General features: G+C 35.7%; 38 protein-coding genes, 1 tRNA gene and 3 pseudogenes. 18 read left to right on the top strand and 24 right to left on the bottom strand.

Annotated features, from left to right (window positions below; genetic code table 11):
- Positions 1–178: 178 nt before the first annotated feature.
- From BUA16_RS19180 to BUA16_RS02780, 3 genes are all read right to left on the bottom strand, one after another.
- Positions 179–310, bottom strand: coding sequence for a transposase (locus BUA16_RS19180; protein ID WP_394333066.1), 132 nt, complete (start codon positions 308–310; stop codon positions 179–181).
- Between the two features lie 563 nt (positions 311–873).
- Positions 874–3723: a ligand-binding sensor domain-containing protein gene (locus BUA16_RS02785; protein ID WP_178338837.1), complete on the bottom strand. Its 2850-nt coding sequence runs from the start codon at positions 3721–3723 to the stop codon at positions 874–876.
- A gap of 164 nt (positions 3724–3887) precedes the next feature.
- Positions 3888–6689 (bottom strand): NPCBM/NEW2 domain-containing protein, encoded by a 2802-nt coding sequence (locus tag BUA16_RS02780; protein ID WP_072763122.1) that lies wholly within the window; start codon positions 6687–6689, stop codon positions 3888–3890.
- Between the two features lie 593 nt (positions 6690–7282).
- Between BUA16_RS02780 and BUA16_RS19175 the strand changes: the two genes are divergently transcribed.
- Positions 7283–7483 (top strand): lipocalin family protein, encoded by a 201-nt coding sequence (locus tag BUA16_RS19175; RefSeq protein ID WP_084668426.1) that lies wholly within the window; start codon positions 7283–7285, stop codon positions 7481–7483.
- A gap of 236 nt (positions 7484–7719) precedes the next feature.
- On the opposite strand, the gene BUA16_RS02770 is transcribed toward BUA16_RS19175, so the two are convergent.
- The 5 genes from BUA16_RS02770 to BUA16_RS02750 form a co-directional block, all read right to left on the bottom strand.
- Positions 7720–8736 carry a metallophosphoesterase family protein gene (locus BUA16_RS02770; RefSeq protein WP_072763121.1) on the bottom strand — a complete coding sequence of 339 codons (1017 nt, stop codon included), beginning with the start codon at positions 8734–8736 and terminating at the stop codon, positions 7720–7722.
- Positions 8737–9094: 358 nt separating this feature from the next.
- Complete coding sequence (locus tag BUA16_RS02765; protein ID WP_072763120.1) at positions 9095–9991, bottom strand: endonuclease/exonuclease/phosphatase family protein; 897 nt, start codon at positions 9989–9991, stop codon at positions 9095–9097.
- A 76-nt stretch (positions 9992–10067) separates the two neighbouring features.
- Complete coding sequence (locus BUA16_RS02760; protein ID WP_072763119.1) at positions 10068–10583, bottom strand: exonuclease/endonuclease/phosphatase family protein; 516 nt, start codon at positions 10581–10583, stop codon at positions 10068–10070.
- Positions 10580–11503: an endonuclease/exonuclease/phosphatase family protein gene (locus BUA16_RS02755; protein WP_178338836.1), complete on the bottom strand. Its 924-nt coding sequence runs from the start codon at positions 11501–11503 to the stop codon at positions 10580–10582. The genes BUA16_RS02760 and BUA16_RS02755 overlap by 4 nt, the downstream gene beginning before the upstream one ends.
- 120 nt (positions 11504–11623) lie before the next feature.
- Complete coding sequence (locus BUA16_RS02750; protein WP_084668403.1) at positions 11624–13207, bottom strand: endonuclease/exonuclease/phosphatase family protein; 1584 nt, start codon at positions 13205–13207, stop codon at positions 11624–11626.
- Positions 13208–13405: 198 nt separating this feature from the next.
- On the opposite strand from BUA16_RS02750, the gene BUA16_RS18575 reads away from it, so the two are divergent.
- Positions 13406–13570: a hypothetical protein gene (locus BUA16_RS18575; protein ID WP_178338835.1), complete on the top strand. Its 165-nt coding sequence runs from the start codon at positions 13406–13408 to the stop codon at positions 13568–13570.
- 209 nt (positions 13571–13779) lie between these two features.
- Here BUA16_RS18575 and BUA16_RS19170 read toward each other — a convergent pair whose 3' ends face one another.
- From BUA16_RS19170 to BUA16_RS02705, 7 genes are all read right to left on the bottom strand, one after another.
- Complete coding sequence (locus BUA16_RS19170; protein WP_084668402.1) at positions 13780–13926, bottom strand: DUF4372 domain-containing protein; 147 nt, start codon at positions 13924–13926, stop codon at positions 13780–13782.
- Positions 13927–14046: 120 nt separating this feature from the next.
- Positions 14047–16764, bottom strand: coding sequence for a GH116 family glycosyl hydrolase (locus BUA16_RS18200; RefSeq protein WP_084668401.1), 2718 nt, complete (start codon positions 16762–16764; stop codon positions 14047–14049).
- Between the two features lie 562 nt (positions 16765–17326).
- Entirely contained in the window at positions 17327–18277 is a 951-nt protein-coding gene (locus BUA16_RS02725) for an alkaline phosphatase family protein (protein ID WP_072763116.1), read from the bottom strand.
- A gap of 122 nt (positions 18278–18399) precedes the next feature.
- Positions 18400–18786: an alcohol dehydrogenase catalytic domain-containing protein gene (locus BUA16_RS02720; RefSeq protein WP_072763115.1), complete on the bottom strand. Its 387-nt coding sequence runs from the start codon at positions 18784–18786 to the stop codon at positions 18400–18402.
- A 380-nt stretch (positions 18787–19166) separates the two neighbouring features.
- Entirely contained in the window at positions 19167–20915 is a 1749-nt protein-coding gene (locus BUA16_RS02715; protein WP_072763114.1) for a RagB/SusD family nutrient uptake outer membrane protein, read from the bottom strand.
- A gap of 11 nt (positions 20916–20926) precedes the next feature.
- The gene (locus tag BUA16_RS02710; protein ID WP_072763113.1) at positions 20927–24412 is read right to left on the bottom strand and encodes a TonB-dependent receptor; all 3486 of its coding nucleotides are present in this window, start codon (positions 24410–24412) and stop codon (positions 20927–20929) included.
- Between the two features lie 152 nt (positions 24413–24564).
- Positions 24565–25713 carry a FecR family protein gene (locus tag BUA16_RS02705; protein ID WP_072763112.1) on the bottom strand — a complete coding sequence of 383 codons (1149 nt, stop codon included), beginning with the start codon at positions 25711–25713 and terminating at the stop codon, positions 24565–24567.
- Between the two features lie 104 nt (positions 25714–25817).
- Between BUA16_RS02705 and BUA16_RS02700 the strand changes: the two genes are divergently transcribed.
- The gene (locus BUA16_RS02700) at positions 25818–26414 is read left to right on the top strand and encodes an RNA polymerase sigma factor (protein WP_072763111.1); all 597 of its coding nucleotides are present in this window, start codon (positions 25818–25820) and stop codon (positions 26412–26414) included.
- 148 nt (positions 26415–26562) lie between these two features.
- Here the strand turns inward: BUA16_RS02700 and BUA16_RS18915 are convergent.
- A pseudogene (locus BUA16_RS18915) lies at positions 26563–27167 on the bottom strand (N-acetylmuramoyl-L-alanine amidase family protein).
- 201 nt (positions 27168–27368) lie between these two features.
- Between BUA16_RS18915 and BUA16_RS19120 the strand changes: the two are divergent.
- Positions 27369–27725: a hypothetical protein gene (locus BUA16_RS19120; RefSeq protein WP_317045380.1), complete on the top strand. Its 357-nt coding sequence runs from the start codon at positions 27369–27371 to the stop codon at positions 27723–27725.
- Here BUA16_RS19120 and BUA16_RS19165 read toward each other — a convergent pair.
- Positions 27705–27788: pseudogene (locus tag BUA16_RS19165) on the bottom strand (hypothetical protein); the annotation flags it as partial. The gene BUA16_RS19120 and the pseudogene BUA16_RS19165 sit on opposite strands and share 21 nt — an antisense overlap.
- 151 nt (positions 27789–27939) lie before the next feature.
- On the bottom strand, positions 27940–28950 hold the full coding sequence (locus tag BUA16_RS02680) for a helix-turn-helix domain-containing protein (RefSeq protein ID WP_072763108.1): 1011 nt from the start codon (positions 28948–28950) through the stop codon (positions 27940–27942).
- Positions 28951–29218: 268 nt separating this feature from the next.
- Between BUA16_RS02680 and BUA16_RS02675 the strand changes: the two genes are divergently transcribed.
- The 6 genes from BUA16_RS02675 (at position 29219) to BUA16_RS02645 (ending at position 37921) form a co-directional block, all read left to right on the top strand.
- Positions 29219–29929 carry a hypothetical protein gene (locus BUA16_RS02675; protein WP_143150440.1) on the top strand — a complete coding sequence of 237 codons (711 nt, stop codon included), beginning with the start codon at positions 29219–29221 and terminating at the stop codon, positions 29927–29929.
- 384 nt (positions 29930–30313) lie between these two features.
- Complete coding sequence (locus tag BUA16_RS02665) at positions 30314–30607, top strand: hypothetical protein (RefSeq protein ID WP_072763105.1); 294 nt, start codon at positions 30314–30316, stop codon at positions 30605–30607.
- Positions 30608–30611: 4 nt separating this feature from the next.
- Positions 30612–32261 (top strand): PepSY-associated TM helix domain-containing protein, encoded by a 1650-nt coding sequence (locus BUA16_RS02660; RefSeq protein ID WP_072763104.1) that lies wholly within the window; start codon positions 30612–30614, stop codon positions 32259–32261.
- Positions 32262–32418: 157 nt separating this feature from the next.
- Positions 32419–34794 carry a TonB-dependent receptor gene (locus tag BUA16_RS02655; RefSeq protein ID WP_072763103.1) on the top strand — a complete coding sequence of 792 codons (2376 nt, stop codon included), beginning with the start codon at positions 32419–32421 and terminating at the stop codon, positions 34792–34794.
- A gap of 56 nt (positions 34795–34850) precedes the next feature.
- On the top strand, positions 34851–36131 hold the full coding sequence (locus BUA16_RS02650) for a DUF4374 domain-containing protein (protein WP_072763102.1): 1281 nt from the start codon (positions 34851–34853) through the stop codon (positions 36129–36131).
- 728 nt (positions 36132–36859) lie between these two features.
- A complete protein-coding gene (locus tag BUA16_RS02645) occupies positions 36860–37921 on the top strand; it encodes an NAD(P)/FAD-dependent oxidoreductase (RefSeq protein WP_072763101.1) in 1062 nt (353 codons plus the stop codon).
- Positions 37922–38446: 525 nt separating this feature from the next.
- Here BUA16_RS02645 and BUA16_RS02640 read toward each other — a convergent pair.
- From BUA16_RS02640 to BUA16_RS02620, 5 genes are all read right to left on the bottom strand, one after another.
- A tRNA-Pro gene (locus BUA16_RS02640) sits at positions 38447–38520 on the bottom strand.
- A 290-nt stretch (positions 38521–38810) separates the two neighbouring features.
- The gene (locus tag BUA16_RS02635) at positions 38811–39032 is read right to left on the bottom strand and encodes a hypothetical protein (protein WP_072763100.1); all 222 of its coding nucleotides are present in this window, start codon (positions 39030–39032) and stop codon (positions 38811–38813) included.
- A 279-nt stretch (positions 39033–39311) separates the two neighbouring features.
- Positions 39312–39752, bottom strand: coding sequence for a hypothetical protein (locus tag BUA16_RS02630; protein ID WP_072763099.1), 441 nt, complete (start codon positions 39750–39752; stop codon positions 39312–39314).
- Positions 39753–40118: 366 nt separating this feature from the next.
- Positions 40119–41429: an ABC1 kinase family protein gene (locus tag BUA16_RS02625; RefSeq protein ID WP_072763098.1), complete on the bottom strand. Its 1311-nt coding sequence runs from the start codon at positions 41427–41429 to the stop codon at positions 40119–40121.
- Between the two features lie 8 nt (positions 41430–41437).
- Entirely contained in the window at positions 41438–42097 is a 660-nt protein-coding gene (locus BUA16_RS02620) for a TetR family transcriptional regulator C-terminal domain-containing protein (RefSeq protein ID WP_072763097.1), read from the bottom strand.
- 304 nt (positions 42098–42401) lie between these two features.
- Here BUA16_RS02620 and BUA16_RS02615 point away from each other — a divergent pair, with 304 nt between their 5' ends.
- From BUA16_RS02615 to BUA16_RS02580, 8 genes are all read left to right on the top strand, one after another.
- Complete coding sequence (locus BUA16_RS02615) at positions 42402–43976, top strand: histidine kinase (protein WP_072763096.1); 1575 nt, start codon at positions 42402–42404, stop codon at positions 43974–43976.
- Between the two features lie 104 nt (positions 43977–44080).
- On the top strand, positions 44081–46633 hold the full coding sequence (locus BUA16_RS02610; RefSeq protein ID WP_072763095.1) for a zinc-dependent metalloprotease: 2553 nt from the start codon (positions 44081–44083) through the stop codon (positions 46631–46633).
- A gap of 21 nt (positions 46634–46654) precedes the next feature.
- Positions 46655–49996 (top strand): SusC/RagA family TonB-linked outer membrane protein, encoded by a 3342-nt coding sequence (locus BUA16_RS02605; RefSeq protein WP_072763094.1) that lies wholly within the window; start codon positions 46655–46657, stop codon positions 49994–49996.
- Positions 49997–50006: 10 nt separating this feature from the next.
- The gene (locus BUA16_RS02600) at positions 50007–51326 is read left to right on the top strand and encodes a RagB/SusD family nutrient uptake outer membrane protein (RefSeq protein WP_072763093.1); all 1320 of its coding nucleotides are present in this window, start codon (positions 50007–50009) and stop codon (positions 51324–51326) included.
- A gap of 102 nt (positions 51327–51428) precedes the next feature.
- Positions 51429–52193 (top strand): LytR/AlgR family response regulator transcription factor, encoded by a 765-nt coding sequence (locus BUA16_RS02595; protein ID WP_072763232.1) that lies wholly within the window; start codon positions 51429–51431, stop codon positions 52191–52193.
- Positions 52194–53102: 909 nt separating this feature from the next.
- Entirely contained in the window at positions 53103–56165 is a 3063-nt protein-coding gene (locus BUA16_RS02590) for a PAS domain S-box protein (RefSeq protein ID WP_072763092.1), read from the top strand.
- Entirely contained in the window at positions 56159–56560 is a 402-nt protein-coding gene (locus BUA16_RS02585) for a response regulator (protein WP_072763091.1), read from the top strand. Before BUA16_RS02590 ends, BUA16_RS02585 begins: the two co-directional genes overlap by 7 nt.
- Positions 56561–56686: 126 nt before the next feature.
- On the top strand, positions 56687–57346 hold the full coding sequence (locus BUA16_RS02580; RefSeq protein ID WP_072763090.1) for a LytR/AlgR family response regulator transcription factor: 660 nt from the start codon (positions 56687–56689) through the stop codon (positions 57344–57346).
- A 174-nt stretch (positions 57347–57520) separates the two neighbouring features.
- Here the strand turns inward: BUA16_RS02580 and BUA16_RS18910 are convergent.
- Positions 57521–57671, bottom strand: a pseudogene (locus tag BUA16_RS18910) (IS481 family transposase); the annotation flags it as partial.

Here is a 57671-nt window from a genome sequence, read left to right as displayed (position 1 = left end):
GCTAGAAGTACATTCCATTGGAGGTGAATTTTTCACCAAACTAGCCCAAATTCAAAAACCTGATTAGGTTTAAGGACTTCATAAAATAGTGCTATTTAGAATGTTTATTCTGTTTTGAATTAAATTCTAATTTTTATTTATAGGATTGAGTAAACAGTGGGGATTTCTTCTTGAATTGTCAAAAAGCTTTCACTGGTTCGACCTCTGCGATATTCTTAAGGCAGTTATTTATCGTTTTTATTATGAAACTTTTTCGAAGAAGAATCTTGTTCATATGATCAACTACACATTTTATAAAGTTGTTTCTGATGCCAGCCAGGAACCACGTGCAGGCTTTGGTCGAAGAGCATTTACACGAATTCCTTAGAGATAACTCCCTTGTTCGAAAATAGACTAGTGAAGATTTTTATTAAGCCTCCTGCCTTCTTTGCACTAAGTGATTACTAGGTGGAGAAAGCCTCGACCTCTTATCTTTAAATAGAGCATCAAGGCCAGAAAAGAAGATTGCAAAAATTGGTAAACCGATTATAGGAGAATATCAATTCAAATTCGTCATTTAGTTGCTTCTTGATTTAAAAATGATCGAAGCTCCGGAAACCTCTACAGTGGAAAAGCACGTTATTGGTAAGAATCTCACTCTATGCCATACTAAAAATCCTTTTCCTATGCTTATTTCGTACCAAATCGACTTTTCTGGGAAAGCCGGTTTATAATTTTTGAAAACGAATCGACCGAGAAGTAAATTTCAACGATTTATTTTTAATCTCTAAGAACAACCTCGCTTACTTTCGTCGACCTCAGGTTTAGCTAACAAATTACCCAAAACAAGACAACGAATTCTCATACATACAATCTAACCATTAAGTTGACTAATCAGCCATTCTGAGACATTTTTTGATATTGACTAGGAGTTTTTTTTGTAAAATTCTTAAATATTCTATTAAATGCGGATTTAGAATTAAAACCACAGTCGCCTCCAATAGAAGACAAGGTCTGTCTTCGATATTGGGGATCTACAAGTCTTTTTTTTACTTCTTCCACCCTGTACTCATTAATATAATCATAGAAATTTTTTCCAATACAATCGTTTAACAACATCGATAAATGATTGGAGCTAACTCCTATCTTATCTGCTAATTCACTTAGACCTAATTCAGAATTTAAATAAACTTTTTCCCTTTCCATCAAAGCATTCAATTCAGAAACCTTTAAAAGGTTTTCTTCATTTAAATTTGGATCAAAATGTTTTACTGATTTTTTGTTCCTAGAATCAACCTCGCTATGAATACTGTTTATATTGATTTTTTTAAAAACTAATAGTCCAAAAAAGATTACCAAGGGAGCTAAAAATACTGTTCCAATTTTCACTATATTATTTTCCATTATACTACCATGGACTATAATGTCCAGGTAAATTGGTTTTTCATTCCAATTACCATCATAATTGGACGCTTTTAAAAGAAAACGATAATTTCCAGGTTTAAGTTTAGAGTATCGAGCACTAGGGTTACTTCCGGATGTTAAGATCCATTCCTTATCAAAACCCTCCAGTTTATAGGCATATTGGTTTCGGATTGAAGAAGCAAAAGTTAAGGAGGTAAACTCAATTTGAAATCTATTATCCTTTTTAGGTAGATCTATAACAGCTCCAGATTCTAGAGAGTTTTTAATAACAATACTTCCATTATACTCATGTCCTGGCTTAATAATCTTGCCATCTATCAATAAGTCGGAAAAAACCGGGGATGGGACGTATATTTCCTTTAGAAAGTTTTCCGGATCAAAGAAGTTGATCCCAGCGGCCCCTCCAAAAAACATGATACCCTCCTTTGTTTTCCATCTCGCATTTTTCCTGAATTTTCCCTTTAACACACCATCATAAGTAGAAAAATTTGTAAATGACTCATTTGCTACATCAAACATTGAAAATCCTGTATTGGTGGCAATCCATAGATTCTCGTTATTATCCTCAAGAATTGCATTTACTTCATTATCGGAAAGCCCTTCTTTCTCTGTATACCTTTTAAAGTAATATCTATTCTCATTTTCTTTTCCGTCATCTTCCATGAGTAAATTCAATCCTGCTCCGGAGGTTCCTATCCAAACTCGATTTTTTGTGTCTTCATAAATTACAAACACTTCATCATTACTCAAAGATTGTAAATCTGTTGGTTTATGATTAAACCTTAAAAAAGACTTGCTTTGACCATTTTCTTTCAACAAGCTTAATCCCCCCTTATTCATACCTATCCAAATTCTATGTTTGCTATCCTGGTAAAGAGTATAAATATCATTCAATGGCAATGAATTCGTATTAAATTTGGAATATCCAAAATTTTCAAATGAAAAATCAGCCTCATTCGTTTCCTTCAGCAAGGACAGTCCTCCACCGGTACCAAACCAAATTCTTCCTAAATGATCTTCCAAAATAGCACGCACAGAAGATGATGCGATACTGTTGTCATCCCCAATTTCGTGCTTAAAATTTTTAAATATTTTTTTCTTTTTATCGATTAAAAACAATCCATTATTCATGGAAGATATCCAAATTCTATTTTTAGAGTCTTTAAATATGCCTGTAACATAATTATTGTTCAAGGCTTCAAAACCACTTTCAGTTATTTTATAATGGGAAACTTGAGGATTGGTGTATCCCTCATCAAACTCAACCAAATCTATACCTTCTCTTGTTCCTATCCAGAGGGTACCATCCTCATCTTGATATAATGATTGTACAAAACTACTCCTTAAACTATTTTCCTTCTCCGGTAAATGTACTAAACTGTTGAACCTATGCCGTGAATAATCAAAATAGTCCAACCCTTCTTGTGTTCCAATCCAAATAATATTTTCGTTGTCTATATATATATCATAAACATCATCACTACTAATGGATAATGGATTTTCTGGGTTTGCCTTTAAATTCTTGAATTCCCCAGTAACTCGAGAATATTTTGTAACCCCATCCCCATAACTACCAAATAAAATATCGCCTTCGGTATTTTGACAAATAGCATTTAGGGATTTGGATTCAAACATTTCGATAAATCTATCACGCTCCGACTGGTATAATAAAATTCTATCAGAGAGGGTTATCCAAATTTCTCCATTAATATTAGAGAATATCTTATCCAAACTATAGGCGTTAAATCGACCTACGTCATAAATTTTAACAATGACAGAACTTTCGAATTCATATTTTAGTAATCCCTTATCTGTACCAATCCAATATTTATTATCAATTCCTTTGGTAATGCATGCAATTTTAAAATCCTTCAGAATTGAGGTAATTTCCAAAGTCTGCGTATTAATAATAAAATTCTCATTTTCCGTGGACACCCAGACTTTATTAAAACCATCATAATAAAGTTGAAGGATACTGTTATCCCCTAGTACTTTTTTTATTTTAGGTATCGGAATAACTTCGAGGGTTACGGTATTAATAACACTCAGCCCTGAAATGGTTCCTACCCATAATTTATCCTTGGAGGTTGTTAAGGAATATATTTTATCCCCGACAATTGAAGTGCTATCATCGGGGTTATTTTTAAATATTTTAAATCTATATCCGTCAAAGCGATTAAGCCCATTCTGTGTACCAAACCACAAAAAACCTCTGTCGTCCTTAACAATCTTCCGTACTTCATTGTGTGAAAGCCCATCAACTGTGGTTAAATGCTGAAATTTATATTCTTGGGACCAACCAACATAAAAGGTTATCAAAAAAACAAAAATTAAGGAAGCATGATTTTTTCGCACTTGCATAGATAAATTTGAGAAAACAATATACAATTTGTATTTCATTTTCAAAAGATTGGATATGCCAATCGAACCAAAAACATAATTTTAAATTATTCTTATATTATATTGTCAAATAAATAAAAGTTTTATTCTATAACTAACCAAGAATATGAATTGGCAGGTATTGTAACTTTCAGGGTTATTTCATAATTTCTGTTAAGTCGATATCTTTTCACAGGACCTTCCTTTTCGCGAACCTTAGCAATACTGGTTAATCCGGTATAGTATAAAGGTAATTTTAATTCCCTAACTATTTCTTTATTTAGTGGATTGAAAACCATCACCAAACCCTTTTCTTTTAATTTAGGATTCGCATGCAGAAAACCATCCCAATCTTTTCCCGAAGGTCGCCTTAGATGTATTATATCACTATTTAAAATATCCCTATACTTTTTGTACCAATTGATTACATTGGTTACTACGGCTTTAGTTTTTGGGGTATCGTAAAGTCTCGGTCCTCGATAGCACGCCTGCACCCCCGCGCCATAGTTCTGCATCATATGACTTTCATAATCTACCAAATGATCATTTAAAGGTTCTAAGGTAGCGGCCTCTCCACCCCCATGATATTCCGTTAAGGGCACAAAGGTCCAAGACATACTAGGAATAGTTTTCCATAGCCCATCGTATAAATTTTGCCGCCCCAGAACCAATTGCCTTTCTCTTGGAAGAGACCAATTGACTTCTCGATATCCAATACCCGTTTTATTGGATCCCGAATTGATATAGAAATCTGGAATATTCATATATATGCCCTTAGATCTCATCCATTTATACAACCCTTGGATCTGAGCGTATTGCTTCCATTGAGAGTCTTCAAGACCATTATGGTAGGTATGTGATGTTGATGCACATACGTTTCCCGGATAAGATCCATCATTCTCAAAAACGCTCATACCGGTTTCTTTAAAAAAGGTTTTGATCTTTCTGAAATAACTGTAGCCCCAATCCGAACATAAGCAAGGTGAGGATCCAAATATCATTCCTCCTCGCTTTCCTGTTTCTGGATTTATAACATCAACCTCATCACTAATCCATCTACTGGACAATAATGAATATCCTCCAAGTTCAATTCCTTTGGATTTTGCATAATCCACATATTCCTTGAATTTTGCATAATATTCAGGGGATTCTTTCTCCATATTCAGCCCACTTCCAAAACTCAAAATAATCATTTCATATCCTACTTCAGCACACTGATCTACAGCTTCCTTTATCTTTACTGGATCTGTAGAAGTAAGATGAAGGAAAATTGGATTTTCTGTTGTCCAAGGAGAAATAGTCCTATACATTTTTCTAATGAACAATCCTTTTCGCTCTTTGTCATAACTATCAAATGGGGTCTCCCATACCCTAAAAGTAGTAAGGGTATCGCCTTTCGCTATAGCTACATTTGGTCCTAAGGGAGGCTTTACCTCTAACATTACCGGTAACTGCATGGCATAATTAGTTTGGGAAGTATAGCGTGGATCTGCTTCCCAGAAGGTTGTCTTATCAGATGTTTTTTGTTGCATTGCACCGAAAGCATAGTCTGTTTCTATATGGATATTTGGTGTTTCAAAATGTTTGGGTACATCTACAAGGCTCTCGCCTTCTACCATTGCCAATTGTTCCAATTTAAATTCGTTTAACTGAATCATTATATCACCCGCATTGATGACTTCTATCCACTTACTAAGGGTGGGAATGCCGTCATACAGCACGTAATGGACTTTTACCAATATATTATCCTTTGACAAGGTAAAAATCAATTCCTTTCCGGTCGGCATATGTGGATTGGAGGCCCAACGAACACGTTGCCATTCTAAGCGATCAGTAATATCCTTTACCTCAAATTCTTCAATTAAAAATGAATTGGGGTCTATAGTCATTTCATCTATCCATTTCAATAAGGTATAAGCATATTCTGGTTGCCCTTTTAACCCCCCAATAGGATACTCCTTGCCATCAATGGTTAATACACCTTCATTGGAAACACTTCGCAAAAGGCTTTCTCCAGTCATTTGATTGACATAGTCTATGGTAGCCAAATTGGGAAATAACCTAAAAACCCTAGCCACCAAACCATTGGATATAATTATATCTTGGCCATTATCACTTTTATATACGTCTGCTTTTGCTTTTCCATTCTCTATTAACCAATCATAATCAGGTTGTTTTAATGGAGTTTTTATTTCTGGTAAATCAACGATCAATTTTTTTAATTTTGAATTAATTCCTTTTGATTGTACGGGAGTTTCCCCCATATAATCATAAGCTACCATAATTGGAGGTATTTCAAAGTAATTTATTTTTGGGTTCAACCATACAGCATGATCACCACTTTTACCATCTCCTGCGTCTTGCACTATCATTTCAAACACGCCTCCTTTTAATTTAACATTCACGTCTTTAGCGGGGTCACCCTCCATCATAATTCCGCTGTTATAAATCTCTTCTCCGTTGTTACGTAAAAGAAAAACCACAGAGCCTTTGTCTACTCCTCCATCTTCCCCCTCTACTCCAATAAACTGTTTTTCCGTATCTGATATTTCATAAAACATACGTTTACCATCGGTTAGAGGAATAGATGTGACTCTTTCCGAATCATACTTCATTTTAGCATCATTCACTCCCACTTTCGCCGTAAATTGTCTACCATCATTAACCTTTATTTTAAAGCTTGATCTAGAATGTACCCCGACTCCAGTTTTGAACTTAACTCCTGCTACAGATAGTACTTCTCCTGTTACAGCTTTGTTTTTGACCGGAGCACTGTAGGTTTGAAGGGCTGAGGAAATGTGCATTTCCCCAACATCCATAATATTTTGAGCAGATATCGTTGAAAAACCTAATAAACTGATTGAAAGAACTAATGATTTTATTTTTACTTCGGAAACAAGTTTCATAATCTTTTTAAATAATTATATTTTTATTTTAAGCTTGTAGCAGTCCATCCACATCCTTAAACAATAAGGTGCAAATAAATTTTAAGCAACAATTATAATTAAAGTAACCTAAGTATTCGTCCTAAAGACTAGTTTAAGCCGTTTATATTTTTAAACACATGTCCCAACTAGCATTAGGACTTTTTAAAAACTCATTATCAATACATTATATTTTTTATTGTTCGAAAGGTGATTCTGTTTTTTTTACCTAATAAACCTATGCATGTCAAGTATGATGAATTTATTTAAAGGTTCCTTTTTTATTTCCTTACAATTGTAATAATATTGGATCTAACCTTTATAAGCAGGTGACCATATACCATTAGTAAGGTAGCTGCCCGAAGTGCATTTGATGTTATTTGGTAATAACTAGCCGTTATTCTTTTAAGATCGACCAAAATAAATTCCCTGGTAAACCCATATAAATATTAACATCCTCAGAAAACAATGAAAAATTCAATATTCAAGACAAGGGCAATTCAAATCCTATTACTAATTTCAATACACTTTATGGGTTCTTGTAGAAAAGAAAAAAAAACACCCCCGAAAGCGAAATCACATCTGAAATACAAAACGAAGACAACCAAAGTTCTACCGTAGATAAAGAACTTCTTGTCGGATCTTGGAAAGACTCTTCTGAATTTGCATTACATTTCACACTTTTTAAAGATGGTTCCGCTAGTTCTGACAATATGAAAACTTTACTCCATAGAACTTGGGAAGTACAAGAAAACAAAATCACCTTCACTGTTTAAAGTATCGGAAATGGCACATCCTTTATTGACGATGAAACCTACATTATTGATAAACTAAAGGGGCCTTATTAACTTAAAATGTAATTTTTCTATTATTTTGAACATTAATTTCGAATTCTTTAAAAATTATTATTGAATTTTCATCGATAATTCCTACTTCACAATTGACGTATAAGGAGTGACTATGTAATACCTGTTTGAATAGTGTTTTTTTATATATTTTCGAAGTTCAATTCCTATCTCTTTTTAAATTTTATTTTGTAATCTGATATTTCAGCTGAATATTCCATCCCATCAATTCCTTTCTCCATACCCATTTCATAAGGAGAAGGGGACATCCATGTACTCTTTACTCCTTCTATCTCCATTGTGCCCTTTGGGTTTAATGTTGCTAATGCATATAGTGGTTCTTTATAAGCTCCTATCTGGGGAAGGTTACCATATTGGTCATAAAATTCTTTTGGAAAACGCTTCGTGCTTTTAAATTTCTCCGACAACCATTGGTATGACATGCTATTAATTTCTATATAATCAATTCCGTTTTGATGATGATGATAATCCAAATGATTATGTCCATTTAGGCAACAAATCACCTTTTCTTTGTTGGCTTCCATTATTTTCTGAAGCGTTAAACGGTTTTTAACACCCCATTGATAGTGCCATAAACTTTGATGTGAAAACACCATAGTAGGGAGTTTTGTAGCCTCTAAATCAGCTTTAAACCACTCTATTTGTTCATTATCTATAAAGGTTCTAGCACTATCATGTATATAAAAATTAGAATTTTCATAGTCTATGAACTTCCCATCTTGATATATGAAATTGGCATCCAATACTATAAAATGATAGCCCCCAAAATCATATGAATAATACGTTTTAGGCATCCCAAAAAAGTCCAGCATTTCTTCCTTCGAATTTTTATCCATGTCATGATTGCCCAAAACATGATACTTGGGACCTTTAAACTGTTCCCAAATATTTATAAAACCTTTATTTTTTGTTTCTGCAAAACAGAAGTCGCCCATTTGAATTATAAAATCTACTTTCTCACCAATAGCCTTGTTAATAAAGATTTCCAAACGTTTGTCGGCATCTGGCATTAAGTCCTTATGTACATCCGATACAATACCGATTTTTAGCGGCTTTGTCCTATTTTCAGAAAAAAGTGATGGTGTAAATGATAATAATGTTGGGGGCACCATTGAAGCGGTTGCCCCTATTCCTACTCGATTAATAAATTCACGTCGTTTCATATGTTTTAATTTATTGTTATTCAATGGTCATCTATAACCCTAAATTATATTTTAATAGTAATTATATCTCCAGCAACCGCGTTAAAGGTTTCAAATTCAATGGATAGTTTTCCTACTGTATTTTCTGAAGTAACCTTAATGTCTTTTCCTTTAATGGTTGCACTTACTTTATCTTGAATCTCTTTACTACTGTCAACAATTCCATTGAGAGCACTAATCCAATATATTTTTATTGATTACCGGAATAAATTTCTACATATAGATTTTGAGCGACTAAATCAAATCCTAAAAACCCAATAAACATTAAGGCTATTATTTTTATGATTCTAAGTATTTTTATTTTATATACTTCTATAACCTACCATATAAATTCAGCCAAGATTGGATAATGATCAGATAAATAATAAGTTTCTTTTTTGTTTAGCACGGTTGCGTTTACACAATTTTTCGCTAAAAAAGGGGAACTTAAAATATAATCTATTCGAGTAGAGTTTTTATTAGGGCCTTTTCCCTTTTCGGATTCAAATACCTGGGTGGGACAGCTTAATCTATCCTCCCATGTGGTAGTAAACCTTTGAACAACATCAATTAAAGGAAAGCCTAAAAGAGACCCAATTACACCATATTCCAATTCGCCATCTAGTAAATTCATAACATGTTCGTGTTCTTTCTCAGAAGCTCTTCTATCTTCCAAAAGCCATGTTTTATCCTTATACAGGTTGGCATCAAAAGGTGACAAAGCATTGAAATCACCTAAAACCAAATACTTGTCTTGCTCTGGGATAAGTTTGGTTAGTTTATCTAATATTATCTTTGCTTCTTCCCGTCTTTTTTGATGGCTAAATGGTGAAAAGTGAATCACAAACACATCGATGCCATATACTTTACAATGTAAGGCACCGTGATGCATATCATCCAATATTCTTTCTTTTACCTCTATTGGTTCCTTCGATGTAATCCCAACCGGATACCCAGAAGTTTTTAAAATTTCAGCATAGTTATGCCCCCATTTCTTAGCATCATCCAACAGTTTTTCTTGTGTATATCCACACAATTCCTGCAAGGCAAGTACATCTGGATTTTGGGTGTTTGCCCAATCTATAAACTTCTTTTTTCGATCGGTATCTTTACCCCAATCAAAGCCGTTCCAAATATTATAACTAATCACCTTTACCGATTTGTTACCTTGTGCATTGACCAATTGAACACTCAAAAATGATATAATCACAATCATTCCTATAATTGATTTCCTCATTGATGTCATTAATTTAAAAATTCTAAATTCATTTTTTTTTCTTTTTCAATAGTTTCATCTAAATAAACGCAATCGATTATTTGACTACAAAATCGACCACTACTCCATTATGGTCTAATAAATTAATAGATTCCCACAGATTGCGTTTTAAAAAAGCATACGTTGGTTTTAAACCGTTTCCCTTAAAATAAACTTGGTCAACACGTTTAATATAATCGTCTTGTCCAGGACAGGTTACTCCATTGCCTTTTTTATTGTTATTCGGAAGAATCATCCACGCATCATTAAATTTGGTATCAATTAAAATATGTGTGGTTTGGGAACTATACGTATAATTACCTTTTTTTTTGGACGAACTAGGAAACTCTGCAGCAGGTGGACTGTTGAAATCACCAGCAAATAAAACATCCGCGTTATCTTCCGAGACGTAATTTACCAATTTATCAACCGGGTAGCCATTAGTATGTTTATCCCAAAATGGGATATCAGCAGGATCCCAAATATTAAAAGTGAATACACCTAAGTTTTCTTGCGAAAAAACAACACTCGTAATACCAAAGAAAAAGATTAAAACAGAATATCTTGAATTCATTTATTTTGATTTATTTGAAAAGTCGTTAACACCGCCCCGTGATCGGATGGGAATTCTGGAAAACTCCTATTTAAATTAGAACTATGATGAACAATGGTTTTAGAATTAAGGGGGAGAATATTTTCGCCGGTGCTATATATAAAATCTATTCTAGCAAAAGGGTTTCTGTATTCGGGTTCAGGATTTGTATCCGTTTTAATGGGTACAAAGCCCATGTCAGATTCATACGTAAATTCGAACCCAACAGTAGTCCAAGTATACCCCAAAGTTTCTTGAGTAATTATAGGGTTGGTTGATCTATATGTATCGGTAAAACCGGCACTGGCCATAGCTATAGAAGTTTTATTGGCAACCATTCTATTAAAGTTCAACCCATTAGCTATTGTTTCCTCCGTAAAATCCAAATGAGAAACACAGTTGAAATCTCCAGCAACAATTAATGGAACCTGATCTTTATTGGCTAAATCTTTTTTAAATTCTTTATGTTGAAGTAACTGTTGAATATGTTCAAAACGATTTTCATCTCCATTATTAAAGTCAGCATCGGAGAGGTTTTTATCCTTAATCGCTACAATATGTCTGCCGCCACTAGTTAACCATATATTATAGACCCTAACTTTCTGATTACCCGGGAGAATAGCAGTCGAAACAATAAAAGAAAAAGGTGATAAACCGTCTAAGTTTCCAAAATCTTCTAAAGGATATCTGCTAAAAATAGTTAGGTTAGCATCTGGTGAAGGCGTATAATAGTAAAAATTTAATGCCTCTGAGATTGCTTGTGCAGAACCGTACGTTTCGGTCATCGTAATAATATCTGCCTCACTTTCCTGTATAATATCTATCACTCTCTTTTGAGCTGTCTTACCTTTTATTGTATAACGTGGCTGCAAATTATATCTCCCCCAAATGTTCCAGGTCATTATTTTTAAGGCAGTAGGCTTGGAGCTCTCTAAGGTAGTAGACGTGTTTTTGCAACCTAAACACAGTAGTAACAATAAAACAGTCAAAATTAGAACCGTATTTATAAAGTTAATTCTCATTTAATTCAATTGAAAAACAGTTAAAAAGGCGGCGTGGTCTGACGGAAACATAATAGGGTGATAGTTTACTACTTTAGATTCTAAGGCTCGAATATTACTTCCTTTATAAAAAACATAATCTATTCTGCTCTCCACATAGCGTTGTCCAAAACGACTACTGTAAGGCCAGGCTGAATACCCTGGATTAGTTAAGGGATTTGGATTCAATTCTCTATAACTATCCGTAAATCCATAGTTTTGCATAACCTTTGTCACAGGCCATTCTACAACATAACCTAAATGGGCATCTTTGGTTGCTTCCGTCCAATCTAAATGTGAGTTGGTGTTAAAATCACCAGCCATAATAATTGGTGTTTTATCCGCATTGTCCAAAACCGGTTTTATTTCTCTTAATATCTGATTTATTTCATTTAATCGGGTATCTGCTTCTTCTCTTACTAGTTCTTCCGAAGTTATCTCTCCCTTTATAATATTACTGTGGTAATCTGGTAAATAATGTAACCAAGTGTCTAAGATAGCAATTTCTTTGTCTTGATCCACTTGTAATACAACACCACCAAAATTGAACGATTTAAATGCTTTAATGGTCTTCTTAATAGGAAAACGACTCATAATCGAAAGATTGGAACTTATTAAATAAAAATGATATCCTAGTGCATCCGCAATTTTTTCACCAGAACCATAGGTTTCTATAAGTGTAACCACATCAGGGTTAGCATCTTTAATGATGTTTATTACCCGGTTTAAACCTACCTCTTTCCCAAATCGTTTTCCCCCTTGCCATATATTCCACGTAAGTATTTTTAGTTCATTTACTGGATACTCTTTCTTTTTTTGTTGAAAATACTTTTGATAGTTCTCTGATATTTTCACAGATGGCAGTACTGCCTTCCAAACAGATATGTCATCCATATACCCATTAAAGGCCTCCCATTGCCCAAAATATTCCCAACGAGCCGAAGTTCCAGCAAAAGTAGTCTCTAGATTACTTTTCAAATCTTTTAGTCCACTTGCGTTATAAATAGCAACGTTAACACCGTCAAAATACATCCATATTTCATCCTTAATCCTGTCAATAGTAAAGGCAATTTGATGCCAATTCCCATCATTAATTTTTTGACGCTTTACCGTGGGATTGTAAATTTGTTGAAGCTTACCATCACTTATGAAGAGTGACCAACTGCCATCTTCCTCGGCATAAATTAACCAACCCTTATTTTTGGATTTTTTATCCTTCTTATTTCCTGCAATAGGGGTCCCTTGCCCAGCATCTGCCTTGGTCTTTACCCATAATTCAACCGTTAAAGAAATATCGGCATGGTATTCTAGTTCAAATTCTGGCTTCAGCTTTAAGGGCATTCTAATAGTGCCGTCCTCAGAGAAATCTATAGCTCTACCTTCCAATCCTTCAGAAAATGAATGTTGCTGTGCAGCAAATAAATTCTCTGGGGTCTCAGGAATACTGATTCCTTGATAATAGTTATCATGAATATCAAAATCAATTTGAACAACAGGTTCTTGAGCAAGTATTTTTGTTGCAATTAGCAGTGTAATCGTTAAAGTACTTTTTTTGCTTAAACTCATTATTAGTGCAATTTCTATTTAATTAAATTTTCTAAGAAAAAATTTTAAGTTCTCGTCTAGAAACAGCATTATTCTAATTTAACGCCATGATCTAGGAATATAATTATGATATATATCAAAATTCAATGAAGCCAACCTTAAAACCCTCAAAATTATTTTGTTTTTTGGTCTGCTTTAAAAAAGTAAATATTTCTGGCAATGTCACATATAAAAAATCCATCCCTAACAACTGCTACCGAAGTAATCACCGGGACTCCTAAAGCAGTTTTACACACTAGCTGTCCAGTATCTGCCCTTACCACATATATCTTACCGTCCATTGCACCAAAAATTAGGTTCTCTCTTACCAATATAGCCCTCTAGGGCGACCTTGAAATCGTCGCGGTAATAGCTATTCCTGGCCTGGTCGATAAGAACATAGTCGAACTCCTGGAAGATCCTAAAAATCTTTTTTTTATTAGCGGTCCCCAGTTTGCGCCGCGAAACGGTAGTCCCGAACCCCAAATGATAATATTTACCACGATGGGCCTCCAAGCTAAACATAAGGTCCGCATACTGTCCCTTGTGGTCAGTTAGACAAATACCATACATAGCATCTGATTCCAACAAGTAAGGTGCCTTAAGTACATGTTTACCTGATGGGATTTGACGATATGGTCGAAGACCCTCCGTGGCAGGAACTCGGTAATCTGAACGAAGACATATTTTCCTTGATTCATGTTTTTTTTGACAAAAATCACATTTTCCGATTCAAATCGTCACCCTATAAAAAAAATCTCGCAGAAACGATTTATAAAGAATTTAGTCTAAAGTTTAATGCCCACTAGTGATTATGTTTATTAATTAATAGTTATTTCAACCTTATCCCTTTCGCGTAAACTAACTGACTCAAGATTAATTGTTACTCTTTCACCTTTTTTATAAAATGTTGATTTTATGTCTTTACCATTAATGGTTACACTTAACTTATCTTGAATCTCTCTTTCTACTGTTAAATTGATTTGTGAAAGGTTTAGTTTCCCATATTCCAGAATGATAGTATTTATTTGAGTGCTTTCATTTCGTTTTTGAGAAAAATTACCCCAACCTTCTGCAGTAGAAAAGAAGGAATTATGATTGTCTGGTTTCCATTTTGGGTCAAATCCAATTATTTGCTCCGGGCCATTGTACTCAAAACCTTGAGCACTTAATAGAACTGACCATATAGAGAGTGCTCTTCCATAAAACTGACCACATTCATCATCACCGAAAGGATTTCCGCTGAACCCAAAATTACCCCAGTCTCCTATATAACCTGTTCTTAATTTTCCATCATAACGGTTAAAACCGGCCCGTAAAATAGTTAGCGCATCTCGAATTTTATTATATTTTATTAAGGAAGCCCCTATGGTATATTCAAAAGTGGACCACACCTCGCTAGAATATCCCGACGCGTATTCAGTTCTATCTTTGTTTGGCCAAGTACTCACTACCATTCCCGCTTCATTTGGCAAGGCAAAGGTTCTATGGCCTTGATCGTGATTTGTTAAATTACTTTTAAAATTGTACTTTAAAATTGCCTCGTTTGCGGACATAATTTTATAATCGGGATACATACTTCCTAAACCCAATTGATCTGCCCACCATTGACCCAACAACTGATCAGAATGACAAGCATTTTCATAGTCAGTTGCACGTATTACACCAGGAATTTGGTAAAAATATTCTCCGTTCCACAGCTTTTCTGATTGTAATTTTGCTGAGGCATCGGCTATATTTTTCCATTCTTCTGCCTGTTTGTTATCTCCCATTATAATTGCCATTTTTTCACTAGCTCTTAAAGCTGCTAAGTATAAAGAGCTTAAAAAGGACGGATTCCCTGACATTGAAGCATCGTATGTTGTGTGTTTGGCTGTATCGGATAGCCATCCATCTTTATCCTCATCATACCCATTCACAAGATAGTTCATCGCTTTTTTAATTGCAGGGTATTGGCTTTTAAGCCAAGTGTTATCCGGAGACAATAAATGCTCTCTATAAGCACCTAAGATATCGCCACATTGCCCATCAAACGCAACACTACCGGCAGGTTGGCGATATGGTATTTGACCGTTCTCCTTTATGCCGTTAAAAGTTTGATTTCTGATGGATCTTCCCAACTCAGGGAATAACCTTGCATGGGATTGGGCGTAATGCCAAACATGGTTACAATTTCCAGCACAAGAACCGTCTACCCCACCAGTTCCTTCCCATAACCCTACATATCCATTTTTATCATGAAAAATAGTTCGACTCTTAAGTATAGCCAACTGATTACTAATACGTTCTACTAACCAATACGGTAAGTTTGTTTCAAAAAACGAATTTGTAAAACTTCGGGTTCTACGGGTCAATATTTCATGGTTTTCTTTTAAATAATCTGTGAGTTCTATGATATTTTTCCAATGATTCGCGTAAAAATTCCCATCACCTTCCCAATCACCGTTTCCCCAAGTATCCCATTTATCTGCTTTACCACCATTTCTACCGTTAGGAAAAAACCAAACCAAAGCCATTTTTACTTTACGAATTTCACCAGGTTTCAATGTTAATGATGTATTTAATGCACCTGTAAATGTACTGCCTTCATCACTATTGTCAGCTATTAAATTGCCTTTTAATTCACCAATTTTTTCAAATGTTGAATAGAGTTCCATTTCGTCATTCCAACTCGCAACCCCTTTTGTTCTTTCTTCATTACCAAAAACGACCATTGCCATTTCACCGAAATGCTCACTATCACGAGGTTCATTACCTTCCATTAACAAAATTTCGGCTCCTTTTTCTGATACTATTGAGTTTGTATTTCCCTTATAATACTCAAAATTATTGCCGTTTACAGGTCTACGATTAATACTAAAGTTAAAATTATCGGCAAATGATTTTTCGTGATTTATAAGAGGTAATTTAGAAAACCCCACTGCATTTTGTTGTGATGTCAAGAGATTTACCGATACTTTTTCACTTGATGTATTGCTAATGGTGAACTCATAAAAAACAGCAGGAATACCAGATTCTTTAATATTGGTTGGTATAAATGGATTGAATATTTCCATCGTAACTTTTATTGGAAGATCATCATCAAAAATATATTCTAAAAATGGAAACCTGCCAATAGCTTCTAAAGATTTCATTGGTTTAAAAGAGCCAACTTCTTTGGTTTGCAATGCTCTTACCTTAATCTTGCCTTTTTGCTTAGTGCGAATTGCAAAAAAACTATTTGGGATGAAATCATGCCCCATATTATTAAAAATTTGCCAATAGCGAGGTACAGCCTGTCCATCGTATTGAATACTCCCTGTGCCAATACCACCAACAGGGAATTGTATGGCTTGTAGATATTCTCCCTTATAAACAGTGTTTTTTCCTCTCGAAATCAGACTAGGTTCATTATAAAGTTTGTAATAATCAGCTAATAATTCTTCCTTATTGATTTTTAATTGTTCAGAAACTTCTTGCTTATGTAACTCTCGAGCAACTTGTGAAACCCCTATTGCATTGACAAAGAATGATATTAACAACAAAAAATGTACTTTCATTTTATATTTTTCTTTTTAATTATTTTTTTTTGCAATTATCTATTTGAATTTTTCCTTAATATAATTTCCAGATTCAGAAAAATCTGACTGATTTAAAATTATCTTTTTCCAGTTCTTTTTCCTTTTAATGGTTCTGAAGATTCTTATATATTTACATTATTGGAGTATTGATCAACAGTATAGATTTTAAAACAAACTATAAAACAACCAACTTCCTCTATTTCATTCATTTTATTAATAATATATATACAACCAAACCCTTTTATTTTTTTCCTAATGCTTCAAGTTAAAAACATTCTAACAAGAATTTATACCTGAACCTAAAATAGAAATAGCTCAACTCTTCCATAAAATTTATAAAAAGAATTTAACTCCATCTAGATAAACTTTTATACCTTTTTCACACTCCCCAAACCTCTAACCAATACTTTTCTTTAACTCTACTGAGCAAAACCATATCAAGGTCAAGCCTATTCGTGTTTAAAACGGATCCAAAAATTTAACGAAACAGTTCTGACAGCGACCAAAATAAACAGGCATATTAAAAAAACTTAATTAGATTTTATTCTTCAGTTCTCTCGAAAATAGACATTGGAACCTCTCCTGTCCATGATAGCGGAATGTTTTCTATACCAAACATATGAGCGATTGTGGTTGCAGTGTTAACAGAGTTATTAGGTTCCGTTAGTTTTCCCTTTCGAATACCAGGCCCAGTAATTGCCCATGGCACTTCCAATTCTTGCTGGGTCAGTCCACCATGTCCTTTTGCAGGATCTCCCCCATGGTCTGTGAAGAACATAAAATTGGTCTCATCATAAAGCCCTTCTTCCTCCATCTTATCCATAAATTTGCCAATTTGTACGTCAACTTCCTCTATAGAATTAATATATTCCGGAGACATCCAACCATAATCATGCCCCGCATGATCTGTATGTACGGAGTATAAGAAAACCAAGGTTGGTTTGTCTTTATTCTCTTTGATAAACTTAAATGCCTTAGAGTAATTTTTCAAATACCCATCATTCTCTTCAAACCCATATTCGTCAAAATATTTTGGATTCATCGAATTTATCAACTCCTTCCAATTATAATAAAAAGCCGTTTGCATGCCCGGAATACTATCTTTCAACAATTTAAAAACTGAGGGGTAATAACCATCCTGGTCTTTCTCAATAGCAGGGAGTTTTATATTATCCAATCTCCAACCATTGTTCAAAACACCATGCTGTTCTGGTCCACTTCCTGTTAAATGTGAGGTCCAATTTGGAAGAGTGACTGAAGGCATAACATTTCTAGTTGTCAAGGATAAAACTCCGTCCTGGAACAAACGATCTAGGTTAGGTGTTTCTGCCGTTTTATAGCCCTGAACACTGAACCCGTCCAAACCTATAATTACAATACGATTGGAAATAGCCTTTAATTTTATTTCATCGGGTCTATCACTACAACTTGACAGTAATAACAAACAAAACAATGATAGAACATTAGTTACATTTTTAATATTTTTTTTCATCTTTATATATTAATTATAATTTAATTTTAACTAGTTTATAGATTCAGGCCTGATCAGCCAAATAGTCAATTAACCATGTAGGTTACCTTTACTAATAAGAATATTTGAAGCATAGCATCCATTTAACCCACTGCCTTGATGAAAGGAAGCATAACTATATTTAAAAAGACTTTCTCACTTTTTTTGTAACCTAACTCTGTACATGGTGGACACTGCCCATAAGTATCTGCAATAGTATACGTGACCCGATCTCCAACCTTAAAACCTTCTCGAGAATTAACCACTACAATATCACCAACGGCTCCATACCCCAAAATACTGGGAGTGTCTTCCTGACATCTACCTTTAATGGAATGGATCTCGGATCCACAAATAGTAGGTAATAAAATTTTAACTAAAGCCTCACCAGCCTCTAAATCATAATGAAGCTCTCTGGTTTCTACCTGAAAAGGCTTATGGCTTTGTTCAAATATTTGATTTTGAACTTGGGTGTATTCTAGTTTTGACACGTATAAACAAAATAAATTTTAATAATTCTAATCATGATAATTAGATTCTGCCCCATCATCCTGATATGGGATGAAAAAAAGCCTAACTTGGAAGACCTAATTTCACTTAACTTTTTCATTAAAACCTTATCCCCATTATTATTACCCTAAAATACCTTGCTATAATAAAATTCCGCGTAACAGATAACCCTTAACAATCAACCTACAAAATATTTTTACACTATTAATCAAAAATAAATCTATAGCAAATAAACGATAGTGATTTAATACGATTAATAAAAAATGTTTACTTCCCTTCTTTAGTACTATGTAAAATATTTGATAGGCAAGTAAAAAGCAGTAATGAGCATATTAACCCATTACTACTTTTTAAGGAAAAGCTACAAATTCCAGCCTGGATTTTGAGTAAGGTTAGGATTAATAGTTAATTGCTCTTGCGGAATGGGGAGCAAATAGTCTCTGTTCACATCAAATTGATTGCCGTTTGGAACTTGCATTTGATATAAATCAACATATCCATCTGCATCTAATAATACATCTGTTCCAACCACCAAATCAGGGAACACAGATTGTTGAAAAAATATTCCTTTTAATCTTTTGCCAACAATAAGTTCATCTGCTGCTGCCCATCTCAAAATATCATCAAATCTATAACCTTCGGCTGCAAGTTCTATATGTCGTTCTCTTCTAATCTCATTAATCAAAGGGCTTAAACTTGGGAACTGCCAATTTGGATCTATCGTAATACTTTCAATATTTAAATCCGGCATTCCTGCTCTATCTCTAAGCACATTGATTGTTTTATCAACATCACTTTGTGTAATAGTTCCCAGTTCTGCTTTAGCTTCCGCCAAGATTAATAAAACTTCTGCAAATCTAAATATAGGAGAAGAGGTAGTTCCCGAATGTGTTTGAAAATGTACAATATCTGAATTTGAACCCTTGAAAATCATATAGCCAGTAGGACAATTAGTATCTCCACTTTCTCCTAATGGCGCCTTCTCAAAAGTTTCAGTAACTGCACCAGTAGCATCAATGCGCATTGGGTCACCTGGCAAAAACACAGTTTCACTTAAACGAGGATCCCGATTAGTCGAAAGGTTTTCTAAGCCTTGATCACCTTGGTAAAGAGGACTTAAACCAATTGGCAACCCATCAGAACATAAATATTGATCTAATAGTTCTTTTGTTAATCCTCGACCTCCCCCAATTCTCGGTAAATATCGCTGACCATTATGAGCTACACCCTGACTGACATCAAAATTCCTCCACATAAGTACTTCTGGATTGCTCGAATAATCTGTTTGGTTAAACAACGTACTATAATCGAATGATGGATTACCACTATTTGCAATCCCAAAATCCGCTGGCTCATTTATAAGCAATTCGGCTGTATTCTGAGCAATACTTAGATATTTATTAGGGTTGGAGTCCTCAGGTGTAAAAGGTGTGCCTGCATGATACTTCTCCCAAGTTCCTTCATAAAGTGCTACCCTAGCTTTGAATAAAAGTGCTATCTCTTTACACAAACGGTTCCCATTACTTTGACGACCTGAGGGTAAATTAGCAATAGCTTTATCTAAATCGGCCAAAATATTATCCACAACAACATTTCTCGGATCTCTCGCTGCATATAATTCTTCAGATGATGGCACTAAAGATGCACCAAACCAAGGAACATCTCCATAGTTCCTTAGCAAATCATAATAAAAATAGGCCCTAAAGAAATGACCTTCACCGACATACTGTGCTATGTCGTCCATTGTATGTCCGTTATCAAGAACCTCTTGATATTTGCTTAAAAAAATATTAATAGTTCTAACACTGCTAAAACTCCAACTACCATTACTCGACTCAAGGGTATTGAAACCAGCCAAACGTGAATTCACATTATTTGGTGCTATATTATCTGAATTAGAATCTTCCCAATAAATGCCACCACTATACTGGTTGGGACCCCAACCCGGAAATACGGTATAATATTGAGTAATGTACAAATTCAAGTCATTGGGAGTTTTCCAAAAACTATCTGTACTAATACTGTCCAAATCCGGACGATCCAAAAACTCCTCACTGCAACCAAAAATTGTAGCAGAAAGAATAATGACTAATAATTTTATTGTTTTCATAACGTTTTTTTTTAAATTCCTATATTAACTCCTAAAGACAATACTTTTTGAAGTGGGTATACTTTTCCACCACCAAAACCTCCAGCAGTAGCTTCCGGGTCAAAGTTTTCATTTAGTTTAGTCCATGTAACAAGATTATCACCACTAAAGAACAATTGAAATTTAGACAATCCCATTTTAGAAGTTATACTGCTAGGAAAACTATAGGACAATTGTATATTTTTAATTCTAGTATAAGAAGCGTCCTGCAAATATCTAGTTTGAGCTCTGGTATTTTTACTATGTTGACTATTTATATAAGGTTTTGGAAAATATGCATCCGTATTTTCAGGAGTCCAATAATCCAAAGACGCTTTTGTAATACTGTTTTGCCAAAAACTACCCCTGTAGCCCCAAAATAAATTGGTGTTATTACTAAACATAATATCGCGTTTGGCCACACCTTGAATCAATACGGACAAATCAAAACCTTTATATCCTGCCGATAAATTAACACCGTAGTTATATCTTGGTGTTGAGTTACCTATAATCTTTAAATCTCCATGATCTTCTAAAGTATTGGCTCCCGGTTCTATAGCTCCATTACCATCTAAATCGGCATATTGGATATCTCCAGCCCCCCATGACGACCAATATCTTGATTGATCAGGTGCATTATCAGCTTCTTCCTGAGATTGAAATATCCCGACTGTTTCAAACCCCCATATCTCACCAAGCTTTCTACCTTCGTACCAAGTGCTTAAAATCCCCGTAGGGTTAGTATATTTAGTTACTTTAGATTGGTTATCACCAATATTTACACCAATGCCATATGTAAAATCTCCTACGTTATCTTGGTATTTTGCTGAGAACTCCCAACCTTTGGTTTCCAGTTCAGCATTATTTTCAACAGGAGCAGCGGTACCCAATGCAGTAGGTAATGCCAGAGCAGGACCAATCATATCTGAAGTAGTTCTATTAAACCCTTCTAGACTAAGGTTTAATTTATTATTAAATAACGCCGCATCAAATCCAAAATTATAAGAAGTCACTGTCTCCCATGTTAAATCCGGACTTATAAGTCCTGGTGCGGTAACTATATTTGGCCTAACGCCATTAATAAGATAAGAAGACAGTCCTGTACCCATCAACTCTACAAACCGATTAGCCAAATCAGGGTCATGATTCCCTAATTGCCCCCATGATCCTCTTAGTTTTAAATAGTTTACTGTATTTTTTAACGGAGACCAAAAATCTTCATTAGAAATTATATATCCTGCTGAAATTCCGGGAAACGCACCTTTTCGCTTTCCTTCACTAAAATATGAACTTTCATCAATTCTGATTTTCCCTTCAACAAAATACTTCTCATCATAGTTGTATGATATACTTGTGAAAAAACCACGAGTAGCAAAATGGCTAAGGTTATCAGAGGCTACCTCATCACCAACAACCGTTGAAAGAGTGGGCACATTAGTGGTAATTAGTTGACTTCCTCTACCAAAAAGACCAATATTTTCTGTCAATCTGGATTCTGCACCAACTAATACATCAATATTATGATTTTCGACAGCCAATTTATAGTTTGATGTAGCATTTAAAACTTGTGTTTTTCTTTCAGAGAAGAATCGACTAATTTCATCTAAACTATGTCCTATATTTTGTTGTCTTCCACTTGGTTGGACAATAAAATTTCTTAATTCCAGTCTTTCATTCTTAAAGTTTCGTACACTATAGTTATATCGCACTCTTGTTATCCAATTTTCTATTGGTTCTATTTCTACCCCGCCTTGTAAAATTGTATTTCCTGTAATATCAATATCATGTCCGGAATCCCTTATGCGTAAAATATCTAAATTCAGGATTCTATCGGGGTCATCAGGATAATATAAAGGCATCATTGGCCACATTCTTGCAATTTGGTGGTAAAGAACATCTTTGTTAAAACCTGCAAATCCACCACTTGGAAGTCGCTGTTCTTCTAAAGAATATTTTGTTGATATATCAAATTTTAACCAATCAGTAGCTTCTGTTTCAAAGTTAAAAGTAAAGTTATAACGGCCATATTGCTCATTTGCAAAATTCATATTGCCTAATTGTTCAAAATAATTTCCCGAAACATAAAACTTTGATTTTTCTCCACCTCCACTAATACTAAGTCTATGTTGTTGCCTAGGTGCACTATCCTTAAAAATAACATCATACCAATTATAATCTGCGAAGCCATCATGATAAGTTCTCCAGCTATCAGAACCAACAGCTGGTGCTGTATCAACTGTAAGTACACCTGCTCTATAGTCCAATATATCCTGTAATTCATCTTCAGTAAACACAGGTGCTGATCCATCATTTGACGCACCATCATTATACGCCTTAGCCCATTCAATACTATTCGCTATTTTAGGAAGGTTTGTAGGCTTTGAGGTAGCAACATTATTAGAATACTCTACCTGAACTTTTCCTTTCTTACCCTTTTTGGTTGTAATTAATATAACACCAAAAGCTCCCCTAGAACCATAAATAGCTGCTGCTGCCGCATCCTTTAATACTGTAACATCTTCAACATCATAAGGATTAATGGCATTCATATCAGATACATCTATTGGTAATCCGTCAAGAAGCACATATGGTTGCCCTCCGTTTCCTGTTAATGTCCCAGATCCCCTTATATTAAGGTTAACTGCAGCACCAGGCTCACCTCCATTACTACCCACTGAAACATTAAAGTTAGCTACATTACCTTGTAACATTTGATTAATATTAGCTACAGGACGTTTCCCGATTTCTTTTTCCACAGAAACACTAGCGATAGATCCAGTAATATCAGTACGCTTTTTAGATCCATAACCTACCACGACGACTTCATCTAATTCATTCGAAGCAGTAAGAACAATTGTCAATTCTGTTTGATTAGTGACTTTTACCTCCTTTGAGTTATAACCAATATAAGATACATCAAGGATATCACCCATTGATGCCTGAATACTAAAATTTCCATCAAAATCGGCAGCTACACCAGTAGTACTACCCTTAATTACAATCGAAGCCCCAGATAATGGAATATTTTCTTCATCCGTTACCGTACCAGAAATAGTTTTCTGTGGCAATTCTATTTCGGATTTAGAATTATTTGGTATTTGAGGAGTAATTATTTTTGAAGGATCAGGCTTTAAAACAATTTGTTTCCCAACGACCTTAAAAACAATATTGGTACCTTCAAATAATTTTTCCAAAACGTTAGAAATTCGCTTTTCCTTTTCAGTTACAGAAACTTTTTTCGCTAGATCAATAATATCGGTATCTACGAAAAATTTAAATTTTGTTTTAGATTCAATTTCATCCAAAACACTTTGAATAGTAACATCATTGAGGTTCAATGATATTTTGGTATTTTGTGAATACGAATTTGCTTGGCTCTGCATCAATACAACCAAAAATAAAAATGTCGTTAATTTCACCTTTAAGTTGAATTTAGGAATGCCAATAGAATGACACTCCTGTTTTAATAGTTTTTTCATACCTTTGTTTGATTTTTTGGTTAAAAATTTAGTTCTTTTAACTATTTAATTTTCCGGGGAATGTTCCAAGCGTTTCCCGGTTTCTTAAAAATTAAATAGTTTCATGATCGATACTCATTTCTTTTCAGTTCTTCATTTCGTTGGTTTTAAGGTTATTCAATAATTATTTTATTATTCTCGATTGTGTATTTAATACTAAAGCTTTCATCCAAAGTTTGCATAACCTCTCTTATCGTCTCAACATCAAAGACAGCATTATAGACTTTCTCATCAAGTTCTCGGTTATTATTAATAATTTGGATATTGTAATGCCTTTCCAATTTTTTGCGAATGATTTTAAAGGGAGTATTTCGAAAAATCATCTTTCCTGACACCCAGGCGGTGTACATTTCTACATCAACAACTTTTACAATGACCTCCTTTTTCTCCTTGTTCCATATTGCCATATGATCTGGCTCTAAAACAGTTGAATGCTCCTTTGAAAACTGCTCTTTATATCGGTAAATACCCACCGATCCCTCAACCAAAACGGTACTAACATCTTTTTCTCCAGGGTATGCACTCACGTTAAATGCAGTTCCCAGCGCCCTAATTTTAGCATTATTGGCACTTACAATGAAGGGGTCCTTATTTTTTGCCACTTCAAAAAATGCTTCTCCCGTCAAAAAAACTGTTCGGTTAGCACCTTTTATAAATTTTACTGGGAATTTCATACTTGAACCCGAGTTTAAAAATACTTTTGTTCCATCGGAAAGGGTCACTTGAAACTTTTTACCATAAGGCACCTTGAGTGTATTGTAAACCAGTTCTGAAAGTTCAGCATCCTTAAATTGAATGCCCTGTTTTATTTGCTTTCCAATAACTTCCCCTTTTTCTGAAATAATATCTTGGGTAGCCTCTTCTTGTAGGATAACGGATCGTCCGTTTTCCATCTCTAGGGTTATCTTATGTTCCTTATGAAACGGCTCTGAAGTGGTTTGTATAGCATTATCCTTTTGAAAAATTAATAAAGTACCGACTGCTAATACTAATATTGCAGCATATTTAGAAACCCTTAAAAATCTTCCTCTAGAAAAAACATTATTATCTTTCCTTATTCTATCCTGTAAATATTTTTTAACATTTTCCGCCCTATAATTCCTCAATTTATAATCTATTGAATAATTTATTTTTGCATAATCTTTAAAAATCTCCTTGTTTTCCGGTTGTTCCAATAAAGAATTCAACTCATCCAATTCATCTTTATTAATAGAATGATTTAGATACTTCACTATTAAGTGGTCAATATGATTAAGCTTCATAATTCATTAATTCTACAAACAATACGGAGCTATTTTTGCTATCCCCTATTATTTCTGAAAAAAAAATCACATATTTGAATATTTATATTTTTTAAAGTTTGTTTATGAAGTGGGATTTTAGCGTCAATTCAGTTTTAATTGAACAGCTGGAAAAAGGCAATCAAAGGGCTTTTTCCTTTTTAGTGGAAAACTATAACCACAGGCTTTGTGTTTATGCTAACAGTTTGATAAACGATCCCATAAAGGCCCAGGATATTGTACAGAATGTCTTTGTAAAAATCTGGGTAAAAAGAAAAAGTCTAAGGAATAATTTTTCAATCAAGGGGTTTATGTACCGTGCTGTCTACAATGAATTTATAGATCAATACAGAAGTGCTAAATCCTTATTAGCGTTAGAGAAATTGTATATGGACACCCTTTTACAATTTGAGTTGGAGCCAGAGACTGAAGGAACTGAAAAAATAATGAACAAGGTAATGGAAGCAATAAATGAACTTCCTCCAAAATGCAAACAGATATTTCTTTTAAGCAAGAAGGAAGGATTGGATAATATTGAAATTGCAGAATATTTAGTCATTTCCAGTAAAACTGTCGAAAATCAAATAACAAAGGCATTTGGAATTCTACGAGAAAAATTAGGCAAAAAGTACGAGTTGGTAATGATGTTGATCTTTGGTATGAAAAGTAAAAAATTTGCGTAAGGATAATTATAAGGATCTATAAATTAAACTCTGTCTAATCGCCATTATCCCGTAAAACCTGTAAGTTTAATTTATGTGTCGAAATAAATCATCACCTAAGAATGATTTATTTTTAAATTTCACCCTTCCTAAGACTTACCAACAACCTCTACCAAAGCTTGAAGGATAGCCATGTCATACCCAGAAATACTCGATTGGACAAAAATCCAACTTCCAAAAGAACGGCCGGACATGTAAATTGGGTATCCCTGAGAACTTGAAAATTGGCATACTTTCTACCCCTGATTTTAAAGCCCAAGGAGTTGTCGAACTCCAATAAAATTGTTCTCGCCAAATTTTCCGAATGTAATAGAAGTTTGGTATCCATTTTTATGTGGGGATATTGTATAAAGACTTCAACACCTTGTGCTTTTTCCTCGTTGCCTGATTACAGTGGATAGATACAAAAAGATTTGCCCGTAAAGCTTTTGCTAATTTAGCCCGATGGCCTAACCAAATTAAGGTGTCAGAATACCTAGTTAAATATATATTAAGTTGATTGCCATATAGCTCCTTGTTCAAGCGTAGAACCTCCTTCCCTACTGCAAGAACAATATCCTTTTCCCTTACCCCATTCACCCCTACCGCCCCATAATCTAATCCCCCATGTCCAGGGTCCAAGATTATTATTGGACCATTTTTTTCTTGTCCAATAGCAAAGCTCCAACCAAGGAACAATCCAAAGCAAAAACAAATCGTCAAAAACCGCTTCATAACTCGGTGAATATTTAATGCGTGTTGCACAATATTCATCGATTTCTACAATTCACTTCCAATATGTTAATTTTTAACACTTTAGAATATTAAAATTTATTCGATTCCCATCATTCAAGCCGATCCTTTAGAAATTCCATAAACAATAATCCATAAGTCGTCCTTCCCATACTATAGGGTCGGCTTCAAAACCACATAATCATGAAAAAGATTAGCAAATCAATTGTACTGTTGCTCTTGGCAACGGCACCGTCTTTTGCTCAGATTGGGGGCATAGAAGATTCTGTAAACGATGTTTCCGACACCATCAGAACCATCTTTCCAATTATCCTAGGAGTCATTTTCATTATAGGGTTCTTGTTCAACGCTGGGCATTTCTTTGGAGAAAACGCAGATCTTAAAAAGAGAAAAACCTACTACAGAAAGAAGAACTTAGAAGGATTAATCTGTCATACACGAGGTGGTTCGTGGGATGGATACAGTGGAAATGAGTGTTTTTCTTTTCATGGTGCAACTGCAATATTTGGTGTCCCAATAACCTGGTTTAATTTGCTTTAGGAAATTACCAAAATGGGATAACTCCTCCCTCGAAAATTCAAGGTAAAAATGACAGAATGTCAAATGAAATAATTTGCATGTTGAACATGATACTAGGATCCTTTTTTGGTTTGGTTCAAGACCTTTGTTTTATGGCACATAATTATAATATTTATGTTATTCTTCATATTTTACTTGACCACCAAAAAGCAATTCTTAGATTTACAGTTGATCTTTACCGTATACTACTTGGACAAATTCCGAATTTGCGTTTGAAGGCAGTCGAGAAGTGTTGTGGATTTTTATAGCCTACTTCATCTGAAATTTGACTAATGGAATATTTACTTTTTAAAAGTAGTTCTTTGGCTTTTTTCATACGTACTTCAGATACATATCCAAAAACGGTAGTACCGAAAAGGATTTTAAAATCCCGTTTCAACAAAAACTCATTAGTTCCTATTTTTTTTGATAGCTCTTTTAAGGTTCCAGGATTCCTATAGTTCTTAGATAGGTAATTTAAAGCTATTTCCATCTTAACTATGTTACAAGGAGTTACGGGCTCATTCGGTTTTAGATCCAAGCTTAATATGTTGAGCTGTAAAAACAAAAGCTCCATAACCTTAGAGTGTACATATATTTTACGAAAATGCCCCTTCCATTTACAATCTATGATCAAGTTAATTAGGGTTAACATTTCAGAGGTAATTGGCAAATTTTGTTTTCTGATATAACCATTTTCATAGTTCTCAATTTGCTGTCTGAAATCAATAAATTTTTCGTGTTTTGGAAAAAATTTGATAAAGAATTCTTTTTGAATATCTATTAAAAAAATATGGTGTTCTCCTTTAGAAATAAGGGCTTTACACTCAGTTTCAATACCAAAAAAGATATTACATTCATGTGCAGTAAATGAGCTAGATTTACCTAAAATTTCTATAGTATAATTACCTTTAAGTAGAAATACCATTTGTACCGTTTCGCCAATAAAAGTGCAATCTACATGAACGTCTTTAGTTGATGTTAGAATTCCTGAAGCAATCTTAAAATAATCAAATATTATTTCTTTAAAATTCAACAGAAAATCTTCATAAACAATTTTGGAATTTATATCAAAGACATCTGATTCATCATTTTTTTTAGTCTGTTCTCCCTGTTTAAAATGACTCTCGGTCGTTCTGCCCGATATCACAGAAATATGGTTTTTTAGGTCTTTCTTAATTGTATGTTTATGGTCAATATGCTTCATACTCTCATTATGGTAGAAGCAAATATATAATTTTATTTATATTTAGTCTAAATACAAATAAATGGAGTATTTGAGATTATTTCTACAAAATAGGCTTAAAGTGCTCGGACACATTGAATATGCTCTGTAACCCGTATTAACATATCTAAAAAGGAATTTAAGAAATTCCGTTTCGCGTATAATTTTATCCGTTTGACGTACTATTTTCATGCGAATGGCGTACTACATTCGCAATCTATTTATATTCAATCTAAATAATTTTTTAAATATGTCATCAATAAATCGGATAGTATTCTTCGCGTTGTTTTTAACTTGGGGTCAAAATCTTTTTGCACATGCTCTTTGGATACAAACTAAGGCCCAAGCAGAAGTTAATAAAGAACATGAAATAACCATTTTTTATGCTGAACCTAATGACGAACGTGAGATCATTGTTAATTGGTGGTCAGACACCTCAAATTTCACATTATGGTTAACTCTACCCAATGGTACGCGTAAGCAATTGGATGTAAAAAAAGATGAAGATTCTTTTTCTTCTTCTTTTACGCCTCTAGTCATTGGGGACTATAAGCTGTCTATTAGCCATAATGTAGCTCAACTAGTGGGTGATACTCAATATCAATTCAATGCTTCTGCCTCGGTCAAGGTAGGTACGCTAAAATCGCCATCCAGTTTTGATACCAACTTCACTAAAGATGAACTTTTCATAGATTACAAAATTGCCAAAAAAGGAAAACAATCAGAAGTTTCAATTTTTGTTCACGACGGAAACGAACCAATTGCAAAAAATAAAGTGACCGTATTTGCACCAAATGGTTGGCAAAAAGCTATAGAGACCAATGAACATGGTATGAGCACTTTTGATGCAAAATGGCCGGGTGTATATTTTTTAGAAGGCTTTAAAACAGAAGAAGTTTCAAATAACGACATTACTAAAAAAATAAGGGTAATTACTTTATTGGTAGACCTACCCGAATAAGATCGATAAACGCCCCCCTCTTTCAATAGTCTAAGAAAAACAAGTAAAATACAATGGTAACCTTAGCAATTTGCTTCACCTTTATAGGTTTTTATCTCAATTACCTGACCTCCAAAAGGGCACAATTGACAAATGATTTTCTGCTTGTATGGGCAAAACAAAAACCAAAAAGAACAAAAATTAGCGGTTTACTGCTCCTACTGTTAGGACTAACCTGTACTGTTTACTGTTTAGGGTGGACTTCCGGACTTTTATCATATTCGGTCATACTAATGACTTTTGGAAGTTTAATAGTTTTGGTTTCACCATTACATTTTTTTACCCTGAAGCGAACTGTAATCTTGGCCTTGGTCTTGTTTTTAATTGAAATAAATCAGACCTAAGATGCCGGCAAACAGAAAACATTTGACAAAATCTCCTTGGCAGCGTTTTGCAAAGATATCGGCCGGTTTCATAGGTGGATATTTGGTAACCCAAACATTTCATATGCTATTGATACAGTGGTGGAACCCTGTCAATGCCATTATTACCCTTCAATTTGTCGGTTTCGCACTTTGGTTGGCCCTGCTCATTTTAGCTTTTTTAGCAAAAAACGGTTGGAAAACTTGGTGTATTTACCTCTTGTTGACCTTTATAATGGGAATACTTATTTATTTGAATCCAACCCTTTTTAAATAAAAATATGGCACAACGGACTTATAATATCATTTTTCATACACACACCATAAGTGGTATCATCATTAGCGCGGCACTATATGTAATTTTCTTTACGGGTTCTATTTCCTTTCTCCGTGATGAGATCAATGCTTGGGAACGAAACGAGCCCATAAGAAAGGACTATTTTAACCAAGCGGATTTTGATGGCGCGCTAAAAGCACTGAGCAAAGAGCAAGACCTCTATGGGCGTGATATTAGTTTCTCGCATCGTTATTTTGAACGACGGGTGGGGGCTTCGGTGACACAATCAAAAGACTCCACTATAAAAGATACGCCCCACAAAGGTCGTAGAGGTAATTTCTTTTATTTGGACATGGATAGTTTTCAAAAAAACGATTATGCCTCCAACTATTCATTAGGAGAGTTTTTTTATCGCTTACATTTTTTTGCTCAGCTAAACCTTGTTGGGCGCTCTGGGTATTTCTTGGCAGGATTAGTGGCATTCTTCTTTCTCTTTGCCGTGGTTACGGGAGTCATAATCCATTGGAAGAAAATTATTCAAGGATTTTACGTATTCCGGCCAAAGGCAAAATGGAAAACTATTTGGACGGATGCCCATATAGCTCTAGGGATGATAGGTTTGCCGTATCAATTTGTCTTCGCCCTTACCGGCGCCTATCTTATCATAGGGTACACCATTATGCTACCACCCGTTGAGGCTATTATGTTCGAGGGCGACGGTAAAAAACTACAACAGGCAATGGAATACGATAAGGCTGTGGAATATAAGTTTGACGGAAATAGGTTGGACAAAGAAACAAACATCGCCCAGTTTGTAGATAGTATTTTAGTTCGTTGGCCTGAGTTACAATTGAACGGATTGCAGGTTTTTAATTACGGAGATACCAATATGCATATAAAAGTATCGGGATCGCCTTTATATTCCGAAAAATTATTGGGCACAGGATATTTAACCTATCGTGTTCGTGATGGTAAGCTGGTAAACCAAAAGGATCCATATAACAATATTTCTTACGCAGAAGGTGCTCCCAATTTATTAAGAAGGCTACACTATGGCGATTTTGGCGGTTACGGTATAAAACTGGTATATCTTATACTTGGTTTTATAACTTGCTTTGTCATCCTTTCAGGAGTTTTAATTTGGCTTGTGGCACGTAAAAATAAGTCCGTTTCCATAGCAAAGCAACGCTTTAATAAATGGCTCGTACATGCGTACATGGCCATTTGCCTTAGTCTTTATCCTATAACTGCAATAGCATTTATAGCAATGAAGCTCTTTACGACTGGGACTGATCCTTCACGAATGACTTTCCTCTATAAGGTTTTCTTTTGGGGGTGGTTGGCCTTTATCATCCTCTTTCTCTTCAAAAGGAACGATCGGTATACCAATACGGTAAGTTTACTGCTTGGTGGGCTATTGGGGCTGTTTGTTCCTATAACCAATGGTCTTGTTACTGGCAATTGGCTATGGGTTTCATGGTCCAAAGGGTATAGCCAAATATTTGTGGTGGATTCATTCTGGGTTGCCTTGTCTCTAACTGCTTTTGCTGTTTTGATGAAGCTAAGAAAAAACCGCCTGAACAATAAATTGATGGAAAATTCCCGAAAAAAAGGACTGAAGTCAACAAAAAGCTCGAAAGTCCAAGTTCCTTAGTAAAAATCCGTTTTACGTACATTTTTATCCGCTTAGCGTACAATATTTCAATGCTATTCAAGGTACTTTTGCACCTTAATGTTATTTAGAATAATTCTAAATATAAATATTTAGAACAGAAAAAGATTTCTCACTACTAACCAAGTATTCATAAAATATGTTCCTAAAAAAATATGTTCCTCCGTTATTCATTCTTGTTTGTTTTTTGTTTTCATCAAAGGCAACAGGTCAATCTTTAAAAACAAAAATATCGGGATTAATTACAGAGGTAGACGGCAGTTCTGTTTTTGGTGCTACGGTACTGCTACAGAGTACGAACACCGGTGCAATAACCGAAGCAGATGGTTCATTTGAGTTGATTGGGGAGTTTTATGGGGAACACGTATTGCAAGTTTCATATTTGGGATATACGACCGTTTTACATAAACTGAGCTTGAAAAAGGGCTCTTCATATACAGTTAATATTTCCATAGAAGAGAACAATGTTGATCTTGAAGAGGTCATTGTAACGGGAAAGAGTGTCGTTCAACAAGTAAAGGAACGCGCCTATAACGTAAGTGTGGTAGACGCTAAAAAACTACACAATACATCATTAGATCTTGGGCACGCTTTAGATCGTGTCTCAGGAGTTCGTGTACGAGAAAGTGGTGGCGTGGGCTCACAAATGAGTTTTTCACTTAATGGGTTTAAAGGAAACCAAATACGATTTTTTATTGATGGGGTGCCTATGGATAATTTTGGTTCTTCCTTTCAGATCAACAATATTCCCATAAGCCTAGCAGAGCGCATAGAGGTTTATAAAGGGGTTGTCCCTATCGGTTTAGGTTCTGATGCTCTAGGGGGGGCAATTAATATTATCACAAATACCTATAAGAAAAATCATTTAGAAGCTTCATATTCCTATGGTTCTTTTAATACACACCGATCTTCTATAAACGCAATTTACGTTGGCAAATCTGGATTTACGGCTCAAATAAATGCCTTTCAAAATTATTCCGACAATAATTATAAAGTGAATGTGGATGTTGCGGATCTTACTACAGGGGAATATTTTCCCGATCAAACCGTAAAACGTTTCCATGACACGTACCACAACGAATCTGTACTTTTTAATATGGGCGTGGTAAACAAAAGCTTTGCCGATCAACTGCTATTTGGTATTACATTGGGACAAAATTACAGAGAAATACAGACTGGTGCACGTATAGTAAGTGTTTTTGGAACTTGGCATAGAAAAGGTACTATTATCATGCCAAGTGTAAAGTATAAAAAAGACGATCTTTTCATTAACGGTTTGGATTTTAGGTTTAATGCAAATCTCAATTTGGGTCAAGAAAAAAATATAGATACGATCAATAGACGCTACAATTGGTTTGGCGACTATAAAGAATATGATACCCCCGGTGGGGAACGGTCCTATTCCCGCTACAACTATAAAAACAATGCAGGTGTTTCTACAGCCAATTTGAGCTATAAAATTAGCGAACATCACAATGTGGTACTGAGCAATACCTTTAACACCTTTGATAGAGTTGGGCATAACGAGTTAGACCACGATAATGAGACCTACGAACAACCAAAAAAAACGCAAAAAAACATTATAGGATTAGGGTATGATTATAAAAACAAAAATTGGAACGCCTCTCTTTTCTTAAAACAATATGGTCAGAAAAATAAATTTGCTCAACCCTATAACCCAACAGGGAATTATGGCGACGTGGCCTATAGGAACCAGACAAACAAATTTAAATCTACAGGTTATGGTTTGGCCGTTACACATTTTATGAACGAAAATTTACAGTTGAAGATTTCCTATGAAAAAAGCTATAGATTACCAGGATCTGATGAGCTTTTTGGGGATGTTATAAACCTTCGTGGCAATTTAGACTTAAAGCCTGAAAGTAGTGACAATTATAATTTAGGCACTAGTTTTTGGTGGTATCCAAAAAAAAACCATCAGTTTAATTTTAATGCAAGTGGTTTTTTCAGAAAGGCTATAGATTTTATCCGTCCCAGACTTGATGCAAACCAAACCATGCAAATTATGGATAATTTGGGTAGTGTTACCAGTTTAGGCATTGAAGGGGAAATTAGATACCAATTTAACAACCGTTTATCCATGGGCACTAACATGACCTATCAAAATTTGCGCAATAATACAAAGTATGAAGATGGGCAAACAACGGTAAGTGTCGTTTATAAAGACCGTATCCCAAATATGCCATATTTATACGGAAATGCTGATGTAAGCTATACATTCCCAAACCTTTGGAACAGAGAACATCAACTAAGCATCGGGTATAATGCCTTATATGTGCACGCTTTTTACTTGTATTGGCCAAGTTTGGGCAGCAGCAAGTTAGATGTCCCGGAACAAATCTCACATGACATCAATTTAACCTATTCATTTACCAAAAATCTTCAGGTAACACTAGAATGCAGAAACATGCTAAACAAAACCCTTTATGACAATTTTAGTCTTCAAAAACCGGGGCGAAGCTTTACCGGTAAAATAAAATATACATTTTTCTAATTACAAGACAAATACTAAAAACAAGTACATTTTTTAATCAATAAATTATATTTTTTATGAAAAATACACACCTTTATTTAAATTTATTTGCAGCTATTTCATTGATGGCATCATGTAGCAATGATGACAATCCAACTGGTACACCAACAGAGCCTATTGGAGAAGAAACGCCAAGTTCAAAATACATTATTACCGCAACACCAACTGCCTCAGAAGGCGTGGCAGATTATATTTTGACAGTAGATGACCTTAAAGAAGGGAAAATATCTACCGTGGGAAATGGAATAGAACAAGACGGTACTTATCGATATTACGTACAAAATAACAATAAGTTCTTTAGCCTGTTATACGGACAGGGTAACCCTGGTGCTGTTACAACCTATGAACTTAATACGGAAGGAGAACTAGAAAAATTATCCGACTTTCAATCGGAGACCGTACAGGCCTTCGCGGCGGTCGACAATGATATTTTATTAATTAAAACAGCTAGAAGTTTAGACAACCCAATAGCAAGTTGGTATCGTTTAGATACTGATTTACTACAGTTTGTTGCTGAAGGACAAATAAATGTTCAAGATTTAGCAGATAAAGATAATGGAGAAATGGCTTTTTTTTCTTGGATTACCCAGGTCGGAAACAAGGTTTATTTACCATACGCTACCATAAAGGGTACATCTGATGACAGGTATGGAACCAACTATCCCGATGAAGCAAACATAGCTGTCTATTCCTATCCGGAAATGAAGTATGAAAAAACAATTACAGACAGTAGAACAAGTGCTATTGGACGTTATTTTACAAACGGTCTTTCTGTTGATGAAAAGGGCGATGCCTATGCTTTTTCTTCTTCAATTGCAACGACAATAAATGAAGAAGGAGAGAGTGAGTTTTCTTCAACAAAGCCCTCAGCTATTACCCGCATAAAAAGTGGTACTACAGAATTTGATTCTACATATTTTTTTGATATAGAGGAAGTATCAGGAGGGAAATATATAACGGCAAATATGTATTTGGGCAATGGCAATTTTTTAGTTACCCTTTTAAATGTTTCAGAGAAAGGTTTTTGGAGTTCTGGTAAAGAATTGGCAATTGTTAATGTATACACAAAATCTTATATGGCTGTTACTGGAATGCCTTTATATGAAAATATTATAGATATTACAGCTAGAAATAATTATGTGTCCGATGATGGCAAAACTGCTTATGTAGGTGTAACTACTAAAACGGGGAGCTATATCTATAATATTGTTGTTGCAGATGCAACAGCAACTCAAGGGCTAGAAGTAGAAGGAGGTAAAATTACTGCAATTAGTAAAATTGAGGTTACTGTAGAATAATGATATCCATTTTCTATGTTTTTAAAAAAGATTGGGAATAAAATTAATACTGGAAGGACACACTCATTCGCCCACGATGTGGCAGTCTTTATTTTTAGGACATAGAATATGTAGATGAAGATTTGGATTATATGAACTTGATCTACGCAATTGACTACGGGGCATTTTACAGGCTAAATAATGCCCCTAATCGAAAATGTATTCTACAAATAGTAATCGATACAGTCGGTATATTTATGACTAAAGAGGATTTGAGGTGATTTTTGACCATAGTTTAGCAAGGTTCAAAACCTTGTAATTGCGATGAGTGCGTTGGATAAAAATACAAAAAGAAATGCTGTCCAAGTCCCTTGTTATATTTTTGCGTAAAGGTAAATACATCCGAACTAAACCGCTTGGAAGACCTTTTATACGTAGCCTTTTTATTTAGAAAATGGACAAAACATAAGTTGGACATCGCATAAAATTATTGATGAATTTTTAAGTAAGTTTAAACAAGTTCAAAAATCCCAACAATTAATGTAAGCCCATGAAGCAAAACAATTTTTTCCGTTCTCCATCTTATTCGGTTTTCAATCTCACTTTGTTTTATGAGAAACCTACATGGCGATTTGAGTTTTAGTCGAAAAAACCTTACAAATGAAAAATATTGGGATGCGTATGGTGTAGGGCAAGCCTCTTGTAATTTAGCAGCCAATCTAACGCTTAAGGTTTAAATTTTATAAAAAATGATAAAAACAGATATACTGATTATTGGAGCTGGCCCTACGGGACTTTTCACCGTTTTTGAAGCTGGGCTATTAAAGTTAAAATGCCATTTGATAGATGCGTTGCCACAGCCAGGAGGCCAATGTTCCGAAATATACCCTAAGAAACCTATTTATGATATTCCGGCGTTTCCGGAAATTTTGGCTGGGGATTTGGTTAGCAACCTTCTGGAACAAATCAAACCTTTTGAACCTAGTTTTACCTTGGGTGAACGCGCCGAAACTTTGGAGAAACTGGAAGATGGAACATTTATAGTTACGACCAACAAAGAGACAAAGCATCACGCTCCAGTTGTAGTGATTGCTGGGGGTTTGGGGTCCTTTGAGCCTAGGAAGCCTTTAATTCCCAATATTGCTAATTTTGAAGATGCCGGAGTAGCCTATATGATCAAAGATCCTGAAATATATCGCAATAAAAGAGTGGTCATTGCCGGAGGGGGCGATTCCGCTCTGGACTGGGCTATTTTCTTAACAGACGTAGCTTCCGAAGTTTCTTTGGTACATAGACGAAAAGAATTTAGGGGGGCATTAGATTCTGTAGAAAAGGCATCCGAATTGGCCAAATTGGGCAAGGTACGATTGTTTACCGAAGCGGAAGTTGTGGGCGTTGAGGGAAATAAAGTATTGGAAGCAGTAACCATCAGACATAACGATAAAGCGAAAGGTGAAACTGTTTTAGATGTAGATTATTTTATTCCATTGTTTGGATTATCACCAAAATTAGGCCCTATCGGAAATTGGGGCTTGGAAATACAGAGGAATGCCATAAAAGTAAATAACGCCAAGGATTATCAGACCAATATTCCTGGGGTATATGCAATTGGTGATGTCAATACCTATGAAGGTAAATTGAAATTGATTCTTTCCGGATTTCACGAGGCGGCCGTCATGTGCCAATTTGCGTACCAACGTATTAATCCAAATAAAAAATATGTAATGAAATATACCACGGTCGGGGGCGTGGAAGGTTTTGACGGTTCAAAAAAGGAAGCGAAAAAAGAAGTAGTACAAAGTATTGTTTGAGCCCTTGAATTAAAATTGAGTAGTTAGTTAGAATTTTTGGACTAATTTAGTAGGTAATCCAATGACAATGGTCTCCCAGTCTATGAGCTCTAAATACTTGTTCAGGGATAGTACATAACTAGAATATCCTTTCCCTCTTAATCGGTGATTATCCCATAAATTCCCGGATAGGACACGGTTTAAACTAAAATCACTCCTAGTTTTATTACATGTGATACGAGCATAGATTATTTTATTCTCGGGATCCTTTTTACATCTTCTAGCGAAGAAAGTGATCGACAATCTATTGATTTCATGCATGTTACGAGTCTTTAAGTTAAACACAAAGCTTATAAAAGGCGAAGAAAAACAGCCTTTAAAAGATACTTAAAGTTACAACAAAATCACTACTTTTTGATTCCCATAAGAAACACTGGAGATACCATTTTAGACGGTTTTGAATGATTTTAGATGATATCACTAAAAACTTAAAGCACTGAAAATCAATTGATTAACAATGCTTTGATATCGTTTTATTTTGTTCAGTCGGGATGACAGGATTTGAACCTGCGACCCCACGGCCCCCAGCCGTGTGCGCTACCGGGCTGCGCTACATCCCGAAATTTATTAGGTTGCAAACATAGGAAAGTTTTCACAAAATATCCCAAGTATTTTCCAAAAAAATAACCGCTTTTTTGTCGCTTAAAAATCAACTCCTAAGAATCAGCAACATAAAAAAATCCGCCTCCAAATGGAGGCGGATTTTAATGTAGAAAATCAAGCTTTTTAAGGTTTTATTTGACCAAAACACCGTAAAAAAGCAACAGCACACCACCTACAGCTATTATATTTAAAAATAGCCGATGTTAAGAACGGTCCTAACCTAAGATTGTGAAATAGCCAATTTTCCTTAAATGGTAGATGGCCCTTTTAAACGCTTCTCTATCTTTTGTTTTATTGAAGTTAGGCGCTTCATGATCTCCATGATTTGAGCGTCCTTTTCTTTTTTATAAATTTCATTAAGACCCAAGATTAACTCCTTTGCCTCTCTGGAAATTTCAATACGCTCACTAGTGGTTAGTGATCTTCTGTTTCTTTGCTCAAACTCGAGAGCCCTAGTAACTATATCCATAATTCAAACAGTTTTTTGTTCGGAAATTTTTTAATTATTATTAATATTACAAAACGATTTCAACTCTTTAGACCGTCATATTAACAGTCTTTAGCATCGCTTTTTTACACTTATTTCTTAGGGTGCAATTTTAATACCGTACAAATTAAATTCATACTTTTAGTTCATATTTTCCCCTAATCTATAAGTATAAACCTTCCATTATAATACTTTTTTTTGAATTACAATAGTTTTACCGACAATTTATTAAAAAAACATTTAAACGAATAACATAACTTACTAAAAATCATCCATATTGTTAGTGAAATTATATTTCATATCGAAGTTTATTTTAGCGTCCCATAATTTATTAAAAAAAGATTTACTCTCTTTAAAATTTTTATTCACCATAAAATGTACATACCTCCCTTGTGCATGGATACTGCTGCAATTCATTTTATAAATTACCAGCTGATAATAAGGTACAACCCAAGTATAATTACTTAACCCTTTGTTGATAAAAATAAGAATGCCATACGGACGCAATTCTATATTTGCATAGTTTATATCGGAAACCAAATTCATATAGGGCCTAAGGTTGGGACTTACTTCCTCAATGACCAATCGCTTCGATCCTATTCCCTTCCGCCGAATAATTTCGATAAAAGAAAAAGGCTTGCCTACCAAATCATTGATTATTGGTCTGTGCCCTTTATCGCGATATGTTGTATTTAAAATCATTTTTCGGATTAAACTATACACAAAGTTACAAAATGTTTAACTTTTTTAAATATTAATTAAACATAAATTAACAGGAGTACTGTTTTACAAAAGGACTATCCTTCTCTTTACCTCCAAAATAGTCAGGGGTAAAATAGATAAGGAAACTAGATTATCTTTCTTTTACCTTAAAAATATTTTAAGGGATAGTAGCCTTAAAAAAAAGAAATCCCCGTTAAATTCTAGCTATAGTCATTTTATCAAGAAGATAATTTTTTTGTGCCTTTAAAAACCAACAAGGCAATATATCCTATTTAGAAAACCATCACCTGAAGAATATTGGAATATAGTAGATATACGTAAGGGACGTAGCTACGGTTCATACGTTTAAGAGGTTTGAAAATTATTGATTTTAATATTTTTCGCTTTTAAATCGAACATTAAATTATACAATCCAAAAAACGTACGGTTCATGTAGATAAAGTGTTTAGACCCCCTATTGGCGTTCAATTTTTTAAGTTGTGTGTTTTTAGCATACCGTTCGCCCAAAGCGGCAATTTGACCAAAAAACTTGCCATCCGAAAAATCGAAGGTCTCTCCATGGAAAGGTTGTGTAAATAAACTCAGCATTTCATGAAACATAGCTCTAAAGAATTGCAGTTCTTGCTCATTATCATCTTGTCGCAATATTTCCAATTCGAATAATTTTTCTTCAAAAAAGGCATCATCGGCCAAACTTTCTTTTTTTGCCAATTCAAAATACGGGCGATAAAAATTATCGGGTATCGCCTTCATACACCCAAAATCCAACGCTATAAGTTTACTGTCTTCAGACACCAAAAAATTCCCAGGATGCGGATCGGCATGTACCTTTTTTAAGATATGAATCTGAAACATATAAAAATCCCACAAGGCCTGTCCCAAGGTATTAGAGAGTTCCTGATTGCTGTTGTGGGCCACGAATTCGGACAGGTGCTCGCCACTCATATAATCCATGGTGATGATTCTTTCCGAAGATAAGGCCTCATAGTATTGAGGAAACAAGAGGTTGGGGATGTGCTGGCAGGCTTTTACAATTTCCTTGCTCTGCTGCACTTCTAATACATAATTGGTTTCTTCAATTAATTTCCCCTCTATTTCTTTAAAATACTTATCCGAGTCCTTGCCCTTAATATTAAACATGCTCAGGGCTATTGGCTTTACCATGGCAAGGTCCGATGCGATACTCTCTGCAACCCCTGGATACTGAATTTTTACCGCTAATTTTTTTCCGTCTTTTTCGGCCATATGAACCTGCCCTATACTCGCGGCATTTACCGAGATAGCATTAAAGGAATCATAGGTTTCATTGGGCAATTTCCCGAAATATTTTTTAAACGTCTTTAGCACTAAAGGTGCAGACAAAGGCGGTACCGAGAATTGAGACAAGGAAAACTTTTCTACATAGGCCTGCGGCATGATACTTTTTTCCATACTTAACATCTGGGCAACCTTTAAGGCACTCCCCTTTAGCTGTTTTAGTCCGTCATAAATATCTTCCGCATTATTCTTATTCAGCAAATCTTTGGCTTCCACTTCGGATTTGGTGAGCTTGTCCCCATAATATTTAAGGTAATTTACACCCACCTTAGCTCCGGTAGATACTAATTTACTAGCGCGTTGTATTTTTGAAACTGGAATTTTATCTATTGTTTTCATTTAGGATCCTATAAGTTAAAATGACTCTTTTCCTTAAAAATAAATTTCCCGAAATCAACGAGGCTTTTTAAAGGAGCTATGTTTAATACGTCAAAACTTGTATTGACCGACTTTTCTATAAAAACATCCGTTTTTTCAAAGCCTGCAGAAGTATCGCCCATCCAAAATTTAATGGTTAGCAAAAACTGTAACCAAGCTCCTTCACTAAGTGCTTTCTTTTGAATTTTTTCTATTTTCTCCTGTTTTAGCTCCAAGGTTTCTATATCCAATACGTCTATATATTGTATAAAACACTCCCGTAAACTAGAAAGCACCGAGAGTCCCTTTAGTCCGTTTTTGTAACGTTCTAAAGAAGCCTTTACATAACTCCTATTCGCAGTAAGGTTTTCAAAGAATGTAAAGTAATAGCTCAACAGTTTGTTACGGGCATCAAAGCTGTTATAGTCCTCACTTTTCTCCAACACCTGAAGGGTAACTTCATGAAAAGTTTTGAACACGTCCTTTTCCAGTGCCTCAAAGGATCCAAAGAATTGATAAAATTTCTGCTCTTCAAAATTATGCGCCTTTGCAAAAGCATAGACCGATTTTGGTTTCTCATTATGCTCCAAAACATAATCCATATACCAAGTAACAAGATCTTTAGGGGTAATCGTTTTATTTTTTGCCATGATAATAGTATTATCCTATAAAGATACAATTATGTTTAACGTTTTATGTTAAAGAATAAACAAAATTAACCCAAGGTTCCTAAAATTGCTTTCTATAGACTTTTTTTCAAGTGATCCTAAACCACAATATCTATAAATCTCTTAATTCAAGTTACTCTCGCTACCTCTTGGACCTAAATAAGATTGCTCACTAATGGTTGGATGATTATAAACTTGTTCCCCTAACACTCTTGGTTAACCCCATGGAATTCTTTCATTTGTCGTACCTTTGCCCACTTTTTCTACAGTCACAAAAAAGCCCTCCATGAAGGAATTTCTAAAAAACAATTTTTCCCGAAACAGAAATATTTCAGTGATTTTCGTGGTAGTCATCATCACTATCATTGCCACTTTTATGTTAAGCTATCTTATTTCTTCTGAAGTTCAGCATGTGGGCCAGGACATTGCCAAGCGAAGCTTTCAAAAAAAATACGACCTGATCAGCCTTCAGTTTCAAGAATTTCAAAAGCCCTTGTTCGATGTTGCGAAAATAGTACCAGAAGGAAGTCGGTTCACCTCGCATAAACACCCCTTAACAATATTAAGTGAATTGCAATTATTAGACAGTAACGTCCGGGCTAACTGGTATTATACTACAAATCCTTCTGGCATCAATCACCTTTCTTTTAAGTCACATCAACGAGACAGCAACAACCTTAAAGCAGCGCTTCTAAAGGATACTATACTACCAAAAAATGGTATCGCCAGCACCATAATCCAAGAAGATGGTTCTGAAAAATACCTTTGGCGAAACAACATTAGCATTCCCCTACAAAACGAAACCTTACATTATGGGTACGACCTAGAGGTAATGGCCATACAAAAGGCTTTTTGGGACATCGATAACTATTCCTCGAGTTATGCCTATGTGTTTAATAAAGACGGTATTTGTTTATTGCATCCAGATACCGATAATATTGGTAAAAATGTTTTTAGTTTTACGCCTTTATCTCCACAAGACACTGCTATTGCCAAAGATGGCTTTACAGAGCGCCTAGTACAATCAGAATTTTTACAACTCGATGTCATTAGGTATATAAAACCTTTTTATATTGGTGGGGAAGAATGGTTTATCGCTGTTAATTATCCCAAAAGCTTGAACGAAGAAAATATTGGCATTATAAAAAAATACAGCTATACTGTCTATTTCTCCTCTGCCCTACTTCTTTTATTTGTGTTTTTTTACTTTAATAAAAGCATCAAAAAAGAATACAAGGCCATAGTGCTGTTACAAGAAGAAAAAAGCCGCTTGGCCCTTGAGAAGGAAGTTTTTCAGAAGGAGAGTGCTTTTTTGCAATTACAGCAGTTAAAAAATCAGATTAACCCGCACTTCCTATTCAACTCCCTAAATTCTTTATATACTCTTATCGATCAGGATGTGGCCCTGTCGAAGAAATTCACCTTTAAACTCTCAAAAATTTACCGGTACCTCATCAGTACTCCCCAGCAAAATATCATTCCGCTATCGGACGAAATCGAGTTTATAAAAGAATATCTATTTCTTCAAAAAACAAGGTTTAGCACTAAACTTCAGTTTCAAATAAACATCGACGACCAAGATTCCTTACGAAAAAAAATTCCATATCTCGCCCTACAAACGGTGGTTGAAAATGCCATAAAACACAATATAGCGACCAAAGAACATCCATTAATTATAACTATCCATATCCAAAATAAAGTCGTACTTATTAAGAATACCCTTCAAATAAAGGAAAACCCCGAAAAGGGGCTCCAATTTGGATTACAGTACCTAGAGAGTATCTATGGATTTTATAAAATCGACGGTTTTAAAACCTTTAAACAAGATTCTCTATTCATTTGTAAACTCCCCCTACTATAAAACCACTGTTGCTCACTCCGCTTTTTGTACCGTCTACTCTCTTTTGTTTTGATTCTTCGCCCGTGACATAGAGCTTTAACAGATTTTTTAACTCAAACATATCTATGATCAAAGTTTACAGAGTGTGGTGGATCGGTTTTCTCCTACTTGTGGGTATCAACGCCATACATGCACAAAAGCAGCAGGAAAAAGATAAGGACTCCACGGAAACAACAGGATTAAAAGAGTATCAGACCCTTATAAAAGATGGCTCTGTAGAAACGGGTATTTTCAATATCATAAAAGCCAAGAAAGACTATTATTTTGAAATTCCCGACACCCTCTTAGGAAGAGAATTCCTGATTGTAAACAAAATCTCAAAGGTTCCATTACAACTCAACGAAGCCGGCCTTAACAAAGGGATGGAGTTTGAAAACAAGGTAATCACTTTTTCCAAGGACTCCCTACTTAACAAGGTTTGGGTACGCACCTCGGTGCCAATGGTATCATCTCCAGAAAACGACGCCATAACAAAATCTGTAAAAAACAATTTTTCGGCTTCTATTATAGAGGGATTTGACATTGTTTCGATCAACACAAAAAACCCTTCTACGGTTATAAAGGTCAATAAGGTATTCGATGGCAGTGAAAAAAGTTTTAATGACGTCTTTAACAATACCGGACTAGGTGGTTCGGCAAAATCGAGTCTTTCCTTTATTTCCGAATTAAAGACGTTCCCCAGAAACATTGTAGTGAAGTCGGATCTTACCACTTCGATCTCTGAAGGGGGTGCAGCAGTACCATTGACCATAGGGATTACCTCTAATATTGTATTGCTGGCCAAGGAACCTATGACCCCGCGATTTTTAGATAAACGCCTTGGGTATTTCACCAAAAAACGCTGGTATTTTAACGATAAGCAGCATGCCATGTTAGAAAAAGAACTCATTACCCGCTGGCGGCTAGAACCTAAGGATCAGGATGTAACCCGCTATTTAAAAGGGGAACTGGTAGTGCCCAAAAAACCAATTGTATTTTATATAGACCCTGCCACTCCAGCAAAATGGCGCTCTTTTATTAAGCAAGGGGTTTTCGACTGGCAAAAAGCATTTGAAAAAGCCGGATTTAAAGATGCCGTTGTTGCTCTTGACGCCCCCGAGGACGATCCAGATTTTGACATAGACGATGTTCGTTATTCCGTGATCACTTATGCTGCTTCGCCTAAATCGAATGCGATGGGACCATCGGTCGTAGATCCAAGAAGTGGCGAAATAATTGAAGCCGATATCATTTGGTGGCATAATGTAATGACCTCCCTGCAAAGTTGGATGCGTATACAAACAGGCCCTATTGACGAAAAATCGCGAAGCAATACCTTTGCCGATGAACACATGGGAGAAGCTATCCGGTTTGTATCCTCTCATGAGGTGGGACATACCTTTGGTTTAAAACACAATATGGGGTCTTCTTTTGCTTTTGAAGTAGATTCCTTGCGTTCCAAAACTTTTACCAAAAAAATGGGCGGTACGGCTCCTTCTATTATGGACTATGCCCGTTATAACTACGTTGCACAGCCCGAAGATGGAGTCGAAGCCATTACCCCGAAAATTGGGGTTTATGACAAATATGCCATTCAGTGGGGGTACCAATGGTTCCCCGACACTAAAACGGAAGAAAACTTCCTAACGGCCCTAGTGACCGAGCACAATGACGATCCGCTGTATTTTTACGGAGAAACACAGGACTACCACAATACTATAGACCCTAGATCACAATCGGAAGACTTGGGCAACGATGCTGTACTGGCCAGCGAATACGGGATAAAAAACTTAAAACGCGTTATAGACAATGCCCTGGAGTGGACTTATATCGAAGGAGACACCTATTATAAAACAGGAAAATTATATATGGGGGTCATTGGACAATGGCAATTATACAACAATCATGTCATCAATAATATTGGTGGGGTATACCTTAATAACACCGTTCACGGAGACCAGAAAAAAGCCTACGAAAATGTAGCTGCAGAAACACAACAAAGGGCGGTAGACTACTTAAACGATAATGTGTTTACAATTCCAGAATGGCTGTTTGTCAACGATATCTCGGAAAAAACCTTTCCGTTAAAAGACTCACCCATGGGGCCTTACGAATATTCTCCCTACACCCTGGCAAGGGAACTCCAATATTCGGCATTCTATAGCCTGTTCAGTGATGCAAGGCTTTTAAGGTTGTCGGAAGCTACCATGTTCCAAAACAAGAGTGAAGAACGCTATAGCAACCAAGCCTTGTTCCGTACGGTACGAAATCATGTTTTTAAGAAAACCCTTAAAAATAAATCCCTGACCCTTTTTGAACGTATGGCGCAAAAAAACTACGTCGATGTTTTAATAGTAGATATTAACAAGCTATTCCAAAAGACATCGAAAAAAACCTTGGAAGTCTCTACCCGCTTACAAACCCCTACCCTATGTAACTATATGGTAAAAGAAGACATTTCGGCCAGAAACATCAATTACACTTCTATTAAACGGGTGTCAGAGGTGACCTCCATAAAAAAGGGAGAATTGCACAGCCTGCTTCAACTCTTGAAAAAGAAGAAAAACCATGGCGACCCACAAACGCGGGCGCATTATTTAGACCTTATCAGTAGAATCGATCAAGCAATCAACAACTAAAACTCCATAAACCAACAATCTATGAAAAAAGTGCGATTATTACTTTTATTACTAATCCCTATCCTAGGGTTCAGCCAAAATAGCCGGACCATCACAGGACAGGTATTTTCCAAAACAGACGGCATGCCATTACCAGGCGCCTCTATCTTTGTAGATTCTAAATCCATTGCCAATGAAACCGGCGTCGAAGGGATTATCGAAAGCACCAGTATAGGTGCCATTACCGATTTCGACGGAAATTTTAGCCTTACGATTCCCAGCGGTATCGTTAAGCTTACGGTTAGCTATATGGGGTATGAAACCCAAATCCTCTATATCGATTCCAAAACTTCCTTTGAGGTGCATCTTACTGAAGATATGAATGCCCTTAGCGAGGTTGTTGTGACCGGTTACCAAAAGGTAGAAAAAAGAAAACTCGCCGCTTCCGTAGCCCAGGTAAACATGAAGGACGCCCAACAAATCGGGGTTGCGAGTGTAGATCAGTTGCTACAAGGGCAGGCGGCCGGTGTGGTCGTTACTTCAGAAACAGGTGCGCCGGGAACCCCCGCAAAAATCAGGATTAGAGGTACTGCCTCCCTTTCTGGGCCCCAAGATCCGCTTTGGGTAATAGACGGCTTGCCTTTAGAAGGCAACGACGTTCCTAATTTTGGGGACAAAGACAATATAGATCAACTTAGAAATTATGCCATCGCCGGAATCAACCCAGATGACATCAAAGATATTACCATCCTTAAAGATGCCGCTGCTACCGCTATCTACGGAGCTAGAGCTGCCAATGGAGTTATTGTGGTCACTACTAAAAAAGGGACTAAAGGGAAAATGAACATTAATTTCTCTGCCAACACCTTCTATACCATGCGTCCGGATATGGATAAGCTGAATTTAATGAACGCTAATGAAAAAGTAGCCTTTGAACTGTCTTTGGCCCAGCGCGACGATTTAGACTTTAGAACCAATAAGGGAGAAGTAATGCGCATCCTTACTTCGGCCAACGAATTGGACATTTACAGAAATAACGGCTTTAACGGTTTAAGCAATGCCACCCAAATGGCCATCAATGCTTTAAAAGAGAACCAGACCAATTGGGGCGATTTATTGTACCAATCTGCTGCGAACACACAGTACAGCCTAAGCATCGCCGGTGGTGCCGAAAAATCTGATTACTATTTTTCTTTAGGGTACTACAATGAAGACGGTACTACCATAGGTACCGGTTATGAGCGCTATAATATTACCTTGAAAAACAATTACCAATTGTCCGATCGTTTCAAGGCCGGCGTATCCTTATTTGCATCCCAATCAAATAAAGAGTCTTATGTCACCGGAACCGATGCCTTTACCAACCCTGCCAATTATTCTAGAAATGCCAACCCCTATTTAGCTCCATATAAAGAAGATGGCAGCTATAATTACGACCAGGACATCGAAGGTTTTGAAGGTCGCTATGTTCCTTTTAATTTCTTGGAAGAAAGAGATAATACGTCCTACGATTTAAACAACAATGCTTTAAAGGCTATTTTCGATGCTTCGTACAGAATTAATAACGACTTAAAACTGTCCACACAACTAGGGCTGCAATTAAACCATAACAGCACGGAAAAATATGGTGCGGCCGATTCCTATTTTACCAGAAAAATACGTGAAAAAACAAGACGCTATAGTTCCGATCGTGGCGGTTACTACTATTTCTTGCCCGAGGGCGGTATCATCCAAAACTGGGAAGACAATTTCTTTCAGTACAATTGGAAATCCCTTTTGGAATATAGCACCATTATTGGTGACAAACACGAAATTGAAACGATGGTTGGATCTGAATTAAGAAGGTCTAATTCCAAAATAATCGCTACCCAAGGTTTTGGGTATGACAAGAAGACCTTAAACACCAAGCCTATCATTTTCCCTAACGAAAGTACGGCTAATGAAAGCACCTATAAGGCTTATGACCGCGCTACCGTAGAGAATGCCTACGCTTCCTTTTACGCTACCGGATCTTACACCTACGATAGAAAATACACCTTGTTTGGCAGTGTGCGTTACGACGGTTCCAACTTATTTGGGGTCGATCCTAAATATAAGTACCTACCGCTTTGGTCTACCGCCGGTTCTTGGTTGGTTTCCGAAGAAGAATTCTTTAGAGACAACAATATCATCTCTAACCTAAGACTAAGAGCTTCTTATGGTTTGCAGGGAAATATAGACAGAAACACCTCTCCCTTTGTTGTTGGAGAATATAACAACGCTACCATTTTACCAGGCTACAATGAGTCTTCTATTGTGGTTACCTCACCCCCTAACGATAAGTTGCGATGGGAAAAAACAGAAAACTATAACCTTGGTGCCGATGTAGGTTTCTTTGACCAACGGATTAATATGGCCTTTGATTTTTACCAAAGGAAAAGCTCTGACCTAATCGGCTTAAAATCTGTACCCTTGGAAAATGGGTTTGAATTTACCAACCTTAACTGGGCACAGGTTACCAATAAAGGCTACGAACTTTCCATTGCTACTAGAAATATCAATGCGCCTAACTTTAAGTGGACTACCAATTTCAACATCTCTCACAACAAGAGTCATGTAGATAAGATCCAGATTCGCGAAAACAGTTTCTTGCCTTCTAGGGAAGGGCTTCCTGTAAATGCCGTATTCGCTCTAAAAACAGCAGGAATAGATGAAAATGGATATCCTTTATTTTGGAAGGGCGATGAAAAGGTAAGTGCGGTAGAATTTTTTGATCTTGTAGATCCATGGGCAGATTTCTTTCCGGGCTACCTTACCCAATCTAATTTGAGCAATGAAGAGTTTAGAGGACTCTTCACCTATGTAGGCGATAGAGACCCTAAGTTCAGTGGTGGATTCATCAACACTTTTAAGTATAAAAATCTTGATTTTACGGTGGCTACCAACTTTAATTTAAAACAGACCGTTGTTAAGAACTTGCCCTATAACCCTAGTCAGGTAGACCGTGGTCAAAACTATACTACCGACATTCTAAACACCTGGTCTCCAAATAACACCGGATCTAATTTACCTGGTATTGTTGGAGAAACTTCGGGATCGGGAGATTCTTGGATGGCGTATAAGTGGTTTGCCGACCTCAACCCAATTAACACCATGTCTTATCTAGACACCTTTGTAGATGAGATGAGCTACCTAAGGGTTTCTAGCATGAGATTAGGCTATAGTCTTCCCGAAACCATCACTTCTAAACTGCATATAAACCAACTAAGGTTTAATATTGAAGGGAGAAACCTTTTTGTGTTCAGCAGTGACTACTCGGGGTATTTTGACCCAGAAACTTTTGGGAATATCTATGCCCAACCCATTTCAAAGTCCATTTCATTAGGCCTTAACGTATCATTCTAAAAACCAGAAAATGAAAAAGTTTTTTTACATACCCTTAGCCTTAATTTTGGCCATGAGCTTTACCGCTTGCGATAAGTATCTCGATATCGAACCCGAAGGCAAGGTCATTCCAAAAACATTGGAAGAAAACAGAGCCTTGATCACCACTGCCTACCAGGCCTTTCCACGACACAAATCTAGACTCGCTTTTAGAACAGATGAACTGCAATTAAATGAGTACAGTACGGATGCCCCATATTATAAGGACATTTATATCTGGAAAGATACCGATGCAGATCCCCAAACGGGCGCATACCCGTGGATACAGTTCTACAACACTATTTTTTACACCAATCACATTATCAACGAAGGGGAAACATCCATTACGGCATCCGCTGAAAAGGAGCAACTTCTTGGGGAAGCCCATGCCTTAAGGGCCTATGCTTATTTTGATTTGGCAAACCTTTACGGGAAGCCTTACGATCATGCTACTGCTGCCAATGACAAAGCCGTGCCTTTGGCCTTAGAAGTAGATTTGGAGCAAGTCTTTAAAGCGGTCTCGGTTCAAGAGGTGTACCAACAAGTATTGACAGATATTGAAGCGGCAAAAAACCGACTTAATACGGATACCCAAGTATTAGGTCTTAACTATCGCTTTTCTAAGGCGGCCATTTTTGCCCTTGAAGCAAGAGTACTCTTATATATGAACCAGTGGAAAAAAGCCTTGGAAGCGGCTGATAAGGCCTTGAGCTACAACAACAGCTTGGTAGATTTAAATACCACCCCTAGCCTGCCGAATAGCTTTGACTCCCCAGAATCTATATTGGCCTTGGAAGACGTATATCAGGCCTCTTTAAACAATGCCGCCTATATAGACAATGACTTTATCAATACCTATGACCAAGACAATGACCTTCGTTTTGGCCTTTACTTTGTACAAGACGGTTCTAGATATAAATCGAACAAGGGCGGGGATCAAAAATTTAAATGCTCCTTTAGAGTAGCCGAATTGTACTTAATAAAAGCCGAATCCTTGTTAAAAACAGGGAAAACCGAAGCTTCTAAAGAGGTATTATTGAGTTTATTGAGAAACAGGTATACCAAAGAGCATATGCCTAGTATGGAAACTGCCATTAGCAATATGTCTGCAGAGGCATACGAGGGGTCACTTTACGATGAAAGAGCTAAAGAATTGGCCTTAGAAGGACATAAATGGTTCGATTTACGGAGGACGACCCAACAGGAAATCAAACATACCTTTAATGGGGACACTTATACTTTGGACAAAAACGACCCCAGATATACCTTATTATATCCTGCGGATGCCAAGCTTAATAATCCCGATTTATAATATAAGTTTGCCCTTTTAATTAAAGCCCGGTATTTTACCGGGCTTTTTTAATGCATGAATTTTGAATTTTATACTTTTGAGGTATCAAAAAAAAGATCAACAATGAAGGTTGCCATCATAGAGGATGAAGAATTAGCTGCAAATTATTTGAAGGGGATTTTACTGCAGCAGCAATTGATTCCGGTACGTGAGGTAGTTAGCATGGGATCCGTAAAAGAAGCCATTGCTTATTTTAAGGCCACCATGCCCGATTTGGTCTTTATGGACATTCACCTCGAAGACGGTACCAGCCTAGAAATCCTGGAAGCTGTTGCCATAACGGCCCCTATTATTTTTACTACGGCCTATGACGAATACGCCCTTAAAGCTTTTAAACATTTTACCATAGATTACCTTCTGAAACCCTTTGATGAAGACGCCTTAATGGAAGCTTTGGAAAAGTTTACGGTCATTAAAGAAAAATACCAAGGTGAAGAAACCTATGCCTTGGTAAATCAGGCATTAAATCACCTTAAAACCACTTACCAACAACGTTTTTTGGTACAACAGGGGCATCAGTTCATTTCCATTACCACCCAAGAAACCGCTTATTTTTACGCAGAAGGAAAGCATTTGTTCCTATATACGCAACACGGAGAGAACTATATTTACAACAGCACTATCAAAGAGGTCATTACCAAATTAGACCCTACCCTCTTTTTTAAAATAAACAGGAACTATGTCGTACACATAGATTCAGTGAAAAGAATCATCAAACACAGCAACCTTAAACTAGAAGTAGTCCTAAGTCCGACAGCCCCAAAAAAGGACAAAATAATCCTAAGCAAAACAGAGATCAAAGCTTTTAAGCAGTGGTTAGATTTCTAATTTCCCTGTATATCCATAGTTTTTAGCACCATTATTTGGGCGTTACCCCCTTCGGCGGTCGGGCACTTCGCTATATCCCTTGCCTTGCTGCGGGGATGCCGCTACGGTCCCTAACGCGGGATTAATGTTATAATAGGATCCATGTGGAAATGTACCAATGAATTAATTTAAGAATGAGTTGATTTTAAAATTGAGCAATGTAAAAATCTAGTAACTTCACCTAATATTTTCTGTACGGGCACGAGTGTGACGCCCGTACCGGCCAGCGTAAACAGGGTATCATGTAGAATGGGATAGAAGACGCTCACTAGCCCACTATGAAACATTTTGAATTCTTATTCTAAGCTCACTGAAAAACGCTTCCTGAAAACCAGATTCTTTACGGAACCGTATTTCTTCTCTGCACGTTCTATTAACCGAACATACTATTCGTCCGGAACTTTATGGGGCTTAGTGGTATTTAATAAATCGTTCATTTTCTTAACCTTATTGTTTGAGACTTTCATTATTCCTTTTGTATCACCTTAATAATCTTCTTAAAGGTTTTTAATAGCCGCCTAGGGTATTGGATGCTGTCAAACATGATCCTGTTTTTTTAAAATTATTAAAGTGATAAAGGAACTTCAATTCCAGATATCTCTATGTCAACACACCTATTACAAAAATCTTATGGCTTATTAATTTTGACTATCTAAATGAAAAATAAAAACCTAATTTCGAACACGAATGATTTTGTAACCGTTCTAAGAATTTCAACTTATTATTTGAGTTAGATTTTTAATCTAGACCTGCTTCGGACTGCCTCACTAAAATTCAACCTTTTTCGGAATGTAAAAGACACACATTCTTTCAACTGCTTAAAACAAGTTTTGCTTGTAAAAGCAAACACTAAAAAAGAAACTTTTATAAATGATAATTAAAGTATTATTATTAGAAAATGCTCCGGTTGAAATTGATTTGATTAGAAGCAATATAAATGATGTTGATTTCAACTACATCATTAAAAGTATAAAATTAATTGATGCATTAGAGAGTGCAGTACTTAATTTAAGTCCTGACATTATACTCTCTGGGTATTCTTTGTTGGACTGTAGCGGAATTGAAGCATTGCAAATTAGAAATAAATTGTATCCCTCAATCCCATTTATAATTATATCAGAACATATAGAGATAGATAGCTGTATTGAACTACTCAAACAAGGTGTGACGGATATTGTATTGAAACAAAACATCTCAAGTTTACCTCATAAATTATCCAGAGCTCTAAAGAAAAGTTGTAACACCAATAACGATGTACTACTAAAACAAAGGGATAATGATCACTCCTGTAAAATAAAATTATCTAAAAAAGAAGCCTGGTTACAGGCCATATTTGATAATTCTATGGAAGCCATTCTTATTGCGAATACAGATGGTTATGTCCTTTCTGCTAATCCTGCAGCATGTGAAATGTTACAAATGACAGTGCAAGAGCTTGCAAAACGGCATCGATCCGATATTGTCGATTTGACGGATGTCAATTTACCAAGATTTATAAGAGAACGTATTGAGAAAGGAAGGTGCAAAGGTGAGTTAGGATTAGTACGGAAAGATGGCACTAGATTTCCAGCTATGGTAACCTCGGTTATGTTTAAAGATACTTTTGGGAAAGAAAGAATTTCATTGACAATTCGTGATTTATCGAAATTTAAAGAAAACCAAAAAAAATTAGCCAAAACAACCACGGATCTGCAAGATGCCATAAATGACCTTAATAAAATAATGGACTCTTCTTTGGATGTTATATGTACCATTAATGAAGAGAACAGGTTCGTCCAGATAAGTGCTGCTTGCAAAAGTTCTTGGGGGTATGAACCCCGTGAATTAATTGGTAAAAATTATCTTCGATTTATAGTTCTAGAAGATCAAGAAGCTACCATTCAAACTGATACTGAAATCAAGAATGGAAAACCGGTGAGGACTTTCGAAAACAGAATTATACATAAAAATGGAACCATTGTATACACTATGTGGAGTGCCAAATGGGATGAGGACGAAAAATTATTCTATTGTACGGCCAAGGATATCTCGGAGAAAAAAAGAATAGAGAAAGCCTATGAAGTAGAAAGGCAACGATTTTTAGATGTTTACAACCTCTCTCCAGCCTGTATGACCATTTTAAAAGGTCCAAATCATATTTTTGAACTAGCCAATCCATTATATCTTGAATTAATCGGTAAAAAAGATATTATCGGGAAATCGGTAAAGGAAGTATTACCAGAATTAAAAGAGCAGGGGATTTTTGAACTTTTGAATACCGTATATATTACAGGTGAATCATACATTGCAAATGAAAAGCTGGTCAAATTCGACTTAGAGGGAAATGGAGAGCTTACCGACAAGTACCTCAACTTTCTCTATCAGGCACATAGAGACCTTGATGGCAATATTGATGGTATTTTTGTTTTCTCTATTGATGTCACTGAACAAGTTTTGTCACGTAAGAAGATTGAAGAAAGTGAGAAACTATATCGCCAATTAATAAATGAATTACCTATTGCAGCCTACTCTTGTGATGCAGAAGGAAAAATAACATGTTTCAATAATGCAGCGGTTAGATTATGGGGAAAAGAACCGGAAATAGGAAAGGATTTATTTTGCGTTTTCAAAAAAATAACAAGCCAGGATGGGCAAATAATCCCTAGGCACATGACCCCCATGGCTATTGCCTTGGAGGAAGCCAGAACTGTATCTGGTTATGCAGGAACTATCGAAAATGCAAAAGGGGAAACACGCTTTATACTTCCCCATGTCGTTCCCTATATTGATTCTTCAGGCAAAGTTACAGGTGCCGTGAATGTTCTGACCGACCTTACCGAAAGCAGAGCCGTTCAAAAGGATTTAGAGCTTCGCAACAGAGAACTCGCCGATTATAAATTCGCTTTAGATGAATCTAGTATTGTAGGAATTACAGATCAAAAAGGAATAATTGTACATGCCAATGAAAACTTCTGTAAAATTTCTAAATATAGTAAGGATGAATTAATCGGACAAGACCACAAAATTATTAGTTCAGATTATCATTCTAAAGAATACATCAGAAACCTCTGGAAAACAATAGCCCATGGCGAAACTTGGAAAGGGGAATTAAGAAACAAAGCAAAAGACGGCAGTTACTATTGGGTTGATACTACCATAACACCTTTTCTCAATTCTAAAGGCAAACCTTATCAATATGTTGCCACTCGCTTCGACATTACAGAACGTAAAAATGCAGAACTGATCCTTGAAAAGCAAAATCATGAACTTTTAAAAACAAACAAAGAATTAGACCGTTTTGTGTATAGTGTTTCTCATGATCTACGCAGTCCGTTAACTTCTATTCAAGGACTTGCTTCAATAATTGAAGATGAAACTAAAGAACCAGAAACTCTGGAACATGTTCAGATGATTAAGAACAACATAAACCGACTTGATGAGTTTACAAGAAAGATATTAAGTTATTCCAGGAATAATCGAACCGATTTGGAAATACAGACAATCCCTATCAAGGAAACCATCGCAGATATTGTTCTAAGTCTTCAAAACATAGCCAACGCACAAGGAATTAGTTTTGACATTGATGTTAAAGAGAACTCAACTTTTTATTCTGACAAGTTCCGTTTTAAAACAATTCTGGAAAACCTTATTTCCAATGCCATTAAATATCATAAAGATTGTAATTCGGATAAATTTATTAGCGTAAAGGCAATTTCAGATGACAACATACTCCAACTTAAGGTATCTGATAATGGAATAGGAATTCCCTTAGAATATCAAGAAAAAATATTTGATATGTTTTTTCGCATATCTAGTAAAGCAGAAGGTTCTGGAATTGGATTATACATTGTAAAAGATACTATCGACAAATTAGAAGGCTCCATCAATGTCTGTTCCCAAGTAAAAACTGGTACTACTTTTGAAATAATACTAAAAAATTTTAAAATATGTTAGAGTCTAAATCAAAATTTCAAAGGGTGATGATTATTGATGACAACCCTATGGACCTTTATATTACCGCAAGACTTATAACAAAACATAATTTTGGAGAGAAGATTGACCAGTACCAATCTGCCATAAAAGCATTGGAGTTTTTACAAGAAAAACAGTGCGATCTCCACGGTTTACCTCAAGTTATTTTCTTAGATATCTTTATGCCCAAAATGACTGGATTTGAATTTATGGCAGAATATGATAAATTATCATCAGGATTTAAAAAACAGTGTAGAGTCTATATGGTATCGTCCTCAATCGATCCAAATGATATTAAACGAGCAAATGAAGACTTAAATGTCGTTGCTTTCCATGTTAAATCTATTACCAAAGAATTTCTCGACAATATTTTATAAGTTTATAAAACTAATTTCCAACAAATATAGTCAAGAAATAGAAATCTTTCTATTTCCACTAAGCTCGAGATAAAAGGGGTCAAAACACCTTATTACTATATTCTTTAGATAAAATATACTAAAAAAATGGTCCAAATTAATTCCATAATTATTAATGAAAATAAAGACACTCTGGTTTTTTTAGAAAAATTCGTTGAGGAAAACTTTATGATTATGAAAATAATTGGGAGTACGTCTTTATTAAATGAGGGCATTAACATGATTAAGTTAAAAAGGCCTGATGTCATTTTTTTAGACATCCCATTTAAAAATAATTCGTTTTTTGAAATGCTGGATCAATTAGATTTTAAAATCCCTAAAATAGTGTTTATCTCTGATTATGAACATGACGCGGTAAAAGCTTTTAGATATAATGCGGTTGATTTTATACTAAAACCAATAGAATTTAATAACGTTATCATAGCCATTTATAAAGTGATTAAATCAATTCAAATGGAACAGAGTTATCAGGATCAAAAAATAAACAATATCAATATTCTGAATACTCAGAACCAGAGCAATGACTATGTAGCCGTTGCATCATTGGACAAAATTGAACTCATTCCAATGGCAGAAATTATTTTTTGCAAAGCAGAAGGAAAATATACTAGTTTTCACATTATAGGAGAAAAAAAAATAATGTCGAGCAGAAATTTGGGAGAATATAGTTCAATTTTAGATCCTAATTATTTTTTCAGAATACATCATTCGTATATCATTAATTGTAATAGCTACGATTTCGTCTGACAGTTAAGAGTTTTTTTAGGCATTTTGACTCTTGGAATAATTTTGGTTTAGGGGCTCGTTTGGAGCCCCCTGACCATTCCAGTCGTCGGACAGGTTATTCCTGACAGGTTGGTCTCCACCAGAGCCTGTTTCCGCTTTACCTGCCTCTAATAAAGGTACAATTTTATCGGATTGTAAATCCAACATTTTTTCATCAGCCAAATATTTGCTGTCCAGTAGGGTCTGCATCGGTGTTTTTCCAAAACAGTGCTTTCCTGTGTGGGTTCTTTCATTATTGTAATACTGCAACCAGCCATCCAGATCTACCTGTATTTCTTCAATGGAA

The sequence above is a fragment of the Arenibacter nanhaiticus genome, from assembly GCF_900141935.1.
Taxonomy (GTDB): Bacteria; Bacteroidota; Bacteroidia; order Flavobacteriales; family Flavobacteriaceae; genus Arenibacter; species Arenibacter nanhaiticus.
Note: the sequence above shows the minus strand (reverse complement) of the source record. Positions and strands in the feature narration are given on the sequence as shown.

What these genes read in the sequence shown, in the direction of transcription:
- BUA16_RS18575 (WP_178338835.1), top strand. Translation starts at nt 13,406, where the DNA reads ATGTCACATATAAAAAATCCATCCCTAACAACTGCTACCGAAGTAATC.
- BUA16_RS02765 (WP_072763120.1), bottom strand. Translation starts at nt 9,991, where the DNA reads ATGAGGAAATCAATTATAGGAATGATTGTGATTATATCATTTTTGAGT.
- BUA16_RS02650 (WP_072763102.1), top strand. Translation starts at nt 34,851, where the DNA reads ATGAAAAATACACACCTTTATTTAAATTTATTTGCAGCTATTTCATTG.
- BUA16_RS02780 (WP_072763122.1), bottom strand. Translation starts at nt 6,689, where the DNA reads ATGAAACTTGTTTCCGAAGTAAAAATAAAATCATTAGTTCTTTCAATC.
- BUA16_RS02610 (WP_072763095.1), top strand. Translation starts at nt 44,081, where the DNA reads ATGATCAAAGTTTACAGAGTGTGGTGGATCGGTTTTCTCCTACTTGTG.
- BUA16_RS02665 (WP_072763105.1), top strand. Translation starts at nt 30,314, where the DNA reads ATGCCGGCAAACAGAAAACATTTGACAAAATCTCCTTGGCAGCGTTTT.
- BUA16_RS19170 (WP_084668402.1), bottom strand. Translation starts at nt 13,926, where the DNA reads ATGAATCAAGGAAAATATGTCTTCGTTCAGATTACCGAGTTCCTGCCA.
- BUA16_RS02635 (WP_072763100.1), bottom strand. Translation starts at nt 39,032, where the DNA reads ATGGATATAGTTACTAGGGCTCTCGAGTTTGAGCAAAGAAACAGAAGA.
- BUA16_RS02715 (WP_072763114.1), bottom strand. Translation starts at nt 20,915, where the DNA reads ATGAAAACAATAAAATTATTAGTCATTATTCTTTCTGCTACAATTTTT.
- BUA16_RS02580 (WP_072763090.1), top strand. Translation starts at nt 56,687, where the DNA reads ATGGTCCAAATTAATTCCATAATTATTAATGAAAATAAAGACACTCTG.
- BUA16_RS18200 (WP_084668401.1), bottom strand. Translation starts at nt 16,764, where the DNA reads ATGAAAGTACATTTTTTGTTGTTAATATCATTCTTTGTCAATGCAATA.
- BUA16_RS02660 (WP_072763104.1), top strand. Translation starts at nt 30,612, where the DNA reads ATGGCACAACGGACTTATAATATCATTTTTCATACACACACCATAAGT.
- BUA16_RS02675 (WP_143150440.1), top strand. Translation starts at nt 29,219, where the DNA reads ATGTCATCAATAAATCGGATAGTATTCTTCGCGTTGTTTTTAACTTGG.
- BUA16_RS02645 (WP_072763101.1), top strand. Translation starts at nt 36,860, where the DNA reads ATGATAAAAACAGATATACTGATTATTGGAGCTGGCCCTACGGGACTT.
- BUA16_RS02655 (WP_072763103.1), top strand. Translation starts at nt 32,419, where the DNA reads ATGTTCCTAAAAAAATATGTTCCTCCGTTATTCATTCTTGTTTGTTTT.
- BUA16_RS02595 (WP_072763232.1), top strand. Translation starts at nt 51,429, where the DNA reads ATGAAGGTTGCCATCATAGAGGATGAAGAATTAGCTGCAAATTATTTG.
- BUA16_RS02760 (WP_072763119.1), bottom strand. Translation starts at nt 10,583, where the DNA reads ATGAATTCAAGATATTCTGTTTTAATCTTTTTCTTTGGTATTACGAGT.
- BUA16_RS02600 (WP_072763093.1), top strand. Translation starts at nt 50,007, where the DNA reads ATGAAAAAGTTTTTTTACATACCCTTAGCCTTAATTTTGGCCATGAGC.
- BUA16_RS02615 (WP_072763096.1), top strand. Translation starts at nt 42,402, where the DNA reads ATGAAGGAATTTCTAAAAAACAATTTTTCCCGAAACAGAAATATTTCA.
- BUA16_RS02585 (WP_072763091.1), top strand. Translation starts at nt 56,159, where the DNA reads ATGTTAGAGTCTAAATCAAAATTTCAAAGGGTGATGATTATTGATGAC.
- BUA16_RS02590 (WP_072763092.1), top strand. Translation starts at nt 53,103, where the DNA reads ATGATAATTAAAGTATTATTATTAGAAAATGCTCCGGTTGAAATTGAT.
- BUA16_RS02755 (WP_178338836.1), bottom strand. Translation starts at nt 11,503, where the DNA reads ATGACCTGGAACATTTGGGGGAGATATAATTTGCAGCCACGTTATACA.
- BUA16_RS02625 (WP_072763098.1), bottom strand. Translation starts at nt 41,429, where the DNA reads ATGAAAACAATAGATAAAATTCCAGTTTCAAAAATACAACGCGCTAGT.
- BUA16_RS02630 (WP_072763099.1), bottom strand. Translation starts at nt 39,752, where the DNA reads ATGATTTTAAATACAACATATCGCGATAAAGGGCACAGACCAATAATC.
- BUA16_RS02620 (WP_072763097.1), bottom strand. Translation starts at nt 42,097, where the DNA reads ATGGCAAAAAATAAAACGATTACCCCTAAAGATCTTGTTACTTGGTAT.
- BUA16_RS02700 (WP_072763111.1), top strand. Translation starts at nt 25,818, where the DNA reads ATGAAGTGGGATTTTAGCGTCAATTCAGTTTTAATTGAACAGCTGGAA.
- BUA16_RS02725 (WP_072763116.1), bottom strand. Translation starts at nt 18,277, where the DNA reads ATGAAAAAAAATATTAAAAATGTAACTAATGTTCTATCATTGTTTTGT.
- BUA16_RS02605 (WP_072763094.1), top strand. Translation starts at nt 46,655, where the DNA reads ATGAAAAAAGTGCGATTATTACTTTTATTACTAATCCCTATCCTAGGG.
- BUA16_RS02750 (WP_084668403.1), bottom strand. Translation starts at nt 13,207, where the DNA reads ATGAGTTTAAGCAAAAAAAGTACTTTAACGATTACACTGCTAATTGCA.
- BUA16_RS02680 (WP_072763108.1), bottom strand. Translation starts at nt 28,950, where the DNA reads ATGAAGCATATTGACCATAAACATACAATTAAGAAAGACCTAAAAAAC.
- BUA16_RS02770 (WP_072763121.1), bottom strand. Translation starts at nt 8,736, where the DNA reads ATGAAACGACGTGAATTTATTAATCGAGTAGGAATAGGGGCAACCGCT.
- BUA16_RS19120 (WP_317045380.1), top strand. Translation starts at nt 27,369, where the DNA reads ATGAAAAAGATTAGCAAATCAATTGTACTGTTGCTCTTGGCAACGGCA.
- BUA16_RS02705 (WP_072763112.1), bottom strand. Translation starts at nt 25,713, where the DNA reads ATGAAGCTTAATCATATTGACCACTTAATAGTGAAGTATCTAAATCAT.
- BUA16_RS02710 (WP_072763113.1), bottom strand. Translation starts at nt 24,412, where the DNA reads ATGAAAAAACTATTAAAACAGGAGTGTCATTCTATTGGCATTCCTAAA.